The sequence below is a fragment of the Yersinia aldovae ATCC 35236 genome, assembly GCF_000173735.1.
In the GTDB taxonomy this organism is placed as follows: Bacteria; Pseudomonadota; Gammaproteobacteria; order Enterobacterales; family Enterobacteriaceae; genus Yersinia; species Yersinia aldovae.
The window spans coordinates 1-41,200 of record NZ_ACCB01000037.1; the positions used below are offsets into that span (position 1 = coordinate 1).

Here is a 41,200-nt window from a genome sequence, read left to right on the forward strand (position 1 = left end):
CAGGTGTTATTGCCTGATCACACAGTAAATGTGACTTGAAATTTACGGGTTAACCGTCTCTTGCGGTGCCCGTGGGTTACGGCTGATGAACATCGCATCGCCGTAACTGAAAAAGCGGTATTGTTCTGCCACCGCTTGTTGGTATGCATTCATGGTATTTTTATAACCAGCAAAAGCAGAAACCAGCATTATCAATGTTGATTCAGGTAAATGGAAGTTGGTTATTAATGCATCCACCACCTGATAGTGATAACCGGGATAAATAAAGATTTTGGTATCGCCAAAGAAGGGGGCAATCAGGCCGTTATCGGTGGCCTTGGCAGCGCTTTCCAGTGAACGCACTGAGGTGGTGCCCACCGCGACGACTCGGTTGCCACGCGCTTTACACGCCAAAACCGCGTCGACGACATCTTGCGGCACTTCTGCATATTCGGAATGCATAATGTGCTCTTCAATGGTATCCACTCGCACGGGCTGAAATGTTCCCGCGCCAACGTGCAAAGTGACAAAAGCCATCTCAATGCCTTTTTCGCGCAGTGCGGCCAGCATTGGCTCATCAAAATGCAGCCCAGCGGTTGGTGCAGCTACTGCGCCCGGACGTTGGCTATACACCGTTTGATACAATTCACGGTCAGCATCTTCATCAGGGCGATCAATATAAGGAGGCAAAGGCATATGACCGACAGCATTAAGGATAGTGAAAACGTCCCGCTCATCGTCAAAACGTAGCTCGAATAGCGTGTCATGGCGTGCCAGCATGGTGGCTTGGATGCTCTCATCATCGCCCAACAGCAGCTCTGCACCGGGTTTCGGCGCTTTAGAGGCTTTGACATGAGCCAGTACACGGTGATCATCCAAAACGCGTTCAACTAACACTTCAAGCTTGCCGCCACTGGCTTTACGGCCAAATAAACGCGCCGGAATAACCCGCGTGTTATTGAATACCAGCAGATCACCAGGTAGTAGTTTATCCAGCAAATCAGTAAAAATGCCGTGCGTTAGTGTGCCCGTTGGGCCATCCAGAGACAATAAACGGCAGCCGCTACGCTGGGGCTGAGGGTAATGGGCAATCAGAGATTCCGGCAGCTCAAAAGAAAAATCGGCAACACGCATGGCTTTCCACTTCATATCAAAACAGACCCGACCAGCACAGATGATGGGCAGGTTCACAAAAACAGGCGGCTAGTCTAGAGCCCTCAAGGGCTGGCTGCAAGAAATAAGGAGAGTTAGCGGCTATTTGCATTATACTCAACGCATGAATTTTCTTGCTCACCTCCATCTGGCAACACTGGCTGACAGCTCTTTATTGGGCAATTTGCTGGCTGATTTTGTGCGCGGTAATCCACAAGGGGAATACTCCCCTGAAATAGTCGCAGGCATCATGATGCATCGCCGTGTTGATGTCATGACCGATACGCAGCCGTTGGTCAAAGAAGCCCGTTCTTATTTCAGTGCCGATTATCGCCGGGTTGCACCTATAACACTGGATGTTTTATGGGATCACTTCCTAGCCCGTCATTGGGATCAATTAATGCCAGACTGCACCTTGCCCGATTTTATCCTACATGCGCAAAGCCAGATTTTACCCCATTTACCACAAACACCGCCGCGCTTTCAGAACCTGAATGCCTATCTATGGTCAGAGCGTTGGTTGGAACGCTACGCTGAACTCCCCTTTATAGCGGATGTGTTACAAGGTATGGCAAGCCGCCGGCCAAAACTGGTGGCACTTGCTGGCTCTTTTAGCGACATAGAACAACACTATCAGCCGTTAGAAAATCTTTTTTTGACGTTTTATCCTGAGATGATGCAGGAAGCGCAACGCAAACAAATTTAGGCAAAACCACTCAATTAGCATGGTTATCAAGACTAAGTCACTTGCGCTTTTCGTCAGAATGGGTATCTTAACAAGACTACGAATCTAAAATCGTTATAACGATAGGCAAAAGCTATCACAGCGATTGGTATTTATCCCTTTATTCATAGCGCTTAAATACCTATGCTGTGCCGATACTTTAAGACAACTGGTTAATCCATCCCTATTAACAGGAGTAATTTATGGTTCTGGTAACTCGTCAAGCCCCTGATTTTACAGCAGCTGCTGTTCTTGGTAGCGGTGAAATCGTTGAAAACTTCAACCTGAAAAAACACCTGAACGGTCGCCCAGCCGTCCTGTTCTTCTGGCCAATGGACTTCACTTTTGTTTGTCCTTCAGAGTTGATCGCTTTCGACCACCGTTACGAAGAATTCCAGAAACGTGGCGTTGAAGTTGTTGGTGTTTCTTTCGACTCCGAGTTTGTACATAACGCATGGCGTAAAACCCCGGTTGATAATGGCGGTATTGGTGAAGTTAGATACCCAATGGTTGCTGATATCAAACGTGAAATTCAGAAAGCCTACGGCATTGAGCACCCAGATGCGGGTGTTGCACTGCGCGGCTCTTTCTTGATCGACAAAAACGGTGTTGTTCGTCACCAAGTGGTTAACGACCTGCCACTGGGCCGTAACATTGACGAAATGCTACGTATGGTTGACGCACTGCAATTCCACGAAGAACACGGCGACGTTTGCCCTGCTCAGTGGGAAAAAGGCAAAGCAGGTATGGGCGCATCTCCAGATGGCGTCGCTAAATACCTGTCTGAAAACGCCTCTAAACTGTAATAACAGTTTATGCCGCCCCTGATTTATTCGGGGGTATCAAGCCATTCAGTTCACGCTGACTGGCTTTTTTTTTATTTTGTAAAATTTGCAAATGGGTGCTTGAAAACTGCTACCTGACAACGAAAGACGGGGATTGCTCCCCGCCCGATTGCCTTACCGTTCAGATTCGTAAGCTAAAATGGCCGCAACCTCTTTGTTTCCATCTTTTAAGCGTAATTCACACAGTGACTTATGCGTAATCAATGTAAATGCCAGTACTGTTATACAAACAATTAATAGGCATAGAACAAACGTTTTTTGTGGCATATTCAGCCTCCTTGCCTTGCCTTTCTGCGGGTATAAGGCTACCGTAACGTTGTCTGGCGTTACAGAGAGCCTCGTATTGATTAATTTTAATACGGGGCTTTTCTCTGCCTGCTTTCAGCCGAACATAAGTACTTAAAGCAGACAGCCTCAAGCACCCGCCGCGAGTCTATATAATAATCTTTTCGATTCCAAGCTTATGCAATTTAGCAATATTTACTTATTTTCAATAAGTTATTTCTATTTATCTTCACTCCACTCAAACAAAACATACCTCCCTGTCTGGCAACAACTGACTTATTTTCCTTGCGCTGCCAATTAATTAGCAAACATAAACATTAATTCTGCTATTAATTATTACTGATGTGTATTCTGCATATTTCATAAGCAGCAATTTTAAGCTGCCAAACAAAAATGATCAGGTAATCCCTGGCGAGCAGGAAATAACAGGAGTCAGAATGTTTTTGAAAAAATGGAACAAACCTATCACTGTATTGACCTTACTGGTCAGCGGCACACTTCATGCCGCCTCTACACCCGCAGTAGAAGCAAAAAATGGCATGGTAGTCACCTCACAGTACCTCGCTTCACAAGTGGGGACTGACATCTTAAAAATGGGCGGAAATGCAGTGGATGCTGCCGTCGCGGTGGGATACGCGCAAGCCGTGGTGAACCCATGTTGTGGCAATATCGGCGGCGGCGGCTTTATGACCATTCATCTTGCCGATGGAACTGACACATTTATAAACTTCCGTGAAACTGCGCCAGCCGCAGCCAGTGCTGATATGTATCTGGATAAAGAGGGCAAAGTCACCAAAGATGCCAGTTTGTATGGCTATCTGGCCGCCGGCGTCCCCGGAACAGTGCTGGGTATGGACAGCGCACAAAAGAAATACGGCAAATTAACTCGCCAACAAGTGATGGCTCCGGCAATCAAACTGGCACGGGAAGGCTTTGTGTTAACTCGTGCTGACACGGATATTCTTGACACAACAGTTAAACGCTTCCGTCAAGATCCTGAATCTGCTCGTATTTTCCTGCGTAAAAACGGCGAAGCTCTGCAACCGGGGGATCGCCTGGTTCAAACAGATTTGGCTGATACCTTGACTGCAATATCTGAAAAAGGGCCAGATGCTTTCTATCAGGGGAAAATACCGCAAGCCGTTGAAGCAGCAGCTAAAAAAGGCGGAGGTATTTTGACCGCTGCTGATTTTGCCAATTATAAAATAACTGAAACTGCACCGATCACCTGTAGTTATCGTGGCTATAAATTCGTTTCATCACCACCGCCCAGTTCAGGCGGGGTGACATTATGTGAAACGCTAAATGTTTTGGAAGGATATGACCTGAAAAGCATGGGTTTCAACTCTGCGGCTTATATCCATACCCTGACCGAAGCCATGCGCCATGCCTATATGGATCGCAACACCTTCCTCGGCGATCCTGAATTTGTTAAGAATCCGATTGACCGCCTTTTGAGTAAAAGCTACGCCGCCGATATCCGTAAACAAATTGTCGCGAACCAGGCCACCCCCTCGGTAGAAGTACAACCGGGTATGCAACCCCATGAAAAACCAGAAACAACCCACTACTCGATTGTCGACCATGAAGGCAATGCCGTCTCAACGACCTATACCGTCAATGGCCGCTTCGGAGCGGTGGTCATCGCGCCCGGCACCGGTTTCTTCCTGAATGATGAAATGGACGATTTCACCGTCAAAGTGGGCGAACAGAATATGTATGGTTTAGTGCAAGGTGCAACCAACTCCATTGCCCCCGGTAAGCGCCCACTATCGTCCATGAGCCCGACATTGGTGACCAAAGACGGTAAGACATTTATGGTTTTAGGCTCTCCGGGTGGTTCACGCATTATCACTATTACCCTGCAAACGGCTCTGAATGTGATTGACCACGGCATGGCTCCGCAAGAAGCGATAGATGCACCACGAATTCATCATCAATGGTTACCGGATGAGGTTTATTACGAACAGCGCGGTGTTTCGGCTGATAGCCTTAACCTTTTGACAAAAATGGGATACAAAATGGTTGAACAGAATCCGTGGGGCGCGGCTGAATTGATTCTGGTCGGTCTGGCAGGTATCGAAGGTGTTAGCCCAGCTAATTCGGGTAATGATTCTGCTGTCTCAGGGAAAGTACGAGAGGGCTACTTGTACGGTGCTAATGATGTTCGCCGCCCGGCAGGGGCTGCCGTCGGTTATTAATAATGTAAAATGATAACCCCCCCATCAAGGTATCGATAGGGGGTATTTATCAGGATAAGTCATATCACCACGGCAATGAATGGCCTTGATAATCAATGAAAGCGTGCCCACCCTTGCCTGATACATGTTCGATTTGATCTACCACCCCTTTCACACTGGTCGCGATTGTCAGCGGTGCAGCATCGCCGCCCATATCCGTTTTCACCCAACCTGGATGGATGGATAATATAGTCAATGTCGGGTCAGCCACTTCAGCGACCAGATTGCGCGTCATCATGTTCAGTGCGGCTTTACTGGCTGAATATAACGGTTTATGGCCGGAAGTATTATGGCCCAAGCTGCCCAATTGAGAAGACATAAAAGCCAGCACGCTGTGAGCCGGATTTCGTTGCCCCAACAAGCGCTGGGCGATACGAATTGGCGAAATCGCATTCGTTTGGAACAATTCGAGGATCTCTTGCGGCGTGGCATCAACAGCAGATTGATGCTCAGGGCCGGAAATACCCGCATTAACAAATATCAGGTCAAATTTTTCATCTTTAATTTGCGGCAAGAACTGCTCGATACTTTCTGATTGATTAATATCTAATGTTAACCAATGAGCAGCATGTGCTCCGCTCTCTTTCGCCGCACCGCGGGTTGTCGCAGTGACCGCCCAGCCACGGCGACTAAGCTCATCAACCAGCCCGAGGCCCAAGCCCCGTGAAGCGCCGATAATCAATGCCTTTCTTTTAATGGTATTCATGTGTTCTTTCCTTCGCTGAGTTTGCCGGTTAACCAGTGGTCTATCATATATATACAGTATCTCAACAAAAGAAAAAGCAGCACCTGGCTGCTTTTAATCTCTATCGGGTAACTATTTAGTTAGCGCTCACCAACGCCACGCCATAGCGTCACACTTTCACCCAACAATTGTAGATTGGCTCCCACTTCAGTGACATTCAACGCAGATTTGCCCTCCAGGCAGCGCCACTGGGTAACATTGAGTAAAGGGGATGAGGGCAGTTGGATATCAGCATCACTGTTACGTTGCAGTGCCACCAGTACCCGCTCACGCTGATAACTGCGGATAAACACCAGAGAGTCGCCATCAGCATGGATCACCTGACAACCGCCACGCCTGAGCGCCAGGCTCTTATGGCGCAAAGCCGCCATACGCTGACACAGTTTTAGCAGGTTGTTATCCCACTGTGACTCATCCCACGGGAACGGCTTGCGACAAAAGGGATCATTGCCACCCTCCAGGCCGATTTCATCGCCATAGAATAAACAAGGCACGCCAATCCAGCTAAACAACCATATCAGCGCCATTTGCATTCGCGCTTTATCATTATTCAGCAGCGTTATAAATCGAGCGGTATCATGGCTGTCCAACTGATTAAATAGTCTAAGCTGCTGATGATGAGGCAGCCCAGCGCGGTATTCATCCATCCAGTAAGCACAATCCTCAGCCGTCAGCTTTATCGGATGATAAGCCACGTCAAGACCGGCTAGAAAGCCACGAACGGGCAGCGCAAATCCCATATAATTCATTGCCGAATCTTCTACCCCGGCATGTAACCAATGACGCGCATCACCAAAGTGCTCACCCAGAATATAGGCTTGTGGGTTCTCTTGTTTGGCGGCCTGATAGATACCCGCCAAATGGCGTAAATTACCTTTCGCACCGCCCTCTTCACCCAGCATATGCACCACGTCCAGTCGCCAACCATCAATACTGTAAGGGGGCCGCAACCAATACCTTACGACGCTATCATCACTGCGATAAATTTGATTCACCACATCTTGATGGGCAAAATTGAGTTTGGGTAAACTCGCATTCCCTTTCCAATTCAGCGCCCGCCCATCCGGGAAGAAATTAAACCAGCCGCGATACGGCGAGTCCTCATGATGACAAGCCCCATTTTCACCTTGCTGATGGCGGTCAAACCAATGATGCGAGTCACCGGTATGATTAAATACACCATCAAGTATCAGCTTTATTCCTGCATCCTGAGTCGCCGCGCGTAATTGCAGAAAAGCACGCTCACCGCCAAGGTAGGGATCAACCTGATAATAATCTTGTGTGTCATATTTATGCACACTGGGGGCGGTAAAAATGGGATTAAGATACAGCGCCGTAACACCAAGCTGTTGCAAATAAGGGATTTTTTGGCTGATGCCGGTCAGGTCACCACCATAGAATGTTGAAGCCGCATTCACATCATCCAGTGGGTATTGCCACTCACGGCGAGCAACCGCATGACCCGCAGCATGATGAAAATAGCTGCCATCTTGCACACCATGTTCACCCAGACTCGAGGCAAAACGATCGGGGAAAATTTGATAAAAAATCTGATCGGCAACCCAGTCAGGCCCACTGTCTGGGAACGCTAACGCAAACTGTGCCAACTGTGCGGGTGGAACTACCGAAAATCCTAACGGGCCAAACCACTGCTGATTATCACCCCATAACAGTTTGAAACAGTAGCGCCGAATAGGCTGGCCTTCGTGTAACGGCAACGTTGCGCGATAACGCCAAAAGCCATGATGTAGCTCGCCTTTCATGGTGAGCAACCACTCTTCATTATCTGGCTCACAGCGTAAAAACACCTGTGTGGGTAATGTATCGCTCTGCAACGCTTCGCCATGCAGCCATAAAGTAATATGGAATGTGTCACCGCGCTGACGGACAAACGGCGGGACGGGAAGATGCCAACCACTCAGCATAAAACTCTCCTGCTTTAACCCAAACGATTACTATTAAGGCTATCTGGTGCAGACATTAACGCCGCGACACATTCACCTGTATAAATAAACCGGTATCAACAATGCCATGTTGTGCAGAAACCCCCCTCATCTATTAGCATAAATATCAGGGATGAGAACGGGGGCGGAGAGGATTATTGAATGACTAAATGAAAGAGACAAAAAAGCCGGGATATTTCCCGGCTCAAACCGCTGACAGAATCAACTGAAGAGGAATCGTACTACATGAGCCACGGGAGTGCCCTTCAACACGGTAACCCCTCACTCACTGAGCTATCAGCGGCGTTATTATTAATATTTTACTCTGCTTCTTTCACTGCTACTGCATGTTTCTTCTGATGGCTGACCTTGAAGTAGTATCCCACCAATAGCAGCACAATCCACACTAACCCGACATACAGCGAAACCCGCGTCGTTGGGAACCAACCAATCAGGCCAATGATGAATACCAGGAAAATGATTGCCAGCACTGAGGTTAATGTCCCACCTCGCAGCGGGAAGTCCAGCGCTTTAATTTGATCTTCGCTCAACGAACGGCGGAAACCAATCTGAGAGCACAGGATCATAATCCAGACCCACACCGTGGCAAATGTGGCCAGTGATGCAATCACCAGGAAGACATTTTCTGGCATGATGTAGTTCAGATAAACCGCAATCAGCATGGCAAACATCATCACCAACACCGTGACCCACGGCACACCACGTTTGGAAATCGCACCAAACACTTTCGGCGCATGGCCCTGTTCTACCATCCCATTCAACATGCGGCCAACGCCAAACACATCACTGTTAATGGCAGATAGCGAAGCGGTAATCACCACAAAATTCAGAATACCGGCCGCAACGGTTATCCCCATATGTTGGAACGTTAAGACGAACGGGCTACCGTTAGTCCCCACCTGATTCCACGGGTAGATAGACATAATGACGAACAGTGTACCGACATAAAATACCAGAATACGCCACGGTACAGAGTTAATCGCTTTCGGAATGGATTCTTTCGGATTTTCAGCTTCACCGGCCGTAATACCGATGATTTCAATCCCGCCATAAGCGAACATCACCAGTTGTAATGACAACATCATGCCAACAAAACCATTACTGAAGAAGCCGCCGTTAGTCCATAAATTATGAATGCCGGTCGGTTGCCCCCCGTTACCGATACCCCAGACAATAATTCCGACCCCGGCCAGAATCATGATGATGATGGTGGCGACTTTAAAGAATGAAAACCAGAACTCCAGTTCCCCGAAGACTTTCACGCTCATCATATTGACTGCGCCAATAATAAGAACAACACTCAGTACCCATACCCAATGAGGAACATCTGGGAACCAGACCCCCATATAGATACCGAATGCGGTCACATCAGCAATAGCGACAATCAATATCTCAAAGCAGTAGGTCCAACCCGTAATATAACCCGCCATTGGCCCAAGATAGTCTTGTGCATATCGTGAAAAAGAGCTGGCCTGCGGGTTATTGACCGACATTTCACCCAAGGCACGCATGATGATAAATGCCACCACGCCACCAATCAGGTACGCCAATAATACACTTGGCCCCGCCATTCTGATTGCATCAGCCGAACCATAGAATAAGCCAGTACCTATTGCCGAACCCAATGCCATAAAACGGATATGGCGCGTTGTCAGGCCACGTTTAAGCTTATTTTTGACTGGTAAATCCATGAACATTGCCCCGTCTTTTTTCAGCAAAAAGCCACGGGGGTGAGCCGTGGCTAAGAATACTTCCTGACTGTGTCGTTATTGCTTGGCAGCAATTTCCTGACGACAGCAGATGCGATCGTACAACCCTACGACGACGAATACCAGCAAGGAAGGTGATAACCATGCCAAACCTTGCTCAGCCAGCGGCAGATGCTGAGTCCACGCAGGCAAGAAATGGGCAAGTGTAGAGGCTTTTACCGCATCAAGGATGCCGAATATCAAGCTTATCAACATCACCGGAGCGACGATACGTGACGCGTTACGCCACCAGCGCAGAGTGAAACTCATCAGAACCAGTACGATACAAGGCGGATAAATCGCCGTCAGAACCGGAATCGAAATCTGAATCAGATGACTCAACCCCAAATTCGATACCAGCATTGAGAAGATACCGAGGATAAACACCAACGAGCGGTACGATAGCGGCAAATATTGTGCAAAGAACTCAGCACAGGCACAGGTCAGGCCCACCGCAGTAACCATACACGCGATGAAAATCAATGCTGCCAGGAACACGCTGCCCAAACCACCAAAGGTATGCTGAACGTACGCATGTAATACCACCGCGCCATTTTGCGCCTCTGGCACCAGGCTGCCACTGCTTGAGCCTAATTTAAACAGACTCAGGTAGACCAGTGTCAGACCAATACCGGCAATCAAACCGGCCCAGATGGTATAGCGGGTCAGCAATTGTGAGGATACAACGCCACGAGAACGGGCAGCATTAACAATAACGATACCGAAGACCAATGCCCCCAAGGTATCCATCGTCAGATAACCATTGACGAAACCAGAGGAGAAAGGCACTTGCTGGTAAGCATCGGTGGCCGGAATCAAGGGGCCAGCAGGCCAAATCAACGCCGCGATACCCAAAATTGCCAACGCTAAAATCTTCAGCGGAGCCAGAATATGGCCAACCGTATCCAGCAGGCGACCAGGATACAACGAGATACCTATTACCAGCGCGAAATAGACAACGCTATAGATAAACAGGGGTAATGGGCCGTCACCTGTCAGCGGGGCGATACCCACCTCGAAGGACACGGTAGCCGTACGCGGAGTCGCAAACAGTGGGCCAACCGCCAGATAACAGACCGTTGCCAACACCAAACCGGCACTGCGGCCAATGGGGGTGCTCAATGCATCAATACCGCCACCAACGCGGGCTAGCGCGATAACAGTAATGACCGGTAGCCCAACGGCAGTGATCAGAAAGCCAATTGCAGCCCACCAGACATGTTCACCTGATTGCAACCCCACCATTGGCGGGAAAATGATATTGCCCGCGCCAACAAATAAGGCAAAGGTCATAAAACCTAATGCCATAATATCTTTAGATGATAAACGATGACTCATAGTGATGTGTGTTGCCTAGTTAAAATGACCAAAAGAAAAAGTGCTGAGTTGTGGTCTTTCCGACGTGTTCGAAACGATACAAAGCTCTGATAAACGCAAACTCCGGCGGTTAATAGGCAATCTATTTCGACAGTATGCAGTGTTTTTGAAGTTATTTGCAGGTGGAATAGGCCAACAACGGCGCTAAGTAGACCGTTTATAGCGGAGAAAGGCAAGTCAGGATCATAAAAGCAGAGTGATCATCCAGATATTATTGTAAAAGCAGCAAATAATGCCAGATTTAGATAAATACACGCCATATGATTTGTAGCATTTATAGCCAAACATTAACAATTAGCAGCCAATCGGCTCTGACAAACTCCGTCAATTCACACTTGAACTAATCAGTAAAACCCACGGTATTTCTCGTTTGAATCAGCATCTCAGGGGGAAGCGGCAGGTAGCCATCATGGGTAGCCAATCTTTGCCCCTGCGGTGATAACACTCGCTCAAGGAATGCCGCAGTCAATGGCTCCAATGGCTGCCCCGGTGCCTTATTGATATAAATATACAGATAGCGCGACAACGGATAACGCCCCTCTCTGACATTCTCAGCCGTCGGCATCACGAAATCCTGCCCAACGGCGGCCAGAGCTAAGGCTTTCACTCCACTATGGCGAAAGCCCATGCTGGCATAACCGATACCATTTAATGAACCTGCCACGGCTTGCGCTACCGATGAGGAACCCGGCAATTCATTGATATCTGTCATAAAATCGCCATCACACAGTACCCGGTGCTTAAAAAAACCATAAGTTCCGGAGGCTGAATTACGGCTATAACGTTGCAACGATCGCTCAGCCCAATCGCCACTTAGACCTAACTCGCCGAAACGCCGAATCGGGCGTGGTTCTCCGCAGCGGCGATTCTGAGAGAAAATGGCATCAAGCTGCGATAAAGTCAGTTTATTCAGCGGATTATCCTGATGAACAAACACCACCAACGCATCAACCGCCACCGGCACTGCCAACGGCGGGTAGCCATAGCGTTGAATAAAGGCGTTAATCTCACCAGCTTTCATCGGCCTGCTCATCGGCCCGAGTTGAGTTGCCCCCGACGCCAGCGCCGCAGGCGCGGTAGAGGAACCCGCCGCCTGTATTTGCAGATTAACACCAGGATAGTGATGATTGAAATCATCGCCCCATAGGGACATCAGGTTGGCGAGAGTATCAGAACCGACACTGGAGAGGTTGCCTGACAACGTGTTCGCAGCCGAGGCGGGTATGACGTTATCGCCTGTCGCCACAGGGGGAACTGCCGCCACAGCGTACACTAACGCCGCACAACTAAACCATAATATGGCAGACAATTGCGCCAGTTTTCCCCATTTCATCAGGTTAATGTCCGAGCCTTCTAAGATTTGACTGCATTCTCAGCTAAAACCACTGGAACAATCAACCGATTCGGCAAGGTAAAAATAAAACGGGTACCCAAACCGATTTCGCTTATCACGTCCAGCCGCGCGTCATGATGACTCAATGCATGTTTCACAATCGCCAGCCCCAGCCCGCTGCCACCGGTTTGGCGAGAGCGCGCCTTATCCACCCGATAGAAGCGCTCAGTCAAGCGTGGGAGATGTTCAGGGCTGATCCCCGGCCCATTATCGCTCACCTGGAATTGCGCGCCTTGAGGGGTTTGCTGCCAGCAGACTTCAATTTTAGTCCCCTCTGGTGTGTGGTTCACCGCATTATAAACCAGATTTGATACTGCACTGCGCAGTTGATCCTCGTTTCCAAAGACTCTTAGTTGTTCATTGACCCTGAAAGTAATCTCGTGACGACCATTGCTCAATGCCTGCACTTCGTGCTGCAACACTTTCAACATCAAGGGGATATCTACCCGCTCATTCATATCCACATTCGGCGCGGCTTCAATACGCGATAACGTCAGCAACTGCTTCACCAGCCCATCCATCCGCTTGGTCTGCTCCTGCATTGTGCCCAAAGCCTTATCGCGCAACGGCCCTGTCAACGCTTGGTCATGCATCATTTCCAGATAACCTTGCAATACTGTTAATGGCGTGCGCAATTCGTGGCTGACATTAGCAAAGAAATTGCGCCTTGCCCCCTCCAACTGACGCATCTGGGTCACATCGCGGGCCACCATCAGCAATTGCCCTTCGGTATAAGGCATCACCCGGAACTCCACGAAATAACCATTATTCAATTGCAGGGTTAACGGACGGGCGAACTCTTGCTGTTGCAGATATTGGCTAAATTCCGGATAACGCAATAAATTGAGGATATGCTGACCGTTATCCTCTGGCCATCGGAACCCCAGCAGATGTTGAGCCAGGCCGTTACACCAGAAAATATTGCCCTCGATGGTGGTGATAACCACTGCATCCGGCAGTGATTCCGCCCCACTGCGAAAACGCTTGATAAGCAATGCCAATTCACGCCGACGCCTGCGATTACGCAGTTGCATCTGGTATAAACCATAAAATAGCGGCTCCCAACTCCAGCGGCCAGCAGGCGGGGTCATACTGCGGTCTAACCATAGCCAGTGGGATAATTTGAGTTGGTTATAAAAATTCCAGACCAGTGCTGCGACGACCGAAACTAATAATAGCCACGGCAAATAGCCGATGACAGCACCTAACAAGAGTGCGGGCAAACAAAAAAGAGCCAGCTCTATAGCCAGCATTTTCCATGATAAGCGTTCTAACACAACGAATTCTCCGGCACTGAAAACTCAGTAGCGCGTTGAGAAACGGTATCCGGTTCCCCGGACAGTTTGTACCATTTTATCATGGCCATCAGTTTCAAGCGCCTTACGTAACCGACGAATATGCACGTCAACCGTGCGGTCTTCTACATAAACGTTAGTGCCCCAGACATAATTAAGCAACTGTTCACGGCTGTATACCCGCTCGGGATGAGTCATAAAGAAGTGCAGCAGTTTGAACTCGGTCGGCCCCATATCGAGCGCGTGTTCATTAGACATGACACGATGCGATGAAGGATCAAGACTTAACCCTTGCATTTCAATCACTTCCTCGACTGCCATTGGCGATATTCGACGCATCACAGCTTTAATACGTGCCACCAACTCTTTTGGCGAAAAAGGTTTAGTAATATAGTCATCCGCGCCCACTTCCAGCCCACGCACCCGATCTTCTTCTTCGCCACGGGCGGTCAGCATCATCACGGGTATATCCCGTGTTAATGCTTCACGTTTCATATGTTTAATAAACTGGATACCCGAGCCGCCGGGCAGCATCCAGTCCAACAGCACTAAATCAGGGAAAGGTTCCGACAGGCGCATTACCGCACTGTCATAATCTTCGGCTTCTAACGGTTGGTAACCATTTTGTTCCAACACAAAGCACACCATCTCACGGATAGGTGCTTCATCTTCCACCACCAGTATGCGTCTTGCCATCATCAACCCTGCCAGTATGTTAGTGGTCACTATTTGAGTTCGGAAGCCATTATGCGTCACTTTTGTGACAGATTTATGAAAAATATCACACATCCGCAACCAATAAGCATAGTGATAAGTTTCATGAAATTTGCAAAATTCAGTAGCCAACGTTGCGAGACGTCTCGAAGATTTATCTCATCATATTTTTTTAGCCGCGACATCCTGTTACCAGCGTTTATAATCAGCGCCATTCACTTTGACCGATAACCTGCCATCGCGGGAGATTTATGCGTATTATTCATACCTCTGACTGGCATTTGGGGCAGCATTTTTATACCAAAAGTCGTGCTGCCGAACATCAGGCATTTCTGCACTGGCTCATTGAGCAGATCGAAGAAAATCAGGTAGATGCGCTGATCATTGCTGGCGACATATTTGACACAGGTTCTCCACCCAGCTATGCCCGCGAGCTGTATAACCGCTTTATTGTCAGCCTCCAGCCCACTGGCTGTCAGTTAGTCGTGCTCGGCGGTAATCATGATTCAGTGGCAACATTGAATGAATCGCGCGGTTTGCTTTCATACCTGAATACCACCGTAATCTCCTGTGCCAGCAACCGGTTGGAACAACAAATTATTATTCTAAAAAACAGGCAACAGCAACCGGCAGCCATACTCTGCGCCATTCCGTTCTTGCGGCCTCGTGATTTGGTCACCAGTCAGGCGGGTGAATCCGGTGGGCAAAAGCAACTGGCATTACAAGAAGCCATCGCAAACCACTATCAGGTGCTCTACCAACAGGCCGTGGAACTGCGTACCAAGCTTGACCTGCCACTGCCCATTATTGCCACAGGCCATCTGACCACCGTCGGCGTCACCACTACTGACTCGGTCCGTGATATCTATATCGGTACATTGGATGCTTTCCCCGCGCAAGCCTTTCCGCCAGCAGATTATATTGCTTTAGGCCATATCCATCGTGCCCAGCAAGTGGCTAAATCTGAGCATATCCGTTATAGCGGCTCACCCATCGCTCTCAGTTTTGATGAGTTAAGTAAAGAGAAAAGTGTTTATCTGGTTGAATTTTCGCAACAAATATTGGCGTCAGTAACCCCACTTTTCATACCACAATTCCAACCCATGCAGCTAATCAAAGGTGACTTAATACAGATAGAGCAGCAACTGGCTGTATTCTCTCATCATCAGGGCTTACCGGTATGGCTGGATATCGAAGTCGCCACACAGGATTATCTCACCGATATTCAACGGCGAATTCAGGCATTAGCCGCAGACTTACCTGTTGAAGTGGTGTTACTGCGCCGTAGCAAAGAACAGCGTAATACCAGCATTCAACAACATGAAAAAGAGACACTCAACGAGCTGAGTGTCTCTGATGTCTTTGAACGCAGATTGGCATTGGAGGCGGATCTCGTCGAAGCACGCCAACAGAGGATGCGGCAAATGTTCAATCAGGTGGTGAATGACGTGACCTTAGGCAAAGATGCCACAGAGGAGCCATCCGCATGAAGATTTTAAGCCTGCGGCTAAAAAACATTAACTCCCTGCAAGGTGAATGGAAGATTGATTTCACCGTCGAACCGTTTCTCAGTAGCGGTTTGTTCGCCATCACCGGGCCAACAGGAGCGGGTAAGACCACACTGCTGGATGCCATCTGCCTGGCGTTGTATCACCAAACGCCACGTTTGAATGTCACCCCCAGCCAGAATGAACTGATGACACGCCACACCGCAGAGTCACTGGCAGAAGTTGAATTTGAGGTGAAAGGCGTCAGTTATCGTGCCTTCTGGAGCCAGCGGCGCGCTAAAAATAGCCCTGAGGGGAATTTGCAAGCACCTAAAGTCGAACTGGCGTTGTGCGAGAGCGGTAAAATTCTGTCCGATAAAGTGCGCGACAAGCTGGATATGATTGCAGAACTCACTGGCCTGGACTTTGGCCGTTTTACCAAGTCCATGATGCTATCACAGGGGCAATTTGCAGCATTCCTCAATGCCGATGCCAATGATCGGGCTGAATTACTGGAAGAATTAACTGGTACCGATATTTATGGCCGTTTATCGGAGCATGTTTTTGAACAACACAAACAAGCAAAAATCGACGTAGATGTGCTGCATCAGCGAGCCAGTGGCATTGAACTGTTAAATGAAGAACAGCGTCTGGCACTCCAGCAGCAAATTGACACATTAAGACAACAAGAAAAACAGCTCACAGCAGAGCAGCTTGTCAATCAACAACAAATAAACTGGTTGATGAGTTACCAGCAGCAGCAACAACATGTGCTGCAATATCAGCAGCAGCGGCAATTAATCGCGCAAGAATACCAACAAGCACTGCCTGAACTGCAACGCCTGGCTCGCAGTGAGCCGGCAGAAAAATTACGCCCACTGCAACGCGAACGCGATCGCTGCCAGCAAGAGTTGCAACAGGTACAACTGCGCATCAGCACACTTCTCCAGCAACAACTACAATATCAGGTCCAACTCGCACCGCTGGCGCAGGCACTGGATAAAGCCAACGCTGCCCGCCAACAGCAAGCTTTTGAGCACCAGCGACAAGAAATAATTATCGAGCAAGAAGTGCTCCCGCTAGATAACGTTATCGCTCAACAGCATCACACCCTGGTACAGCTTAAAGAGCAGCTACAGCAGTTACAAAGTAAAGAGCAGCAAGGCCGACAGCAACTAGCGTTAAATGAACAAAAGCGGTTACAGGCACAACAGCGCCTGCAACAACTGGAAGAATATGCACGCCAGCATACTCACCATCAACACTGGGAAAAAAACCTACCGCTGTGGCGTGAACAATTTCGCCAATTACAGGCCCAACAACACCTATCGCTTGAAAATGAAAAACAACTACAACAGCAGGTCGCGTTACAAAATGACTTGCAGCAACAAATCGATGCCTTAGAGGAACAAGGCAAACAGCAACAAAGTGCACTGACCCAATCCAGTTTACAAGCACACAAAATTCAGCAGCAATTATTAACCCTTGAGCAACAGTCCCCCTCAGCACAGTTACGCCAGCAACTTAGCCAATTACAGCAACACCGCCCGATACGGCAACAATTGGCAACGCTATCTCCCTTAGCTCAACAGGTTGAGGTTCTACGCAATAAGCAACAACAACAATTCGATAGCCAGCAGCAACAACTAAAGCAGCTAGAACAACAGTTGGCAGAGAAACGTCAGTTATACAAACAACAAAAACAGCATCTGACAGATCTGGAGAGCTTACTGGATCGTGAAAAACAGATAGTCAGATTGGAGGCTGAAAGGGCCAAACTGCAACCGGGCGACGCCTGCCCGCTATGTGGTGCCACCGATCACCCCGCAATAGCTGAATACCAATCAATAAAACCCTCTGAAACAGCTGTCCGTGTTGATGCATTGCGTCGCGAGGTCGAACAGCTCTATACCGCTGGGACTGAGTTACGCACACAGGTAGAAAGTGTGCAACAGCAGCAGCAACGTTTAGAACAAGAATTGCAGCACAGCCAGCAACAATGGGTTGAGCACCAACAACGCTGGCAGGCATTAGCGCAGTCAATAGCACTTTCATTTACACTCAATGATCACGCAGCCTTAACAGACTGGTTGGAGCAACAAGAGCAAGCCGAGCAAGCGTATCAACTGAAACTGGCTGAATATGAACGGCTGAATCAGCAATATCAACAGGCCAAAGATGCAGTGACCCACGTTGAGCAACAACAGCAAAAGTATCTGCAACAACTGGCACTTATCACTCAACGTCAGCAAGATACTCTGCAATCGTACCAACGGTTACAACTACAGTATCAAAACCAACAACAAGAATTAGCCGATCAGCAGAAAACGTTCACCAATACACTGGCAAAACTCTCATTATCCCTACCGGACCCAGACCAGCAACAGAATTGGCTAACAAACAGGGAAGAGGAGTGCCAGCGTTGGCAGCAGCATCAACAAGAGCAACAACAGCTTGTTGTGGAGCAAAAAACGCTGGAAGCGCGGATTGAAGATGAACACCGCTATTTAAAAGAGTGTGTTGACCAGTTATCCCTGATAACTCAACAGCATCAACAAACTGAAACCCTGCTACAACAGAAAAACCTGCAGCGTCAGGCGTTGTTTGGTGATGTGATGGTTGCCGATGCGCGTCAGAAATTACGTGAGCAGCAGCAGCAGGCAGAGCATGTCCAACAAGCGGCGGCGCAAGCGTTGCAACAGGTTCAAACCGAGCTGAACAAACTATCGGGTGAGCTTACCGGATTGGAACAACAGTGTCTGCATAGTCAACAACGTGCTACAGCAACTCAAACCGAATTACAGCAAGCACTTCAGGCCAGTGAGTTTAGCGATGACGCTGCATTCACTGCGGCATTGTTGGATGAGGATGAACGGCAACGTTTACAGCAATTACAGCAGCAATTGAGCGAACGAAAGCAACAGGCGGATATTCGTCAGCAACAGGCAATCGAAACTCTGGATCAACATTTACACGCCAGCCCGACAGGGGTTGATCAGCATACTGAACTGAGTATCTTACAACAGCAGTCGGAACAACTTTCGGCACAATTAAAAACGACGACACTACGGCAAGGCGAATTACGTAACCAGCTAGAAACGGATACAGCTCGCCGCAACAACCAGCACGCGCTATTTGAGCAAATTGAGCGTAGCCAACAGCAATATGATGACTGGAGTTATCTCAATCAATTAATCGGCTCTAAAGAAGGCGATAAATTCCGCAAATTCGCGCAAGGTTTGACGCTCGACCATCTGGTCTATCTGGCAAATAACCAACTCAGCCGTTTACATGGCCGCTACCAGTTACAGAGAAAAACCAGTGACGCACTGGAGTTACAAGTGGTGGATACCTGGCAGGCGGATGCAATACGCGATACCCGCACACTTTCCGGTGGGGAAAGTTTTTTGGTCAGCCTGGCACTGGCATTGGCGTTATCTGATTTGGTCAGCCATAAAACCAGTATTGACTCACTATTTCTTGATGAAGGCTTCGGTACTCTGGATGCAGAAACGCTGGATATTGCCTTGGATGCTCTGGATAGTCTGAACGCTTCAGGTAAAACTATCGGGGTTATTAGCCATGTAGAGGCAATGAAAGAGCGAATTCCGGTGCAGATAAAAGTTAAAAAGGTCAACGGATTGGGAGTCAGCCGTTTAGACAGTATTTTTCAGGTGAAGTAGTATGATTTGGGTAAATCGAACAGGGCATTTACCCAAAGTCATTGGCGTTACAGCCAGGCAGCAAACAAGTGCACCCCGATGAGCTTACTCAAGTAAGTGATTCGGGTAAGCGAGAGCTGCTAACAACGCAGTGGCGTCAAGGGCGAAGGGTGGGCCACAACCAAGCTGCACCACGCACCCCACTCGAATCCCCGTGTAATGCTTTGCAAATGGGTGTCTCACACTCGCCGCCAAATACCCACGGACGAATTAACTTTGGTAGTGTTTGGTATAAACGATCAACATTGCTCATTCCCCCACCCAGTACGATTACATCCGGATCAAACAGGTTAACGACATGAGCCAGCGACTTGGCAAAGCGCCGCTCATAATTGTGCATTGCTCGTTCAGCAATTACATCGCCCTGCTCAACCAACGCCATGATCTCGTTACCTTTTAGTGGTTTCCCACTCATACGAAAGTAATCCGTGGCAAATCCGGTACCGGACACAAACGTCTCGATACACCCTCTTTTACCGCAATAACAGGATACATCTTGTTGATATTGCTGCTCTTCTTCATCTTGCCACGGTAATGGATTATGCCCCCATTCACCGGCAATACCATTACCACCAGCATGTACCCTCCCATCAATAGCAATACCTGAGCCGCAACCTGTGCCGATAATGGCTGCAAAAACCAGGTGTTTACCCGCTCCGGCGCCGTCTGTAGCCTCGGAAACCGCAAGACAATTAGCATCATTTGCCAGCCGTACCGGACGAGATAGTAATCCCGATAGATCCTTATCGAACATCTGACCATTCAGCCATACTGAATTGGCATTCTTTACTTTGCCAGTAAAGGGCGAAAGCGTGCCCGGAATTCCAACGCCAACACTGCCCTGCTCACCGGTAGCCGCCTCTGCATCTGCAACTAAAGTAGCAATAGCCTGTAAAGTCTTCTGATAATCATGGCGCGGTGTATCGATCCGTTTGCGGAAAAGCTCCTGCCCGTCATTGGCCAGTGCGATAACCTCTATTTTGGTGCCACCTAGATCTATACCAATGCGCATAGCGCCTCACCTCATTGACAGGATTATTCGTTGTTTCCACTAAGAGCCTTTAGCGCCAACTATTTTCAGCGATGAATCTCCGGTTTACCAAACACTTTCTGCTGTAAGCGTACTCGGCAGTTAAGCGGTGGTGATAAAAAGATCTCATCTATCCAGTTTGGACAATACCGCGCTGTGGCACAATCTTTGTCGCCTGTTATTTTAAATTTCAACGGGTTTACTGGTATTTCGATGAGAACGAAATCCAATGAAGAACAGGCTTATGCTATTTTTTTCTTATTCTTTTTACTAGGGACACTCGCGCCAATTCGTTATCATGCCGCCCTGCGTTTGATTAACTCGCGCGCTCCAAGCGCGCCCGAGCCAGGGATAACACTATGCTGTGGTTTAAGAATTTGATGGTTTACCGTTTGAGCCGGGAAGTTTCGCTGTCTGCGGATGAAATGGAGAAACAGTTAAGCGCCCTAAGTTTTACGCCGTGTGGCAGTCAGGATATGGCGAAAACCGGTTGGGTATCACCGATGGGTTCACGTAGCGATACGTTAACTCATACGGTTAATGGCCAAATCGTGATTTGTGCCCGCAAAGAAGAAAAGATCCTACCGTCACCGGTGATTAAGCAAGAGTTGCAGGCAAAAATTGAACGCCTTGAAGGTGAACAACATCGCAAACTGAAAAAAACTGAAAAAGACGCATTGAAAGATGAAGTGCTGCACAGTTTATTGCCGCGTGCATTCAGTCGCTTTAATCAAACCTATCTGTGGATTGATACCGTCAATGACCTGATTATGGTCGATGCCGCCAGTGCTAAACGGGCTGAAGATACGCTAGCATTGCTGCGTAAGAGTGTCGGTTCACTGCCCGTTGTCCCGCTGACCTTAGAAAATCCTATCGAACTGACATTGACCGAGTGGGTGCGTAGCAAAGAGCTGCCTGCTGGCTTTGCGCTGATGGATGAAGCCGAATTAAAAGCGATTCTGGAAGATGGTGGCGTGATCCGCTGCAAAAAACAGGATCTCTTCAGTGATGAAATTGCAGTACATATTGAAGCGGGTAAGCTGGTTACCAAATTAGCACTGGACTGGCAAGAACGCGTTCAGTTGGTGCTGTCTGACGATGGATCGCTCAAGCGCCTTAAATTTGCTGACACCCTGCGCGAGCAAAATGATGATATTGATCGGGAAGATTTTGCCCAGCGTTTTGATGCCGATTTTATCCTGATGACCAGTGAGTTGGCCGCCTTGATTAATAATCTGATTGAAGCATTGGGTGGCGAAGCTCAACGCTAATTTAAGCGCAAAAAAACAACATCGCCCTGTCATGATGAGAGGGCGAAATTTTCACTCATACCGAATCATTTAGATAAATATTTACACAAATATGATGATGCTTCCGCAACTTGCAGAGTAAATTCACTGTTCGCCGGAACATAAAATTTTCACCTGGTGTAAATATTTGCCAATCTGGCGAGCCAGGAATGAGCGCTTTTAAGCTACCGGTAATCACCGTCATCTCTTCCGGTTTCGCTGTACTGAAATTGTACTCGCCCTTTTCCATCACCCCAACGCTAACTGGCCCAATACTGTCACTGTTAAAACCAATAGATTTCACTTTTCCGGTAAAATACTCATTAAATTTCAGCATAGTTTTGCACCCGCGTCTTAATCAAGATTGAGCTTTCATATTAGAGTCACTATAAATGTTCTGTCACTGATTATTATGACGAAATGGGATCATAATCGGGATCGTTGCCAAAGTAGCGGATAAAACGCACGATTTGGCAGCGGATAGTGCTTTTCCCAGCGAATAAAACAGATTGTTGCGATAAAAATGGCATGACCTAAACACCTTCACAACACAGACGAAGGCTCATTGACAGAAACAGAAAGTGGGTTTAAAGGTTACGTAGAATGTATAGTGCCAGTGACGCTTCAAAAAGTATGATCATTATTGACCAGAATGCTGGCATAAAATTAGTGTGTTGATGGATAAATAACTTGAAATTTTTCATCGGCCCGCCTTGAATGGCCCTGCCTTAAACGGCATTGGATGAACGCAAAGGATTTACGTTAGAATGATTACGTGGATGATAATTGTACTCCCCGCATAATTATCAGGCAATCAGATGGGCCGACTATTTACGTCACAGATAAGTTGAATTACAAATAAGTCATATTACAAATCGAACTTACAATCCTCCGGCTATTTCACTACAAAACTACTTCACCGTTTCATTGGCCAAAACTTGCAAAATTAGCTCGATAACATGCTTTGGTGGCAGAGTCGCATCCAATACATGGTGGGCTGCTTCCTGATATAATGCTTCCCGGCTAGCCAATACGTCTCGTATTTCATCAACAATGGGTTTACCGGTCAGGCTTGGCCGCTGAGCATCTTCTGGTTCTTCAGTTAACCGTTCAACCAGCACATTGGCTGATGCACGCAGATAAAGAACCAACCCATGATTACGCATAAATGTACGATTTTCACGAGCCAACACCGCGCCACCACCAGTAGCAACCACCGTTTTAGGCGCTGTTACGGTCTGCAATGCCATACTTTCACGCAGACGAAAACCGTCCCATCCCTCGCGAGCAACCACGTCGGCAACCGTCATTTGCAAACTTTGCTGCATAAACGAATCCGTATCTATAAACCGATATCCCAACGCCTGTGCCAACGCTTTCCCTATCGTTGTCTTACCCGCACCACGCGCACCTACCATGAAGATAGTTTGTGTCATTACTTGAACGTCCTTTCTCATCAACTTCTGAGGATAAATTCTCAGCATCAAAAAACCGACCATTATGTTGACCGGCTAAATACAGCGCCACGCTGTAGAGGTAAATCATACCGATAATTAAGAGTAGTGCAAACTTTACGGACATGTAAAAATTACGATACACCCTCAACTGTAGTGTTATTCTACAACCTGACAGGGGACTGAGATCCATATCAGGTTGATAATATAATCAGAAATCGACACTGGCCCGCAAAATAAATTACCGAGGCTCTCCTACAGCCACCCGCAGATTACCACCACTTGATAGGTAATAGGTTTTATCAAACAGGTTTTTCACATTGAGCGGCCATTTCACCCAATAATGATTAACCGGCAATGAGTAAGAAATGAAGGTATCAGCGGCGGTATAATCATCTAAGGTAAAACTATTGGCAACATCCCCACCTCGCCGCCCGAAGTAACGCGCCCCTGCGCCAATCCGTAGGTTATCGCCACTCTGCCAGCCGGTAAAGCCAAGCGTCTGAGTCAAATAGCGAAGCACGGTTACGGGCAACATTAGCCATCTGATTGGCTTTGTTCTCGGGATCTTCGCTAACACGCGCATCAATATAAGCATAAGTGGCAATCGCACTCAGATTGCCCGTCAGTTGCCCGGAGACATCTACCTCAACCCCCTGTGAACGCACGCGCCCTGCGGTACGGGTGACCGCCTCACCATCCACCAACTCATTGACCATGACATTGCGTTTGGCGATATCAAATAGCGCCAGCGTCCCCGTCGCCCTATCGGGTCATTCCACTTTACTGCTCACTTTCCATGATTGCCCCTGCTCTGGTGGCAATGAGTCTATTTGGGTTGCGATAGATGAATTGGATTTGAAGGATTCACTGTAACTGCCGTACCACGAGATTTCCGGTGTCAGTTTATAAACCACGCCGGTACGCGGAATCAATTTGCTGTCTGAACTGTCGGTATTGGTGACTAAAGGCCGCCCTTTACCGGCGAAAATATCAAAATGATCGTAACGTAAACCTGCCAGTGCACCCCATTTATCGGTCAACTCAATCGAGTCCTGCATAAACCAGCCATAACTTTTAAGGTTTTCACGCTGATCACTGTCTTTGGCACTAACTGCGGTTGGAGGCGGCATCAAACCATATATCGGATGATAGATATTAAAGTTCGAGTTCTTTTTGCCCCGAACCATGTCACCGCGATAAGTTCGATTATCTTCAAAATCAAAACCCACCAATATCTGATGACCGACGCCGACTAAACCAAGATCACCCATTAATGTCAACTGCACCGCCTGCGCCCAACTCACAGCATAGCGGTGACGTCAGCCTGACGGCTTACACTGGATTGAGCGCTAAAGCGCGTGTCTGCACTGAATGCACGCCGTCCCGTTAAGAGCGATGCTAAACAGACAAAAATCAGTAGACCTTGAAAATATTGCATACATTTCACATAATCATAAATAAGTCGCGTGTGATAATGATTGTTATTTTCAATTGTATTGTGTAGGGAGTTGCGCTGAGAGCACGAAACTTCAGGGAGGCTTTCTCAATTCGCTCGTTGACGAATAATATTGGTTTTACGCCCGATAATCCTCTGGCAAACCAGAGGTTATGGCACTGCTAATCAGCAAAGGCTGACAAGGAATAATGTTAACGAGGCTGGCAAATATAGACCAGTGCTGGGGGGAAATTACGCACAACGCGAATTCTCTTCCAGGTAAAATAACGGGAGAGTAACGGTTCAGAAAGATGGCTATATTGAAAGAGGACTAGCACCCCATTGTTTGCACGTAAACGCTGTTGAGCCTGTTGTAATATTCTGATACTGACCTTGGTTGGAATCGATAACAGCGGTAAACAGCAAAATACAGCGTCATAATCCTGATCCAGTGCTTCAGCAGAACGGCCAACCACCTGTAAACGCAGATCTTTAATTTGATGCAGTGCATGAACAAAATGGGGTTGAATCTCATAAGCCTGCAAACGTGAGTTAGTCGACATATGCGATAAAATACGCTTAGTCAGTACCCCATCCGCAGCCCCTAATTCGGCAATATTGAGATTCTGTGTCCAATTAACCTGATTCAACATCGCCTGGCATAACCAAGGCGATGAGGGGGCTAATGTACCCACGGTGCGGGGTGAGGCAATAAAGCGCTGTAAATAGGAAAACTGACTTTTAAAATTACGCCGGACAGTGTTTAACATAGCCTCTCCTCGGAAAACCGAATGGACTACAATAACACCTTATATTTCTTAAGTTCTCATTAAGATTGCTCTAAAAATTGATTATTTCCATCAAAAAAATAATGGCTTCAATGCGAATGAAAAAATGAAATGAACAAGCCCATTGTTAACGAGGATACTTTGCTGTCACTAACAGGCTTGTGGTATGAATGAAAAAGAATCTATGTGATAGACGAACCATATAAAATATATTTATATACTAATACTGTATCTAAATATTTCGTTATTTAGCTCTTGTCATAACAATTAACGATAAATCTCGGCGCTGGCAATGTACCTACTGGAATCACCTGGATTACTCATGCCGATAATCCGATAGTAACCAGCACCACTCGCCATCGCTTTAGCATCCAGAGCTGACTCAACATCCATCGGTGAACCACTAATATTAGACAGCGAAATCACCCCCATGCTTTGCAGCTTAGCGGCTTGAGTTGAATTAACTTCTTGTGCAGCCATAGTGGTAAATGAAGCGGTAGCAATAAGCGTTGCTGCGATGACAGGTAATAGTTTCATAATATGCTCCAACTGACAGGTTATCTGTAACATCTTGTAGGCGTCAATTATGGGTGCAGCAATGCAAGGAGACGTAATGCAGTGTAAAGAAGTTCAATCATTGTGAGGGGAGTAAGGAGAAAACACATGAATTTGTGTCAAATCCTACCGCTATCATAAAATAAAAAATGAACAACACTGAATGCAGGCGTCAGTATATTATCATCGGCACCTGTTTTTAGAAATAATTAGTCTCTTTTTGCAACAATCATTATTATATCGCTGGTAAATGAGCCATCTACCCGAATTTCATAATGTCGAATAACACTCTCTGACGCCAATTTTTGCAACTCACGAATAGCCGTAGCAAAGTGCAGTGGTGTGCGCATTCGGGCAATCCAGCTACTGTACTCCAAAAACAGTCGATCTGACGTGACCTCATTTATGACTAACCCGGCATCAGTAAACAGTGACAGCCATTCACCAGGTGAATAATTCCTCACATGCGAGGTGTCACGTAATACCTCCACCGTTTGCAAATAGATATCCAGCACCGGGTTACCAGGAGACGCTACATCCATAAAAATAACGTTCCCTCCGGGTCGTAACACCCGTTTGACTTCGCGTAATGCCAAGCCAACATCATGCCAGTGGTGAGCGGAATAACGGCTGATCACAATATCAAAACTGTTATCAGCAAAAGGTAATGATTCTGCAAGCCCTTGCTGCACATTAATATTAGTCAGTTTTTTATCTGCCGCGGCCTGGCTCACCACCTGTAACATTTGTGCCGAAAGGTCATAAGCAACGACTTCTTTCACCACCGCAGCGGCGGTAAAACTGGCATGTCCTGCACCACACCCCAGATCCAGTAAACGGGCATCACCATGAGGTTGCAATAGTGCCATCAGGCGCTGTAAATCATTACCTTGAGCATGGACCGCACTGGTCAGATAGGCATTAGCTTGATCGCCAAATTGCCGCTCCACTGCATCTTTATGGCTATTTTTTACTGTCATTATGACCCTGCCTATGGTTTAACTGTTTAAGTTAGCGAGTATCAGACATTAATCAATGTAAACTCTGAGACAAAATTACTATATCCTAAATAATGAGAAGGGTAAGTAGGCCACAACATCACAATAGCGCGGTTTTATTAAGGTAAATATGATGACAACGCTCAGAGCAATGCGTACTGAGGAACTCTATGATTATCGGAATCTCTTTATAACTGAGTATGCGCAAGATTTATCATCCAACAGTGGTTATAGTGCCGAGCAAGCACTGACTTATGCAGCACAGCTCTTTGATGGTTATCTGCCTGAGGGCGTTAATAGCATCGGCGATTATCTGTATTGCATCCAGAATAAAGATAAGATGAGTGATGATGACCAACGGGTAGGTTATTTATGGTATAGCTTAGGTAAGGATGATACTGCGGCCTTTATTAAAGACTTCTACGTGTTGCCCGCTTATCAACGCAAGGGCTATGGTTCGGCATGTATGCAGGCACTGGAACAATTGCTCATTGCTCAGGGCATATTTGAGATAAAACTAAGAGTGGCGGCAGATAACCCACAAGCAAAACGATTATATGAACAGATGGCTTTTGTAGTGACGGGATTTAATATGTCCAAATCGCTGAAATCCAAATAGCCACGACAACCCTCTTATTACGGGTAATGGCAATATTCATAGGACGCTCACAGAACTGCAAACGAGAAAATAAAGCCTGACAACCGGACGAACAGTGATTCAAGCGTGATACCCGCTGTTCCTCTGATCAGTCAGCCTAAGACAAAGTTGAATGGAAATTAAAGCGTTTTATCCTCATCCATCTGTTGCAATTTATTTTTGTACGACTTCACTTTCTGGCGTTTCTTCATCCAAATAGAAAATGATACGACGAAAATTCCGCCTGCCAGGGTTAATACTCCTAATTCATGCTGATAAAACAGCATAATAACGAAATAGAGAGCAGAAATAATTGCTACCCATTTAGCCGAATGACCAATAGAGCTTTTTTCGTCAGTCAAACGGCGGATACTCTCTTCTTCACTGATCCCCATACTTAATCCTCCTTGTTGGCGAAACTTTATCTTCTCAATTCTCTTGGTTAATTGTCTCTATAATATTGGGGCAGTTGCATGATAATTCAACATATTTTTTAGCTTTATTTTATACAGTCGGGATAACTCTGATTGACTATCCCGACCAAGCCGATACGTACTACAAAGTAATAATCAATTCATACTCACCGCCATCCAGCGCTACCCGTAACTCATTGGGTTGAGATGGAATAACGGAGCCATTCAGTGTGACGGCGCTAATCCCCTGCCCTCGTTCAGCAGGGCTTTCGACGCGAATAACATAGCGGGTGTTCTCCAGATTAACCGTCGCCTCAAAACCAGGCCAACTGGCGGGAATACAAGGATTAAGTACCAGTTCTTTTCCCTCACGGCGAATACCCAGAATGCCTTCAATCCCCGCACGATGCATCCAGCCAGCAGAGCCGGTATACCAAGTCCAGCCGCCGCGCCCGACATGAGGTGCCACCGAATATACATCGGCGGCAACCACATACGGCTCAACTTTGTAACGCGCGATTCCTGTTGCGGTATTACCATGATTGACCGGATTGAGTAATGCAAACAGCCGGTGGGCTTTATCTCCCTCCCCCAACGCCGCAAACGCTAAAATCGCCCACATAGCCGCATGACTATATTGCCCACCGTTCTCCCTTAATCCCGGTGGATACCCTTTGATATAACCCGGATCATCCTGCGTTTTATCAAAAGGTGGGGTGAACAGTAATGCTAAACCATCATCAGGGCGAATCAGATACTGCTCCAGCGAGGCCATCGCCTGCGCTCTTCGTTGCGAATCTGCACCACCGGATAGCACAGCCCATGACTGTGCTATCGAGTCAATCTGACATTCATCGCTGGCTTTAGAACCCAACCAAGTGCCGTTATCAAAGGTTGCACGACGATACCATTCACCATCCCATGCCTCACGTTCCAGCGCGGCAATGACTGCCGTGAGGTGATCTTGCCATAGCTTAGCGCGACGGGGTTCACGTTCAACCGCCAGTGGGATAAACATTTTCAGCGTTTTCACCAACAACCAGCCCAGCCAAACACTTTCTCCTTTCCCCTCCTCACCGACCCGATTCATGCCATCATTCCAGTCGCCGGTGCCCATAAGTGGTAAGCCAAGTTCGCCGGTCAGTTCGATACATTGATCCAACCCTTTGACGCAGTGCTCAAACAACGAAGCACTCTCCTCTGCCACCAGCGGTTGGAAGAAAGCATCATGCTCGCCCGGATGCAATATCGGCCCTTCAAGGAAGGGCACTATTTCATCCAACACCCCAGCATCACCGCTGGTAAGAATGTAAGTTGCGGTGGCGAAAGCGAGCCAAACCCGATCATCAGAAATACGCGTTCGCACCCCTTGCCCGGAATGGGGGAGCCACCAGTGCTGAACGTCGCCTTCGACAAACTGCCGTCCAGCAGCACGCAACAGATGATGGCGGGTAGTATCAGGCTGGGCAAAGGTCAGTGCCATACCATCTTGTAATTGATCACGAAAACCATATGCGCCACTGGCCTGATAGAACGCAGATCGCGCCCAAACACGACATGCCAGCGTCTGGTAGAGCAGCCAACCATTGAGCATGATATCCATCTGCCGATCCGGTGTTTTCACCTGAAGGGTTTCCAATAGATTACGCCAGTAATCGGTGACCTCCGTCAGGACGGCATCTAAATCTGCATCGCGATAGCGCGTAATGAGATCCTGTGCTTTCATGACAGTCGCGCACTGACCGATAAACCACACCACCTCGCGCTGCTCGCCCGCCGCCAGTTCTACCGTCAGTTGTAATGCACTGCACGGATCAAACCCGGCTCCCGTCACCCCAGATAGCGGCGTCTTACTCAACAGTGCGGCTGGGCCGCTGGTGTTACCATAATGGCCGAGAAATTCACTACGATCCGCCGTCCAGTGACTTTGCTGACCATTTAAATCGGCAAACGAGACTCTACCGGGGAAAGCGGTGCTCCACGGATTACGGGCCAGCATCGCACCTGTTGAATCATCCATCTCAGTGATAATAAACGGCCCCGTAGCACCACGGGAGCTGGCCAGAACCCACTCCGCATAGGCCGTAACGGAGATTCTCCGCGGTTTATCCGACATATTGTGCAACGTCAGGCGAGATATCTTGATGGGATCAGCCAGCGGTACATATTGCAACAGCGATAAACCAATACCGTTGGCCTGATGTTCAAACCGGCTGTAGCCGTGACCGTGGCGGGCAATATACGTACCGCCATCACGAATCGGCTGCGCAGTAGCCCCCCACAGTTGGCCTGACTCTTCATCACGCAGATATAAACATTCACCACAAGGATCAATGACCGGATCGTTAAACCACGGAGTTATCTGATTTTCGCGACTATTTTCAGCCCAACTATAACCGCAGCCTTCGGCTGAAACCTGAAAACCAAAGGTCTGATTAGAAATAACATTTATCCACGGTGCCGGGGTATTCTCTCCGTCATTCAGGTAAGTCACATACTCCCGTCCATGCAGACCAAAACCCCCCAGCCCATTAAAGAACTCCAGATCATCCGGTAGGGGTAACAACGTTGCGGCTGAGGTATTGGCCGATTTAGCCAAGGTAAACGGCATTTTTCGATCGGGTGCCAGCGCCTTTTTATCCTGCGCCAATCGCCGTTTATCCGCGCTGAAGAGTCGCTTATCTGTGGCGAACCGTTTTTTGTCCGACCGAACTACTTTTTTATCCAGCGTGAACAACAGGTGATTAAGCTGATTGGCTAACCGGCCATAGCGGGCAGAAAGCACCACGCGCGCGACCGATTGCAACAAGGCGCGGGTATCGGCACTCATTAAATCGGCGCGCAAGGCATAAGCCGAACCTTGCCTTAGTTCATCCCCCATACGTGGCCGCGACTGGCTACTGCGTACCGCCGTTTCAATGGCAATTTGTAAATCCTGTACATAAGAGGATGCCCGCTCATTGATGATAACCAGATCAACCGCCAGACGCTTCATGCCCCAGTATTCATGCGCGCGCAGTAGCTGCCGCACCTGCTCGATATCTTCAATATCATCAATACGTATTAAAACGATAGGCAGGTCGCCAGAGATTGATTGCGCCCATAGCTCGGACTGAACACCAGCACCACGTATAATCGTTGCCGAAGGCGAACGGAAGCGGGAGTCGGCATACAAGATAGGGGCGGCCAGTTGTTGAAAATCGGCCGCTTCATCGGCTTTAATTTCCAGATGGCGCAATTGCACCTGTGCCTGTGTCCACGCCAGTGTTTTGGCCCGATCATAAGCACTGCGATCGCGGTGTTTATCCACCATATCCAGCAACGCTTCTTTTGATGATGCAATCAGCGTCCAGAAAGAAACCGTCACCGTCTTTCCGGCCGGAACCAACAGGCTTTGGCGCAGCGCGAATATCGGGTCTAACACCGTGCCAACAGTATTAGATAAGTCCTTTCCTACCTGCATGGCAGCAGATGTTGCCACCCGGTTACCACGGCCAATAAATTTGGCGCGATCTGATTCATATTGCAATTCACGCACCGCCAGGCCTTCAGCCACGCAGAAATGCGCCGCCCAGATTTCAGGCTCCTGCGCTGTCCGTGGACGGCGGGTCGCAATTAATGCGCCCAGCTCGGGTAGAAACTCCGTGACCACAAACATTTTGGCAAATGCCGGATGAGCGTTGTCGGTTGATGGTGCGGTGAGTACCACCTCAGCATACGAGGTCAGTTCAATCTCACGGGCGCGGCGACCGGTGTTGAGCAATGAGATGCGCCGCACTTCACCATCATCTTCGCTGGATATCAGCACATTCATGGTACTGGTTAAGGTACCGTCGCGGCAGATAAATTCAGCATGATCCTCACCAAAGACAACCTCACGATGCGCATTCTCACTGGCCGCTAATTGCGATCCCGCAGACCAGCTACGGCCACTGCGTAAATCGCGTAAGAAAATAAATGAGCCGTAATCATCACAAGTCACATCCTCCTGCCAACGGGTCACCGCCACATCTAACCAGCGGCTATAACCCGCGCCAGCAGAGGTCAACATCACGGCATAGCGGCCATTGGAGAGCAGATGGGTAATCGGTGCCACGGCAACCGGCGATGACAGGCGACGTAGCGTCGGTAGAGCACTGTCAGCGACCGTGGAAAGCAGGACTTCTTCAGTGCGTGGATAGCTAATGGCGACGTTGCGCGGCATCCGTTCCTGCAACAACAATTCGCAGGCTTGAATCATCGGTTCATGATGAAAGCGATTACGCATCCGCCCCTGATGCAACGTGTTGGCAATAGCCACAATGGTCATGCCCTGATGATGTGCCATATAATTACGCACAATCACCATCTGCTCATTTTCCGGCAAACGTGAACGGGTAAAATCAAGAGCCTCATAAAAGCCATAACGCCCCAATGCGCCCATTTCGGCAAGCCGCTCATAATTTCTTAGTGCGCCATGCGGATCAATCATCGTTGCCAACCCAGTGGCATAAGGTGCAATCACGGTATTTTCTGACAACCCGCGCTTCAGCCCCAAGCCTGGTACACCAAAGTTAGAATATTGGTAGGTAAACTCGATATCACGCGCACTGTATGCTGACTCAGAGATCCCCCACGGGATATTTAAACTACGCCCATAAGCCTGTTGGCGCTCAACAACTAACTGGTTGGTTTGCTCCAGTAAACTGCCCGCCGGTGCACGCATTACCAGTGACGGCATCAAATATTCAAACATCGAGCCAGACCATGAAATCAAGGCTGCGCCGTGGCCAATCGGTGTGGCAGCCCGCCCTAAGCGAAACCAATGGCGGGTCGGGACATCACCTTTGGCAATAGCAAATAAGCTGGCAAGACGGGCCTCGGAAGCCAGTAAGTCGTAACAGCTCGGATCGAGGCTGTTATCCACCAGTGAATAACCGATGGACAACAGCTTGCGTTCAGCATCAAGCAGGAAAGCGAAATCCATTGCCAACGCCATATGACGCGATTCAGCAGCCAGTTTCAGCAATCGGTTATTGACCTGCTCTTGTATCTCTTGAGTCAGTTGCTGGTCATATTCATGTTCAGCCGCAGCCAGATTCAACGCCTCAATCCAATAGCTCAGATCAATAAATGCGTTATCTTCAATCGAACGGGCAACGCCATGTACCATCGCTGATGCCTTGACCAGTAGCGGCTTTAGCGTCAGTGGCAGCATTTCTGCATCACTCACACTTTTTAAATCCATGCGTATTTGTTCCAATACCGCCCAGAGTTTGCGCTTAAAATCTTTATCTCCGGCAGGTAAGTGTCGAAATGCCTCCTCGGCCAACAACAGGTTATCCATCAACCCGTTTGCGCCATTGGCAGCCAGGGGTTGTGTCACCCACTCCTCGCAGGTATTGGCCAGCACAATTAAATGACCGGCGAGATTTCCACTGTCAACGGATGAAACATAAGCCGGTTCCAGCGCACGCAGGTCTTGTGTGTCATACCAGTTAAAGAAATGCCCTCTGAAACGAGCCAGTTTATTCATTGCCTCAACGGTGGCTTCGAGCCGCACCAATGTACGATAGGTGCCAGCCCAGCCAAAATCACGTGCAGCCACGGTCGAGAGAATGTAAAGCCCAATATTGGTAGGCGATGTGCGGTGCGCCACCACCGGTTTTGGATCTTCCTGAAAGTTGTCCGGTGGCAACAGGTTTTCGCCAGGAGTCACAAAAGTTTCGAAGAAACGCCAGGTGCGGCGGGCAATCAGACGTAACTCAGGAATATCGTCCTCCGTCATTGAGTTACGTCGTGCAACCTGACGGGAACGACTGACCCAGAGTGCAATTGCCGGGGCAAATAACCACAATGCTGCAAACGGCAGAATCAGCGGCCACGCGGTAGGAGAACCCCTTAAAGCGATGGCCGCCATCAGTAAACCAAAGAGTGTACCACCGGCCATATGACGATAAAAACCAGCTAATCCGGGGCGCGGTTTACCCGCAGATTGGGCTGCGGTGGTCCATTCCAGCAAATGGCGATGCGTGATAAACAGGCGAATCAGTGTGCGGCCAATCGCATCTGCCATCTGCCAGGCATGATCGGCTAAAAAAACCACGGAAAGCAGCGTTTGGTTGCCTGCCCGTTTAACGTCATCCAATAAGGCACGCAGATGGTTGCTAAGGCGAATATTCGGGGCAGGCCATAAAGAACACAACACGGGCAAGAAGAAGGGGATTGCTATCAACAAGATAACCAGCAACACCCCACACCACGCAACGGGCATAGGTAACAACCAACTGATCCCCAGCAAAAGCAGTATTAGGGGAGCAATCAATGAACGCCGCAAGTTATCGACCATTTTCCAGCGGCCCAGCAGCGGAACCGCTTTACTGTCTTTGGTGCTGCTGACCACCCAACGGAGTAACTGCCAATCGCCACGGGTCCAACGATGCTGGCGTTTGGTCACAACATCGTAACGGGCTGGCGACTCTTCAACCACTTCGATATCAGAGGCTAAACCCGCACGAGCAAATATGCCCTCAAACAGGTCGTGGCTGAGTAGGGTATTTTCCGGCACCCTACCGGCCATTGACGCTTCAAATGCATCGACATCATAGATCCCTTTGCCGGTATAAGAGCCTTCGCCAAACATATCCTGATAAACATCTGAAACGGCGGCAGCGTAAGGGTCCATACCACCTGGGCCTGAGAATACCCGTTGATACCGCGACCCTCCCTTCCCCGTCGGTAGCGCCAGTGTGACTCGGGGCTGAAGAATGCCATAACCATCAATAACCCGTTGTTTATCTGCGCTAAAACGTGGCTGGTTGAGCGGATGTGCCATTTTACCGATCAGGCGAATAACCGCATCTCGCGCAAGACGAGTATCGGCATCTAACGTGATGACATAGCGCACATCAGCAGGCACCTGTGGCTCACCGGCGGCGGTGGCAATAAACGAGGTGTCTGTCGCCCCGCGCAACAAGCGATTTAACTCATGCAACTTCCCTCGCTTGCGTTCCCACCCCATCCAGCGATTTTCGCTCTCATTAAACATACGCTGGCGGTATAACAACAGAAAACGCGGGCCTGCTGAACCGGAACCATATCGTTGATTCAGTGCTGAAATAGCCTCTGCGGCAATCTCCAGCAACAGGCTATCACTCGGTAATACTTGTTGATCGGCATCAACGCCATCTAACAGTAACGCAAAGGTCAACGAGCCACCCGCGCCGGATAAATGATGAACCTCTAGCTGCTCGATTTGCTCCAGTAATTCGGTTTTTCCGGTGAGTAACGTAGGGACTACCACTAATGTGCGCAGCTCTTCCGGTACACCCTGGGTTAACTCCAGCCCCGGTAAAATCGTGGCGCCAAAGCTCCATGTGATAACCCGGTTAACCCATGCGGTGGCCACTTCGGTCGCAGGTAAGAACCCTATCACGGCAAATAAGATCCACCAGCCCATCGCCAGACCGGGGAAGGAGAGCAGCCACAAAGCCAATGCCAGTAAAGCGCTGGTCACCAGTAGAATAGCGCCGATATAGCCGCCAATTCCCAGCCGAACACTCAAACGGCTGAACCATAAACGGGCTGAAGGGCTGAATCTGAGCTGGTTTTCTAATTCACGCCTTCCGGCACCAATTAGGTGGTAGCCGGGATCACGACAGCGCTCAACATTTTCCGCAGTAACAGTTGCTGCGGCCTGCTGCGCCGCCTGCAAAGCATATTCAGTCACCTCCAGCTCAGTGAACGTTGAGCCACGGCATAGTTGCTCAATGGCGCTGCGATATAAATTACGGGTTTGAAAATCCATACGGGCGAAAGTGCCCTGCTGCCGCAGACATGCATCCACCAAACTGACACTCTCGAACAAATCAGCCCAGTCAATATCAGAGATCACACGCATACTGGTGATGACATTTCGCACCGAAACATTAGATGCCCCCTGGCGTAATTGCGCCTGTTGCACCACCTCACTGACGGTCACGCCCTGTAACTTCAGCCGATCCTCCAGCCACCCGAGCGCCGGTGTGGTACTGGGGTCTTGATCCCGCAGACTTTTCGCCAGATGGGAAGCAAACGGCACAGAAAGCGGCTCACTGGAATGCATAACGTCGTCAGGTTTCAACGCTAACGGATTGCCGCCAGCACTCAGTAAACGAGCCGCTAATGCTTCGGCATCCATACGCGCTTTACGGCCCAGCATTATCTGATCCGCTAATCGGCGCAAATTTTCGATAAGCACGATACGCAGAGTAATCGCCACCGCCCACAGTTCACCTATCGTCAGCGGTTGAACACGCTGATAAGCCATGATGAAGCGACACAAAACTTCAGGATCAAGATGGCTGTCGGTATGTGCCACAAATGCCCAGGTAATGCCAAATACCCGTGGGTAACCGGCAAATGGCCCGTCTGCCAGTTTCGGTAACTGACGGTAATAGCCCGGTGGCAAGTCATCACGGATCTCGCGAATTTGCTCTTCAACCAGATGATAATTATCCAACAGCCACTCAGCGGCGGGAACAACCGTCCGCCCCCTTTCTAACTCTGTGGCACTGGCCCGATATGCCGTCAATAATCTATCGGCGTTATTACTCAGCCGTGTATGTAAGGTAGATACTTTGGGTGGCTGGGCCGTGACTGACTGTGCTCTGGCAAGGCTTTCGGCGTGCTGCTCTAACCGTTCGACACTGAACAGCTCTTCTCTTACCGGAGCAGAATCGTGCCAGGGTGCCGCACTCTTGCGCGGTCCGAGGATAGCCTGTAGCAATGATTTCATAGATAACCTTTCTGGTCGGGTTGCTCAAACAGTCTTAGGGCAATCTGCATAACAAAAAGTCAGGGATAGCGTGAGAAAAGCGCATCCAGATGAGCCTCAGGTATGTTTCCTGAGCCGTGCGAGCCGCGTGACATTGAACAGAAAACACCCTAGTAGGCTGAATGCTGCCAAAGTGCAGAATGAAGGTGAAAAGCAAAAGCCTGATACGCCAAAGCGTTCAGTCAAAAATGAGGCGAGTAAAGGCTGACAATACGCAATAAGCATACGACAGCAAAAAAGCTGAATAATATTAAATATAGCCTAAAAGAGAAATTATGGATCAGGGCGCGAGATGAGAGAGATAAATCAGAAGGTTGCAGCAGCAGCTAGCATAGAAAATAAATACCTGTTACCTGGTCATATGACACCGACCGCAGGTATTCACCCCATACTTTCAGTGACTCAGTATCTTACTGAAATTTTCGCGCTTTGGCCGTTTGCTGTTTTTCCAGTTCAAAAATAGCACGTTGTAACCCTTTTTCCTGAATAGGACTTAAGCGAGGGAATTTAAAACTCAAACGTTGCACGGTGAGGGTTTCACCTTTGTTATTTACCACGTGTTTATCAATGGCTCGGATAAATTGCAGATCCACTTTAAAAATACCAAAACCACATAAATCTACCGAAACATCACACAGAATACTGCACCCCTGGAGTGGGAACTCACTGCCTTTCGCGGCATACAACCCCATGCCTCCCAGAGAGATATCAGCCAGTGTATAAGAGAACTTACTGCCATCAGCAAATTTCCCAGTGCAATAATACGCAGGCCATTGCGGTATATTGACGCGGAAATATTCCCGCCGCTGAATGAAATAGAGCTGATCCGGAATCGCCGTGCTAAAAGCAGGCAATGATAAATATTGAATATCTTTCAGTGCATTACAAATAAACTCAATTTTGGCACCGGTAGGTTCGGCAATGATGGTGAGCTGTTGTGCTGCCAACGCTAATATGTTTTCATGTTCCACACTGCCAAAATCAAAAATAAATTGATTAGCCTCAGGCAGCACATCCAGAATACGGCTAATAAACTGCCCGCGAGCATGGACGACCATCACTGCCGTATCATTCTTCTTTAAATCGCGAAGAATTGCACAGATAGCTAATTTATTCGTTTTAACAAAGTTCTCTTTAGACGTTTCGCTCATCTGCCAATCCCCATCTTTAATTTATCGCTCTGGCAAGCCAGATTATTATCAAAATGAACAGAAATAGTAACGGTGTTATCGGCAGGTGAAGGCATAACTTTAACGATTTGTTTTTGGATGTGTTAATTCAGGATAGTTTACTGGAGCAGCAACAGGGTTGTGGAACATTTATTATCAGCAAAAATCTCAAGCATGATAATAATTATCTAAACAGTTCTACCAAGGTATCAGAATTTAAAACCATGCGAGCACCACAGGCGATTGCCAGTCAATCAAATATCACCTCTAACGATAAGACTTATTATCTCAATCAATTACATGATGCCGACAAACACTTTTACCCGTCATCCCAGCCCGAATATTAGATATAAAGCGATACCGGCAGGTGCCGAATATCGCTTTACTGAATTGCATCGGTTCAAAATAAATTAGCTACGGACTAAATCATCGCCATAGCCAATCCATTTATAGGTTGTCAGCGCCTCTAATCCCATCGGGCCACGGGCATGGAGTTTTTGCGTACTCACGGCAACTTCCGCTCCCAAACCGAACTGACCGCCATCGGTGAAACGAGTGCTTGCATTAACATAAACTGCTGATGAATCAACTGCTCGCACAAAATGTTCAGCGCTACTCAGGGAGCGGGTCAGGATGGCATCCGAATGGCTGGTGCCGTGTTCGCGAATATGATCGATCGCAGCATCGATGTCAGCCACGATAGTGACATTCAGATCCAGTGATAACCATTCATCATCGTAATTCGCCGCATCGACGGCCACGACCTGCGCTTTACTCTCTGCCAGATAAGGCATTGCCTGTGGGCTGGCATGTAATGTCACCCCGAACGCATACATTCTGGCACTCAATAGCGGCAAGAACTGCTCGGCAATTGCCTGATGAACCAGCAATGTTTCCAGCGAATTACAGGCACTTGGCCGTTGGATCTTGGCGTTTTCAATCACCAATAGCGCTTTTTCAAAATCAGCACTGTCATCGACAAAGGTATGGCAAACACCAATCCCACCGGTGATAACCGGAATAGTCGATTGCTCGCGGCACAACCGATGCAAACCAGCCCCACCACGCGGAATCAACATATCCACATAACGATCCATACGTAGCAACTCATTCACCAACTCACGATCCGGGCTTTCGATGGCCTGGACCGCTGCCGCAGGCAGACCACACTGTTCCAGCGCCCGCTGAATCACTTTGACTGTCGCCTGATTGGTGTGGTGAGTCTCTTTACCGCCACGTAAAATGACCGCATTACCGGTCTTCAAACATAAGCTAGCGACATCAATCGTAACATTGGGGCGAGCTTCATAAATAACACCAATCACCCCCAGCGGGACGCGGCGGCGCTCTAGTTTCAAGCCACTGTCCAGCAAGCTGCCATCAATAACACGGCCCACAGGGTCATTCAGGCGACATACCTGACGCACATCATTGGCAATAGCGGCTAAACGCGGAGCCGTCAATAACAGTCGATCAAGCAGTGCTTCGCTCATACCCGCCGCGCGCGCCACCATCATATCTTGTTCGTTGGCCTGTAAAATGGCATCACTTTCAGACTCCAGCAGGTTCGCTATTACTGCCAGAGCCTGATTTTTCTTGGCCGTGCTCAATACGGCTAATTGCCAGGAAGCCTGTTTTGCAGCTTTCCCCATCTGTTCCAGGATGCTCATACTTGCTCCTTAGCTGACAATCATATCGTCACGATGAACCGCCACCGGGCCATATTCGTACCCGAGAATTTCGCTGATTTGTTGCGAGTGGTGCCCCGCCAACATGCGCAGCGCATCGCTGTTATAGCGTGACACGCCGTGGGCCAAATCGCGCCCATCAAGATTACGAATTCTAATCACCTCGCCACGCGAGAAATCGCCTTTTACGCTGCGAATACCTTTCGGCAGCAGTGAACTGCCACGCGCCATAATTGCGTCTACTGCACCATCATCTACCGTGATTTCACCCGCCGGTGGCGCACCGAAGATCCAGCGTTTGCGGGTTTCCAGCGGTGTTTCCAGCGCGTGGAATCGAGTGCCGACTGGCGTGCCGTCAATCACATCAGCAATCACACCCACCTGGCTGCCCGCCGCGATCACCACATCAATACCCGCACGGCACGCAACGTCAGCCGCTTGCAGCTTGGTCGCCATACCGCCGGTGCCCAGGCCAGAGACGCTATCGCCGGCAATGGCGCGCAAAGTATCATCAATGCCATGCACTTCACGAATTAATTCAGCTTGCGGATTGTTGCGAGGATCGGCGGTGTATAACCCAGCCTGATCAGTCAACAACAGCAGCTTATCGGCACTGGCGAGGATCGCTGCAAGCGCAGAGAGATTATCGTTATCGCCCACTTTGATTTCGGCAGTGGCAACAGCATCATTCTCATTGATAACCGGCACTATGCGGTTATCCAGTAAAGCATTCATGGTATCGCGGGCATTCAAAAAGCGCTCACGATCTTCTAAATCGGCGCGAGTCAGCAACATCTGACCGATATGGATACCATAGATGGAAAACAGTTGTTCCCAGAGCTGAATTAACCGGCTCTGCCCGACTGCGGCAAGCAGTTGCTTGGATGCAATGGTGGCGGGGAGTTCGGGATAGCCCAGATGCTCACGCCCGGCGGCAATCGCCCCGGAGGTAACAATAACGATACGATGACCTTTTGCGTGTTGCTGGGCGCACTGGCGCACCAATTCAACAATATGGGCACGATTAAGACGACGGGAACCGCCTGTCAGAACACTCGTCCCCAATTTCACAACCAATGTCTGGCTGCCACTCATAATTTTTCTGCCGTTGGGATGAAGAATAAAAGAAAGGGTATAGGGGTCTTTTTAGCAGGTGGGCGACGTTATGCCAAGCACTTTGCAGATCAGCGTCTTAATTGGCATTGCAGGTTGGATATACCCGTCATATTTCAAGCTGCATATGCGTTGGCTGCTTTCGTTCACCCGAATCACTTACC

The 41,200-nt window shown here is 48.6% G+C and carries 26 protein-coding genes and 2 pseudogenes; 7 read left to right on the forward strand and 21 right to left on the reverse strand.

Going from position 1 to position 41,200, the window contains the following annotated elements; translation table 11 throughout:
* Positions 1-42: 42 nt before the first annotated feature.
* On the reverse strand, positions 43-1,113 hold the full coding sequence (gene queA, locus YALDO0001_RS15285; RefSeq protein ID WP_042546651.1) for a tRNA preQ1(34) S-adenosylmethionine ribosyltransferase-isomerase QueA: 1,071 nt from the start codon (positions 1,111-1,113) through the stop codon (positions 43-45).
* Between the two features lie 142 nt (positions 1,114-1,255).
* Here queA and YALDO0001_RS15290 point away from each other — a divergent pair, with 142 nt between their 5' ends.
* Together YALDO0001_RS15290 and YALDO0001_RS15295 are read left to right on the forward strand one after the other, a co-directional pair.
* Positions 1,256-1,837, forward strand: coding sequence for an acyl carrier protein phosphodiesterase (locus YALDO0001_RS15290; RefSeq protein WP_004704429.1), 582 nt, complete (start codon positions 1,256-1,258; stop codon positions 1,835-1,837).
* Between the two features lie 221 nt (positions 1,838-2,058).
* Positions 2,059-2,661, forward strand: coding sequence for a peroxiredoxin C (locus YALDO0001_RS15295; RefSeq protein ID WP_004704430.1), 603 nt, complete (start codon positions 2,059-2,061; stop codon positions 2,659-2,661).
* A gap of 153 nt (positions 2,662-2,814) precedes the next feature.
* Here YALDO0001_RS15295 and YALDO0001_RS15300 read toward each other — a convergent pair whose 3' ends face one another.
* The gene (locus YALDO0001_RS15300) at positions 2,815-2,967 is read right to left on the reverse strand and encodes a type I toxin-antitoxin system Hok family toxin (RefSeq protein WP_004704431.1); all 153 of its coding nucleotides are present in this window, start codon (positions 2,965-2,967) and stop codon (positions 2,815-2,817) included.
* Between the two features lie 455 nt (positions 2,968-3,422).
* Here YALDO0001_RS15300 and ggt point away from each other — a divergent pair, with 455 nt between their 5' ends.
* Positions 3,423-5,186 carry a gamma-glutamyltransferase gene (ggt, locus tag YALDO0001_RS15305; protein ID WP_042840224.1) on the forward strand — a complete coding sequence of 588 codons (1,764 nt, stop codon included), beginning with the start codon at positions 3,423-3,425 and terminating at the stop codon, positions 5,184-5,186.
* Positions 5,187-5,250: 64 nt separating this feature from the next.
* On the opposite strand, the gene YALDO0001_RS15310 is transcribed toward ggt, so the two are convergent.
* From YALDO0001_RS15310 to phoB, 7 genes are all read right to left on the reverse strand, one after another.
* Positions 5,251-5,931: an SDR family oxidoreductase gene (locus YALDO0001_RS15310; RefSeq protein ID WP_004704433.1), complete on the reverse strand. Its 681-nt coding sequence runs from the start codon at positions 5,929-5,931 to the stop codon at positions 5,251-5,253.
* A 119-nt stretch (positions 5,932-6,050) separates the two neighbouring features.
* Entirely contained in the window at positions 6,051-7,895 is a 1,845-nt protein-coding gene (gene malZ, locus YALDO0001_RS15315; protein ID WP_004704434.1) for a maltodextrin glucosidase, read from the reverse strand.
* Positions 7,896-8,233: 338 nt separating this feature from the next.
* Positions 8,234-9,625, reverse strand: coding sequence for a proline-specific permease ProY (proY, locus tag YALDO0001_RS15320; RefSeq protein WP_042840226.1), 1,392 nt, complete (start codon positions 9,623-9,625; stop codon positions 8,234-8,236).
* Positions 9,626-9,700: 75 nt separating this feature from the next.
* Entirely contained in the window at positions 9,701-11,020 is a 1,320-nt protein-coding gene (gene brnQ / locus YALDO0001_RS15325) for a branched-chain amino acid transport system II carrier protein (protein WP_004704436.1), read from the reverse strand.
* 379 nt (positions 11,021-11,399) lie between these two features.
* Entirely contained in the window at positions 11,400-12,392 is a 993-nt protein-coding gene (locus tag YALDO0001_RS15330) for a PstS family phosphate ABC transporter substrate-binding protein (protein ID WP_004704437.1), read from the reverse strand.
* 20 nt (positions 12,393-12,412) lie between these two features.
* Positions 12,413-13,729 carry a phosphate regulon sensor histidine kinase PhoR gene (gene phoR / locus YALDO0001_RS15335; protein WP_004704438.1) on the reverse strand — a complete coding sequence of 439 codons (1,317 nt, stop codon included), beginning with the start codon at positions 13,727-13,729 and terminating at the stop codon, positions 12,413-12,415.
* Between the two features lie 24 nt (positions 13,730-13,753).
* Positions 13,754-14,443 carry a phosphate response regulator transcription factor PhoB gene (gene phoB / locus YALDO0001_RS15340; protein WP_042546660.1) on the reverse strand — a complete coding sequence of 230 codons (690 nt, stop codon included), beginning with the start codon at positions 14,441-14,443 and terminating at the stop codon, positions 13,754-13,756.
* A gap of 269 nt (positions 14,444-14,712) precedes the next feature.
* Here phoB and sbcD point away from each other — a divergent pair, with 269 nt between their 5' ends.
* Together sbcD and YALDO0001_RS15350 are read left to right on the forward strand one after the other, a co-directional pair.
* Positions 14,713-15,951, forward strand: coding sequence for an exonuclease subunit SbcD (sbcD, locus tag YALDO0001_RS15345; RefSeq protein WP_004704440.1), 1,239 nt, complete (start codon positions 14,713-14,715; stop codon positions 15,949-15,951).
* Positions 15,948-19,631: an AAA family ATPase gene (locus YALDO0001_RS15350; RefSeq protein WP_042840227.1), complete on the forward strand. Its 3,684-nt coding sequence runs from the start codon at positions 15,948-15,950 to the stop codon at positions 19,629-19,631. The genes sbcD and YALDO0001_RS15350 overlap by 4 nt, the downstream gene beginning before the upstream one ends.
* Before the next feature lie 136 nt (positions 19,632-19,767).
* Here YALDO0001_RS15350 and mak read toward each other — a convergent pair whose 3' ends face one another.
* Positions 19,768-20,682, reverse strand: a complete 915-nt coding sequence (gene mak / locus YALDO0001_RS15355) for a fructokinase (RefSeq protein ID WP_004704442.1) — start codon at positions 20,680-20,682, stop codon at positions 19,768-19,770.
* A gap of 377 nt (positions 20,683-21,059) precedes the next feature.
* Between mak and rdgC the strand changes: the two genes are divergently transcribed.
* The gene (gene rdgC / locus YALDO0001_RS15360) at positions 21,060-21,971 is read left to right on the forward strand and encodes a recombination-associated protein RdgC (protein ID WP_004704443.1); all 912 of its coding nucleotides are present in this window, start codon (positions 21,060-21,062) and stop codon (positions 21,969-21,971) included.
* Positions 21,972-22,036: 65 nt separating this feature from the next.
* Here the strand turns inward: rdgC and ppnP are convergent.
* From ppnP to YALDO0001_RS15390, 6 genes and pseudogenes are all read right to left on the reverse strand, one after another.
* Positions 22,037-22,326: pseudogene (gene ppnP / locus YALDO0001_RS15365) on the reverse strand (pyrimidine/purine nucleoside phosphorylase).
* A gap of 574 nt (positions 22,327-22,900) precedes the next feature.
* Positions 22,901-23,425, reverse strand: a complete 525-nt coding sequence (aroL, locus tag YALDO0001_RS15370) for a shikimate kinase AroL (protein WP_042840228.1) — start codon at positions 23,423-23,425, stop codon at positions 22,901-22,903.
* A gap of 259 nt (positions 23,426-23,684) precedes the next feature.
* Positions 23,685-24,782: pseudogene (locus YALDO0001_RS15375) on the reverse strand (TonB-dependent siderophore receptor); the annotation flags it as partial.
* Positions 24,783-25,093: 311 nt separating this feature from the next.
* Positions 25,094-25,651, reverse strand: coding sequence for a class I SAM-dependent methyltransferase (locus YALDO0001_RS15380; protein WP_004704450.1), 558 nt, complete (start codon positions 25,649-25,651; stop codon positions 25,094-25,096).
* A 285-nt stretch (positions 25,652-25,936) separates the two neighbouring features.
* Positions 25,937-26,206: a YdgH/BhsA/McbA-like domain containing protein gene (locus YALDO0001_RS15385; RefSeq protein WP_042840229.1), complete on the reverse strand. Its 270-nt coding sequence runs from the start codon at positions 26,204-26,206 to the stop codon at positions 25,937-25,939.
* Positions 26,207-26,433: 227 nt separating this feature from the next.
* On the reverse strand, positions 26,434-27,204 hold the full coding sequence (locus tag YALDO0001_RS15390) for a class I SAM-dependent methyltransferase (RefSeq protein ID WP_004704452.1): 771 nt from the start codon (positions 27,202-27,204) through the stop codon (positions 26,434-26,436).
* A 151-nt stretch (positions 27,205-27,355) separates the two neighbouring features.
* On the opposite strand from YALDO0001_RS15390, the gene YALDO0001_RS15395 reads away from it, so the two are divergent.
* Positions 27,356-27,841, forward strand: a complete 486-nt coding sequence (locus tag YALDO0001_RS15395) for a GNAT family N-acetyltransferase (RefSeq protein ID WP_042840230.1) — start codon at positions 27,356-27,358, stop codon at positions 27,839-27,841.
* A 158-nt stretch (positions 27,842-27,999) separates the two neighbouring features.
* Here the strand turns inward: YALDO0001_RS15395 and YALDO0001_RS15400 are convergent, their stop codons facing one another.
* The 5 genes from YALDO0001_RS15400 to proB form a co-directional block, all read right to left on the reverse strand.
* Positions 28,000-28,254 carry a hypothetical protein gene (locus YALDO0001_RS15400; protein ID WP_004704454.1) on the reverse strand — a complete coding sequence of 85 codons (255 nt, stop codon included), beginning with the start codon at positions 28,252-28,254 and terminating at the stop codon, positions 28,000-28,002.
* Positions 28,255-28,414: 160 nt separating this feature from the next.
* The gene (locus tag YALDO0001_RS15405; RefSeq protein ID WP_004704455.1) at positions 28,415-37,027 is read right to left on the reverse strand and encodes a GH36-type glycosyl hydrolase domain-containing protein; all 8,613 of its coding nucleotides are present in this window, start codon (positions 37,025-37,027) and stop codon (positions 28,415-28,417) included.
* 449 nt (positions 37,028-37,476) lie between these two features.
* On the reverse strand, positions 37,477-38,217 hold the full coding sequence (locus YALDO0001_RS15410) for a flagellar brake protein (RefSeq protein ID WP_004704457.1): 741 nt from the start codon (positions 38,215-38,217) through the stop codon (positions 37,477-37,479).
* A gap of 428 nt (positions 38,218-38,645) precedes the next feature.
* Positions 38,646-39,899 (reverse strand): glutamate-5-semialdehyde dehydrogenase, encoded by a 1,254-nt coding sequence (gene proA, locus YALDO0001_RS15420; protein WP_042840234.1) that lies wholly within the window; start codon positions 39,897-39,899, stop codon positions 38,646-38,648.
* A 15-nt stretch (positions 39,900-39,914) separates the two neighbouring features.
* Entirely contained in the window at positions 39,915-41,018 is a 1,104-nt protein-coding gene (proB, locus tag YALDO0001_RS15425) for a glutamate 5-kinase (protein WP_004704460.1), read from the reverse strand.
* Between the last annotated feature and the right edge of the window lie 182 nt (positions 41,019-41,200).

Coding starts and splice junctions, on each gene's coding strand:
- proY (WP_042840226.1), bottom strand. CDS start 9,625: ATGGATTTACCAGTCAAAAATAAGCTTAAACGTGGCCTGACAACGCGC.
- sbcD (WP_004704440.1), top strand. CDS start 14,713: ATGCGTATTATTCATACCTCTGACTGGCATTTGGGGCAGCATTTTTAT.
- YALDO0001_RS15390 (WP_004704452.1), bottom strand. CDS start 27,204: ATGACAGTAAAAAATAGCCATAAAGATGCAGTGGAGCGGCAATTTGGC.
- mak (WP_004704442.1), bottom strand. CDS start 20,682: ATGCGCATTGGTATAGATCTAGGTGGCACCAAAATAGAGGTTATCGCA.
- YALDO0001_RS15405 (WP_004704455.1), bottom strand. CDS start 37,027: ATGAAATCATTGCTACAGGCTATCCTCGGACCGCGCAAGAGTGCGGCA.
- YALDO0001_RS15300 (WP_004704431.1), bottom strand. CDS start 2,967: ATGCCACAAAAAACGTTTGTTCTATGCCTATTAATTGTTTGTATAACA.
- YALDO0001_RS15290 (WP_004704429.1), top strand. CDS start 1,256: ATGAATTTTCTTGCTCACCTCCATCTGGCAACACTGGCTGACAGCTCT.
- phoB (WP_042546660.1), bottom strand. CDS start 14,443: ATGGCAAGACGCATACTGGTGGTGGAAGATGAAGCACCTATCCGTGAG.
- YALDO0001_RS15310 (WP_004704433.1), bottom strand. CDS start 5,931: ATGAATACCATTAAAAGAAAGGCATTGATTATCGGCGCTTCACGGGGC.
- YALDO0001_RS15410 (WP_004704457.1), bottom strand. CDS start 38,217: ATGAGCGAAACGTCTAAAGAGAACTTTGTTAAAACGAATAAATTAGCT.
- malZ (WP_004704434.1), bottom strand. CDS start 7,895: ATGCTGAGTGGTTGGCATCTTCCCGTCCCGCCGTTTGTCCGTCAGCGC.
- YALDO0001_RS15350 (WP_042840227.1), top strand. CDS start 15,948: ATGAAGATTTTAAGCCTGCGGCTAAAAAACATTAACTCCCTGCAAGGT.
- aroL (WP_042840228.1), bottom strand. CDS start 23,425: ATGACACAAACTATCTTCATGGTAGGTGCGCGTGGTGCGGGTAAGACA.
- YALDO0001_RS15400 (WP_004704454.1), bottom strand. CDS start 28,254: ATGGGGATCAGTGAAGAAGAGAGTATCCGCCGTTTGACTGACGAAAAA.
- YALDO0001_RS15295 (WP_004704430.1), top strand. CDS start 2,059: ATGGTTCTGGTAACTCGTCAAGCCCCTGATTTTACAGCAGCTGCTGTT.
- brnQ (WP_004704436.1), bottom strand. CDS start 11,020: ATGAGTCATCGTTTATCATCTAAAGATATTATGGCATTAGGTTTTATG.
- YALDO0001_RS15380 (WP_004704450.1), bottom strand. CDS start 25,651: ATGTTAAACACTGTCCGGCGTAATTTTAAAAGTCAGTTTTCCTATTTA.
- YALDO0001_RS15385 (WP_042840229.1), bottom strand. CDS start 26,206: ATGAAACTATTACCTGTCATCGCAGCAACGCTTATTGCTACCGCTTCA.
- YALDO0001_RS15330 (WP_004704437.1), bottom strand. CDS start 12,392: ATGAAATGGGGAAAACTGGCGCAATTGTCTGCCATATTATGGTTTAGT.
- proB (WP_004704460.1), bottom strand. CDS start 41,018: ATGAGTGGCAGCCAGACATTGGTTGTGAAATTGGGGACGAGTGTTCTG.
- YALDO0001_RS15395 (WP_042840230.1), top strand. CDS start 27,356: ATGACAACGCTCAGAGCAATGCGTACTGAGGAACTCTATGATTATCGG.
- queA (WP_042546651.1), bottom strand. CDS start 1,113: ATGCGTGTTGCCGATTTTTCTTTTGAGCTGCCGGAATCTCTGATTGCC.
- rdgC (WP_004704443.1), top strand. CDS start 21,060: ATGCTGTGGTTTAAGAATTTGATGGTTTACCGTTTGAGCCGGGAAGTT.
- ggt (WP_042840224.1), top strand. CDS start 3,423: ATGTTTTTGAAAAAATGGAACAAACCTATCACTGTATTGACCTTACTG.